The organism is Streptomyces longisporoflavus, assembly GCF_014649775.1.
In the GTDB taxonomy this organism is placed as follows: domain Bacteria; phylum Actinomycetota; class Actinomycetes; order Streptomycetales; family Streptomycetaceae; genus Streptomyces; species Streptomyces longisporoflavus.
The window spans coordinates 395,662-453,332 of record NZ_BMTR01000002.1 but is presented as its reverse complement, the minus strand read 5'-3'; the positions used below and the strand labels follow the sequence as shown (position 1 = coordinate 453,332).

48 protein-coding genes and 1 pseudogene (2 of these 49 only partly in view) are annotated in these 57,671 nt (G+C 71.2%); 29 read left to right on the top strand and 20 right to left on the bottom strand.

Going from position 1 to position 57,671, the window contains the following annotated elements:
• Together IE226_RS06045 and IE226_RS06040 are read right to left on the bottom strand one after the other, a co-directional pair.
• A protein-coding gene (locus IE226_RS06045) for an NUDIX domain-containing protein (RefSeq protein ID WP_190079950.1) crosses the window boundary here: on the bottom strand, positions 1-238 show its 5' portion. It extends 233 nt beyond the left edge of the window; 238 of the gene's 471 nt are visible here — the first part of the coding sequence; its start codon is at positions 236-238; its stop codon lies off the left edge, out of view.
• 2 nt (positions 239-240) lie between these two features.
• Positions 241-960, bottom strand: a complete 720-nt coding sequence (locus IE226_RS06040) for an XRE family transcriptional regulator (protein ID WP_190080097.1) — start codon at positions 958-960, stop codon at positions 241-243.
• 233 nt (positions 961-1,193) lie between these two features.
• On the opposite strand from IE226_RS06040, the gene IE226_RS06035 reads away from it, so the two are divergent.
• Both IE226_RS06035 and IE226_RS45440 read left to right on the top strand, forming a co-directional pair.
• A complete protein-coding gene (locus IE226_RS06035; RefSeq protein ID WP_229870575.1) occupies positions 1,194-1,433 on the top strand; it encodes a hypothetical protein in 240 nt (79 codons plus the stop codon).
• On the top strand, positions 1,421-1,666 hold the full coding sequence (locus tag IE226_RS45440; protein ID WP_229870520.1) for a DUF7848 domain-containing protein: 246 nt from the start codon (positions 1,421-1,423) through the stop codon (positions 1,664-1,666). The genes IE226_RS06035 and IE226_RS45440 overlap by 13 nt, the downstream gene beginning before the upstream one ends.
• Before the next feature lie 268 nt (positions 1,667-1,934).
• Here the strand turns inward: IE226_RS45440 and IE226_RS06030 are convergent, their stop codons facing one another.
• Complete coding sequence (locus tag IE226_RS06030) at positions 1,935-3,278, bottom strand: Gfo/Idh/MocA family protein (RefSeq protein ID WP_190079949.1); 1,344 nt, start codon at positions 3,276-3,278, stop codon at positions 1,935-1,937.
• 254 nt (positions 3,279-3,532) lie between these two features.
• Between IE226_RS06030 and IE226_RS06025 the strand changes: the two genes are divergently transcribed.
• The 8 genes from IE226_RS06025 (at position 3,533) to IE226_RS05990 (ending at position 11,925) form a co-directional block, all read left to right on the top strand.
• Complete coding sequence (locus IE226_RS06025) at positions 3,533-4,660, top strand: Gfo/Idh/MocA family protein (protein ID WP_190079948.1); 1,128 nt, start codon at positions 3,533-3,535, stop codon at positions 4,658-4,660.
• Positions 4,657-5,580, top strand: coding sequence for a DUF6807 domain-containing protein (locus IE226_RS06020; protein ID WP_190079947.1), 924 nt, complete (start codon positions 4,657-4,659; stop codon positions 5,578-5,580). Before IE226_RS06025 ends, IE226_RS06020 begins: the two co-directional genes overlap by 4 nt.
• Positions 5,574-6,320: a cupin domain-containing protein gene (locus tag IE226_RS06015; protein ID WP_190079946.1), complete on the top strand. Its 747-nt coding sequence runs from the start codon at positions 5,574-5,576 to the stop codon at positions 6,318-6,320. The genes IE226_RS06020 and IE226_RS06015 overlap by 7 nt, the downstream gene beginning before the upstream one ends.
• Positions 6,321-6,394: 74 nt before the next feature.
• A complete protein-coding gene (locus tag IE226_RS06010) occupies positions 6,395-7,678 on the top strand; it encodes an ABC transporter substrate-binding protein (protein WP_190079945.1) in 1,284 nt (427 codons plus the stop codon).
• Positions 7,675-8,634, top strand: a complete 960-nt coding sequence (locus tag IE226_RS06005) for a carbohydrate ABC transporter permease (RefSeq protein ID WP_190079944.1) — start codon at positions 7,675-7,677, stop codon at positions 8,632-8,634. Before IE226_RS06010 ends, IE226_RS06005 begins: the two co-directional genes overlap by 4 nt.
• Positions 8,631-9,500, top strand: a complete 870-nt coding sequence (locus IE226_RS06000; RefSeq protein ID WP_190079943.1) for a carbohydrate ABC transporter permease — start codon at positions 8,631-8,633, stop codon at positions 9,498-9,500. Before IE226_RS06005 ends, IE226_RS06000 begins: the two co-directional genes overlap by 4 nt.
• Entirely contained in the window at positions 9,497-10,108 is a 612-nt protein-coding gene (locus IE226_RS05995) for a hypothetical protein (protein WP_190079942.1), read from the top strand. Before IE226_RS06000 ends, IE226_RS05995 begins: the two co-directional genes overlap by 4 nt.
• Positions 10,102-11,925, top strand: coding sequence for a hypothetical protein (locus IE226_RS05990; protein ID WP_229870519.1), 1,824 nt, complete (start codon positions 10,102-10,104; stop codon positions 11,923-11,925). Before IE226_RS05995 ends, IE226_RS05990 begins: the two co-directional genes overlap by 7 nt.
• Positions 11,926-11,938: 13 nt before the next feature.
• Here IE226_RS05990 and IE226_RS05985 read toward each other — a convergent pair whose 3' ends face one another.
• The 3 genes from IE226_RS05985 to IE226_RS05975 form a co-directional block, all read right to left on the bottom strand.
• The gene (locus tag IE226_RS05985; RefSeq protein WP_190079941.1) at positions 11,939-12,664 is read right to left on the bottom strand and encodes a class I SAM-dependent methyltransferase; all 726 of its coding nucleotides are present in this window, start codon (positions 12,662-12,664) and stop codon (positions 11,939-11,941) included.
• Between the two features lie 72 nt (positions 12,665-12,736).
• Positions 12,737-15,442: a discoidin domain-containing protein gene (locus IE226_RS05980; protein ID WP_190079940.1), complete on the bottom strand. Its 2,706-nt coding sequence runs from the start codon at positions 15,440-15,442 to the stop codon at positions 12,737-12,739.
• Between the two features lie 163 nt (positions 15,443-15,605).
• On the bottom strand, positions 15,606-16,289 hold the full coding sequence (locus IE226_RS05975; RefSeq protein ID WP_190079939.1) for a GntR family transcriptional regulator: 684 nt from the start codon (positions 16,287-16,289) through the stop codon (positions 15,606-15,608).
• Positions 16,290-16,597: 308 nt separating this feature from the next.
• Between IE226_RS05975 and IE226_RS05970 the strand changes: the two genes are divergently transcribed.
• The 4 genes from IE226_RS05970 to IE226_RS05955 all read left to right on the top strand — a co-directional run bounded on the left by IE226_RS05970 (position 16,598) and on the right by IE226_RS05955 (position 24,184).
• Positions 16,598-18,949: a collagenase gene (locus IE226_RS05970; protein WP_190079938.1), complete on the top strand. Its 2,352-nt coding sequence runs from the start codon at positions 16,598-16,600 to the stop codon at positions 18,947-18,949.
• Positions 18,950-19,144: 195 nt separating this feature from the next.
• Positions 19,145-20,038: a bis(hydroxyethyl) terephthalate hydrolase gene (gene bdeA / locus IE226_RS05965; protein ID WP_190079937.1), complete on the top strand. Its 894-nt coding sequence runs from the start codon at positions 19,145-19,147 to the stop codon at positions 20,036-20,038.
• 201 nt (positions 20,039-20,239) lie between these two features.
• Positions 20,240-22,846, top strand: a complete 2,607-nt coding sequence (locus IE226_RS05960) for a helix-turn-helix transcriptional regulator (protein WP_190079936.1) — start codon at positions 20,240-20,242, stop codon at positions 22,844-22,846.
• A 75-nt stretch (positions 22,847-22,921) separates the two neighbouring features.
• The gene (locus IE226_RS05955; protein WP_190079935.1) at positions 22,922-24,184 is read left to right on the top strand and encodes a PucR family transcriptional regulator; all 1,263 of its coding nucleotides are present in this window, start codon (positions 22,922-22,924) and stop codon (positions 24,182-24,184) included.
• A gap of 1,298 nt (positions 24,185-25,482) precedes the next feature.
• Here the strand turns inward: IE226_RS05955 and IE226_RS05950 are convergent.
• The 4 genes from IE226_RS05950 to IE226_RS05940 all read right to left on the bottom strand — a co-directional run bounded on the left by IE226_RS05950 (position 25,483) and on the right by IE226_RS05940 (position 28,674).
• Complete coding sequence (locus IE226_RS05950) at positions 25,483-26,493, bottom strand: SagB/ThcOx family dehydrogenase (protein WP_190079934.1); 1,011 nt, start codon at positions 26,491-26,493, stop codon at positions 25,483-25,485.
• Between the two features lie 5 nt (positions 26,494-26,498).
• Complete coding sequence (locus IE226_RS05945) at positions 26,499-27,662, bottom strand: SagB/ThcOx family dehydrogenase (RefSeq protein WP_190079933.1); 1,164 nt, start codon at positions 27,660-27,662, stop codon at positions 26,499-26,501.
• Positions 27,663-27,752: 90 nt separating this feature from the next.
• A complete protein-coding gene (locus IE226_RS44830; RefSeq protein ID WP_268251276.1) occupies positions 27,753-27,887 on the bottom strand; it encodes a hypothetical protein in 135 nt (44 codons plus the stop codon).
• A gap of 79 nt (positions 27,888-27,966) precedes the next feature.
• Positions 27,967-28,674 (bottom strand): hypothetical protein, encoded by a 708-nt coding sequence (locus tag IE226_RS05940; protein ID WP_190079932.1) that lies wholly within the window; start codon positions 28,672-28,674, stop codon positions 27,967-27,969.
• A 212-nt stretch (positions 28,675-28,886) separates the two neighbouring features.
• Here IE226_RS05940 and IE226_RS05935 point away from each other — a divergent pair, with 212 nt between their 5' ends.
• The gene (locus IE226_RS05935; RefSeq protein WP_229870518.1) at positions 28,887-31,859 is read left to right on the top strand and encodes an AfsR/SARP family transcriptional regulator; all 2,973 of its coding nucleotides are present in this window, start codon (positions 28,887-28,889) and stop codon (positions 31,857-31,859) included.
• A 63-nt stretch (positions 31,860-31,922) separates the two neighbouring features.
• Here the strand turns inward: IE226_RS05935 and IE226_RS05930 are convergent, their stop codons facing one another.
• A complete protein-coding gene (locus tag IE226_RS05930; protein WP_190079931.1) occupies positions 31,923-33,377 on the bottom strand; it encodes a glyceraldehyde-3-phosphate dehydrogenase in 1,455 nt (484 codons plus the stop codon).
• 106 nt (positions 33,378-33,483) lie between these two features.
• Complete coding sequence (locus tag IE226_RS05925; RefSeq protein WP_190079930.1) at positions 33,484-34,455, bottom strand: SMP-30/gluconolactonase/LRE family protein; 972 nt, start codon at positions 34,453-34,455, stop codon at positions 33,484-33,486.
• A gap of 345 nt (positions 34,456-34,800) precedes the next feature.
• Here IE226_RS05925 and IE226_RS05920 point away from each other — a divergent pair, with 345 nt between their 5' ends.
• The 8 genes from IE226_RS05920 (at position 34,801) to IE226_RS05885 (ending at position 43,860) form a co-directional block, all read left to right on the top strand.
• Positions 34,801-36,165 (top strand): FAD-dependent oxidoreductase, encoded by a 1,365-nt coding sequence (locus IE226_RS05920; RefSeq protein WP_190079929.1) that lies wholly within the window; start codon positions 34,801-34,803, stop codon positions 36,163-36,165.
• A gap of 314 nt (positions 36,166-36,479) precedes the next feature.
• Positions 36,480-37,223: a class I SAM-dependent methyltransferase gene (locus tag IE226_RS05915; RefSeq protein WP_190079928.1), complete on the top strand. Its 744-nt coding sequence runs from the start codon at positions 36,480-36,482 to the stop codon at positions 37,221-37,223.
• Between the two features lie 143 nt (positions 37,224-37,366).
• A complete protein-coding gene (locus tag IE226_RS05910; protein ID WP_190079927.1) occupies positions 37,367-38,473 on the top strand; it encodes a FecCD family ABC transporter permease in 1,107 nt (368 codons plus the stop codon).
• Positions 38,474-39,289 carry an ABC transporter ATP-binding protein gene (locus IE226_RS05905; protein WP_190079926.1) on the top strand — a complete coding sequence of 272 codons (816 nt, stop codon included), beginning with the start codon at positions 38,474-38,476 and terminating at the stop codon, positions 39,287-39,289.
• Positions 39,286-40,293 (top strand): ABC transporter substrate-binding protein, encoded by a 1,008-nt coding sequence (locus IE226_RS05900; RefSeq protein WP_190079925.1) that lies wholly within the window; start codon positions 39,286-39,288, stop codon positions 40,291-40,293. The genes IE226_RS05905 and IE226_RS05900 overlap by 4 nt, the downstream gene beginning before the upstream one ends.
• A gap of 59 nt (positions 40,294-40,352) precedes the next feature.
• Positions 40,353-41,408 (top strand): pyridoxal-phosphate dependent enzyme, encoded by a 1,056-nt coding sequence (locus tag IE226_RS05895; protein WP_190080093.1) that lies wholly within the window; start codon positions 40,353-40,355, stop codon positions 41,406-41,408.
• Positions 41,405-42,622, top strand: coding sequence for an ATP-grasp domain-containing protein (locus IE226_RS05890; protein WP_190079924.1), 1,218 nt, complete (start codon positions 41,405-41,407; stop codon positions 42,620-42,622). The genes IE226_RS05895 and IE226_RS05890 overlap by 4 nt, the downstream gene beginning before the upstream one ends.
• The gene (locus IE226_RS05885) at positions 42,619-43,860 is read left to right on the top strand and encodes an MFS transporter (RefSeq protein WP_190079923.1); all 1,242 of its coding nucleotides are present in this window, start codon (positions 42,619-42,621) and stop codon (positions 43,858-43,860) included. The genes IE226_RS05890 and IE226_RS05885 overlap by 4 nt, the downstream gene beginning before the upstream one ends.
• On the opposite strand, the pseudogene IE226_RS05880 reads toward IE226_RS05885, so the two are convergent.
• A pseudogene (locus tag IE226_RS05880) lies at positions 43,841-44,296 on the bottom strand (nuclear transport factor 2 family protein); the annotation flags it as partial. The gene IE226_RS05885 and the pseudogene IE226_RS05880 overlap by 20 nt on opposite strands.
• A 183-nt stretch (positions 44,297-44,479) precedes the next feature.
• On the opposite strand from IE226_RS05880, the gene IE226_RS05875 reads away from it, so the two are divergent.
• Positions 44,480-45,031, top strand: coding sequence for a TetR/AcrR family transcriptional regulator (locus IE226_RS05875; RefSeq protein ID WP_190079922.1), 552 nt, complete (start codon positions 44,480-44,482; stop codon positions 45,029-45,031).
• Positions 45,032-45,134: 103 nt separating this feature from the next.
• Here the strand turns inward: IE226_RS05875 and IE226_RS05870 are convergent, their stop codons facing one another.
• Positions 45,135-46,514, bottom strand: a complete 1,380-nt coding sequence (locus IE226_RS05870) for an alpha-amylase (RefSeq protein WP_190079921.1) — start codon at positions 46,512-46,514, stop codon at positions 45,135-45,137.
• A gap of 410 nt (positions 46,515-46,924) precedes the next feature.
• Between IE226_RS05870 and IE226_RS05865 the strand changes: the two genes are divergently transcribed.
• Together IE226_RS05865 and IE226_RS05860 are read left to right on the top strand one after the other, a co-directional pair.
• The gene (locus IE226_RS05865; protein WP_190079920.1) at positions 46,925-47,839 is read left to right on the top strand and encodes an AurF N-oxygenase family protein; all 915 of its coding nucleotides are present in this window, start codon (positions 46,925-46,927) and stop codon (positions 47,837-47,839) included.
• A gap of 134 nt (positions 47,840-47,973) precedes the next feature.
• The gene (locus tag IE226_RS05860; protein ID WP_190079919.1) at positions 47,974-49,518 is read left to right on the top strand and encodes an FAD-dependent oxidoreductase; all 1,545 of its coding nucleotides are present in this window, start codon (positions 47,974-47,976) and stop codon (positions 49,516-49,518) included.
• A gap of 22 nt (positions 49,519-49,540) precedes the next feature.
• Here IE226_RS05860 and IE226_RS05855 read toward each other — a convergent pair whose 3' ends face one another.
• The gene (locus IE226_RS05855; RefSeq protein WP_190079918.1) at positions 49,541-49,753 is read right to left on the bottom strand and encodes a DUF4287 domain-containing protein; all 213 of its coding nucleotides are present in this window, start codon (positions 49,751-49,753) and stop codon (positions 49,541-49,543) included.
• Between the two features lie 278 nt (positions 49,754-50,031).
• Here IE226_RS05855 and IE226_RS05850 point away from each other — a divergent pair, with 278 nt between their 5' ends.
• Positions 50,032-53,091: an AfsR/SARP family transcriptional regulator gene (locus tag IE226_RS05850; protein ID WP_190079917.1), complete on the top strand. Its 3,060-nt coding sequence runs from the start codon at positions 50,032-50,034 to the stop codon at positions 53,089-53,091.
• Positions 53,092-53,422: 331 nt separating this feature from the next.
• A complete protein-coding gene (locus IE226_RS05845) occupies positions 53,423-54,079 on the top strand; it encodes a M15 family metallopeptidase (protein WP_190079916.1) in 657 nt (218 codons plus the stop codon).
• An 8-nt stretch (positions 54,080-54,087) separates the two neighbouring features.
• Here IE226_RS05845 and IE226_RS05840 read toward each other — a convergent pair whose 3' ends face one another.
• The 5 genes from IE226_RS05840 to IE226_RS05820 form a co-directional block, all read right to left on the bottom strand.
• On the bottom strand, positions 54,088-54,387 hold the full coding sequence (locus tag IE226_RS05840) for a hypothetical protein (RefSeq protein WP_190079915.1): 300 nt from the start codon (positions 54,385-54,387) through the stop codon (positions 54,088-54,090).
• Positions 54,384-55,010: a hypothetical protein gene (locus IE226_RS05835; RefSeq protein WP_190079914.1), complete on the bottom strand. Its 627-nt coding sequence runs from the start codon at positions 55,008-55,010 to the stop codon at positions 54,384-54,386. Before IE226_RS05835 ends, IE226_RS05840 begins: the two co-directional genes overlap by 4 nt.
• 123 nt (positions 55,011-55,133) lie before the next feature.
• Positions 55,134-56,027: a phosphorothioated DNA-binding restriction endonuclease gene (locus IE226_RS05830; RefSeq protein ID WP_190079913.1), complete on the bottom strand. Its 894-nt coding sequence runs from the start codon at positions 56,025-56,027 to the stop codon at positions 55,134-55,136.
• 294 nt (positions 56,028-56,321) lie between these two features.
• Positions 56,322-56,759, bottom strand: a complete 438-nt coding sequence (locus IE226_RS05825; protein ID WP_190079912.1) for a glutaredoxin domain-containing protein — start codon at positions 56,757-56,759, stop codon at positions 56,322-56,324.
• Between the two features lie 21 nt (positions 56,760-56,780).
• Positions 56,781-57,161, bottom strand: a complete 381-nt coding sequence (locus tag IE226_RS05820) for an anti-sigma factor antagonist (protein WP_190079911.1) — start codon at positions 57,159-57,161, stop codon at positions 56,781-56,783.
• 456 nt (positions 57,162-57,617) lie between these two features.
• Between IE226_RS05820 and IE226_RS05815 the strand changes: the two genes are divergently transcribed.
• A protein-coding gene (locus IE226_RS05815; protein ID WP_190079910.1) for a hypothetical protein crosses the window boundary here: on the top strand, positions 57,618-57,671 show its beginning. It continues 510 nt past the right edge of the window; 54 of the gene's 564 nt are visible here — the first part of the coding sequence; its start codon is at positions 57,618-57,620; its stop codon lies off the right edge, out of view.

The following is a 57,671-nucleotide window of genomic DNA, read 5'->3' as shown; positions in this document are numbered from 1 at the left end:
CGACTAGGCCCGTGATCTCAACGTCCAGGCCGGTCTCTTCCTTGACCTCGCGGACCGCCGTGCCGGGCAGGGAATCGGTGAGGTCCATTCCGCCCCCGGGCAGCGCCCACAGGTCGTTGTCCCGGCGTCGTTGAAGCAGGATGCGCCCCTGTTCGTCGGTGACGACCGCTGAGGCCGCGACAACCATGCTGTTCGGCTTGGGTGCGTTGGGGTCGTCGTAGTACTCGGTGCGCGCCATGGTCACTCCTCCTGCTGTACCGGCTCCGCCGTCGCCCATACCGCGTCGAAGCTCTGTCCGTAGGTGTCGAACATGCCGCCTTCCCTGTTACGGCGGAGATGCCACACCGGGGCAGCGTAGGCGTTCACTCCCCAGACGTGAGCGTTGATCAGCATCTGGTCGTCGGCGCGGTAGAGGGAGTTGTAGAGCGTCGTTTCGTGGGTCCGTATCTCGATACCGGATACGCCGACGAGCGGGCGGTAGTGCATCAGGGCCAGGCGGCACCGGGATTCGATGCCGTGACCGAACCGCTCCTCCTGGCCGCGCGCCTGGACGTTCGGGCTTTCGGCGTCGCCTACCGCGATGCGCACTGTGCAGCCCTCGGCGGCTCGTTCGCGCAGCAGATCGTTGAGCCGTGGGTGCGCCTCGTGCAGGAAAACTGCCGCGTAGACCAGGACGTCGATGTGCTCGCGGGCCTGCGTCATCATGTCAACGAACGTGGATACGGGGAGGTCTGCCCGTTGCTCGTGGAGGGTCACGAGCTCCGGGCTGATGGTGCGGGCAGCGCGAGCCTGACGAAGGGTCGGCCAGAGTGCGTGCACGTCTTCTCCTAGGGCTTCAGCCGCCTCCAAGGCTGTGGCCCGGCGCGGCGTACGGCCCAGGTTCACCCATCGCTCCACCGACTTGGGGTCGACCTCAACTGCCTTTGCCAGGGCGGCGTACGTCCAGCCTCCGGCCACCATGACGGCACGTAGTCTCTCGTTCTGCACGAGTCTCCCCCTGACGATCGGGACGGCACTAGGGACGTTCTACCCGACACGGGACGTCCCGAAGTGGGGTTTGGGGGTGGTTCCTAGGTCCCGCCAGTTGACCTGATGCTTCTGCGCATGAGCGCGGACGGATGCGGACTGCATACCGGGTGATGCGGCACTCCGGTTCGGAGTTGGTTCGTCCCGTCCGCGAGTAGGAGGCAGAAGTGATCGAGAACCCGGCCCTACCGACTGTCGGCACCCTCGTGGTGGATGGACGCACCGACAAAGCCGGCATCGTCATGGGCCATGAGGGCCCGTACGTACAACTCCGACCGCCGCGGGGCGGCGTGGAGTGGGATGCCCCGCCTGAGGTGATCCGTGAGCCCACCCAAGCCGAGGGGCTGAGCGCGAAAGTGTTCTTGGCCAACGAGGTGTCCCGGGGAAACGGCCGGTGGGGAATGTGATCCTTCGGGCCGTACTGTGTTTCGAGACATGGACTCTCGAACCCGACCGGGAGCCTGACGCCGAACCCACGACGTACGCCATGCAGTGTGCAGTGGACGGCGATACGTCACCGCCCAGCCAGGACTTCGCCGAGCCCCAAGAGTGGGTCCTCAAGCATTGCGGCAAAAACCCCTCACACGGCACCTACCGCGAGATCATCACGCGCCCATGGCGATCTTGGATAGGCACGTGATGCCCCAAATGAGGTCATCGAGGACGACATCCCCGAGACGGAGCACGACTTCTCGGTGGACTACATCGTCACGCCGGACACGGTGATCCCCTGGCCTGACCGTCGACGTCCGCGCGGCTTGGTGTGGGACGACTTCACGCCCGAGAAGATCGCGGCGCTTCCGGTGCTGGCGCAGCGGAGAGCTGCGCGGCAAGCACAACTCTCCGCCAGCTCCGGCGATCTTCCCGGTCGTGCGCCCGTCGTGCGCAGGGTCTGCCTGCTCCGTCGCTCACCTCTCCATGAGACTCCGGGCATCCACCGGAAACCCCGTCGCGAGGGAGTGGTTCGCGGCGAGGCCCGTGGCCAGGGAGAGTGCTCCGTCGTCGGCGTTCGCCGCGCGGCCCAGGGGGTCGGAGGCGTCGGGTGGCCGTTCGCCGAAGAGGTCCGCCAGCATGCGTACGTCCCCGCCGCCGTGCCCGCCCTCGCCCGTGGGCACCTTGATCTCCCTGGGCTCCTCCCAGAAGCGGCGCAGCAGTAGTTGGGTGCGGCCGGGCTCGTCGCCGATCACCGTGCCGTGCATGACGGCGCTCGCCCCGTCGCCGCGCACGTCGGGGCGCGTCCACGTGGACTCCTCCACGAGGAGTTCTACGCGGCCCTCGCTGCCATTGAAGGCGATCCGGTAGCCCTCCCAGGGCGCGTACGCCGTCAGGTGGTACGTGAGGGTCGCGCCGGAGGAGTAGCGCACGAGGACCGCCATGTCGTCCTCGATGCTCACGCCCGGCCCGAACACGTTCTGGTCGCGGTGGTAGCCGTCCTCCGCCTCCGCGTCCAGGTACAGGGCGCTGAGCACGGACGAGTCGGCCAGGCGGATGGCGAAGGGGTCGCCCTCGGCTGCGGGGGAGCCGTGGGCGCGGGCGTAGTCACGGGCCAGGCCGCGCCGGTTGCCCGCCTCATCGCCGTAGAAGAAGAGCCCGCCCTGGGCGTAGACGGTCTCGGGTCGCGCGCCCAGCCACCAGTTGACCAGGTCGAAGTGGTGGGTGGCCTTGTGTACCAGCAGGCCACCGGAGTTGGCCTTGTCGCGGTGCCAGCGGCGGAAGTAGTCCGCCCCGTGCCGCAGGTCGAGCAGCCACTCGAAGTGGACTGAACCGACCTCGCCGATCTCGCCGCCTGCGAGGAGTTCGCGTACGGCCGAGTGGACCGGGTTGTAGCGGTAGTTGAAGGCGACCCGCACCTCGTGGCCCGTGCGGCGCTCGGCCTCCAGGATGCGGCGGGCTCGCTCGGCGGTCGTGGTCATCGGCTTCTCGGTGACCACGTCGCAGCCCGCTTCGAGCGCGCGCACGATGTAGTGATCGTGCAGGTGGTCGACCGTGCAGACCACGACCAGGTCGATGCGTTCGCGGCGCAGCATCTCGTCGAAGTCGTCCGGGGCGTAGGCGGGCACGGGCTCGCGGCCGGGGCGGGCGGGCGCGAGCCACGTGTTGTGGACGGCCATGCGGTGCGCGTTGGCGTCGCAGAAGGCGGCGAGGTCGATCCGGTCCGCGTAGGGGCCGGCGAGCGCCTCGGTGAAGAGGTGGGCGCGGGCGCCGAGTCCCACCACGGCACAGCGGCGACGGCGCGCGGTGTCGGCAGGCATGCGTAATTCCCTTCAGGCGGAGGGAGGGGGAGAGGGGGAAGGAGAAGGAAAGGAGGGGGCGGGGCGTTCGGATGGGGGCGGCGTGGGGAGGTGGTGAACGCCCGGCAACGTTCGCGGGTGCGCCCGGACCGGATCGGGACATCCATATGTTGAGTCGTTTCAGTTTTCGGCTCCGAGGTCTTGTCCTGACATTCCTGCGGTGCCTAGGGTCGGCCCCAGTGCAAGCGCTTTCTAAGCTCGTTCGAGGAGACCGTATGTCCTCCACCCCCACTCGTCTACGGGCCGCGGTCGTCGGCACCGGCGGCATCGTGACCGGCAGTCATCTGCCCGCCCTGCGGGCCCATCACGACCGCGTCGAGCTGAGAGCCGCCGTCGACGTCGACCCCGCCCGGCTCGACGCCTTCCGTACGCGGGCCGGGACGATGGGCATGGATATCGAAGGCGTGGCGGGCTACGCCGACTTCGATGCCATGCTCGACGAGGTCCGTCCCGACCTCGTCCTGATCGGCACCCCGCCATCGCTGCACCGCTCCCAGACCGTCGCCGCGCTCAAGGCCGGCGCGTGGGTGCTGTGCGAGAAGCCGCTGTGCCTCTCGCTCGCCGAATACGACGAGATCGCCGCCGCCGAGGAGGCCGCGGGCACGTACGCCTCCGTCGTCTTCCAGCACCGCTACGGCTCCGGCGCCGTCCACGCCCGCGAGCTGATCGCGAGCGGCGGGCTCGGCGCACCCCGCGTCGCGCACTGCCAGACCACCTGGCACCGCGACAGCGCCTACTACGCGGTGCCCTGGCGCGGCCGCTGGGAGAGCGAGGGCGGCGGGCCCACCATGGGGCACGGCATCCACCAGTTCGACCTGCTCCTGCATCTGCTCGGCGACTGGACCGAGGTGCGCGCCATGGCGGCCCGTCTCGTCCACGACACCGAGAGCGAGGACGTGTCGACCGCTCTGGTGCGCTTCGAGAGCGGGGCGCTCGCCACCGTCGTCAACAGCGTCCTGTCCCCGGACGAGGTCAGCCGCATCCGCATCGACTGCGACGACGCCACGGTCGAACTCACCCACCTCTACGGGCACTCCAACGACGACTGGACCTACACCCCGGCCCCGCACGTCGAGCCCGGCCGCGCGGAGACCTGGCGCACCCCCGCCGCCGACGTGCCCAGCTCGCACGCCGCCCAGCTCGGCGCCCTCCTCGACGCCTACGAGCAGGGGGCGAGGCCACCGGGCAGCGGCAATGACGCCCGACGCACCCTCGAATTCGCCGCCGCGCTCTACAAGTCGGCGTTCACCGGAAAGCCGGTGCTCGCGGGCGAGATCGCCGCCGGCGACCCCTACTACCCGGCCATGCACGGCAGCCACCCCGACTGGAGCCCCGCGCGATGACGATTCAGGTCACCCACACCCACGGCGAGCGGATCACGGTCCGTTCGGGCGGCGTCGAGCTGCTCAGCTACGTCTACGCCCCGGACCCGGACCCCTTCGAGGCCCGCAAGCCCTACATCCACCCCCTGCGCACCCTGGCCGGGCACCAGGTCTCGGGATACCGGCCGAACGACCACCGCTGGCACAAAGGCCTGCAGATGACCGCGAGCCATCTGTCCGGGCAGAACTTCTGGGGCGGCAACTCCTATGTGCACGGCGAGGGTTATCTGCGCCTGCCGGAGCGGGTCGGATCGATGCGCCACGACGGCTTCCCCGCCCTGGACGTCGGGGACGACCGCTTCCACCTCACGGAGGAGCTCACCTGGATCGAGAACGGCGGGCAGGCGTGGGCCAGGGAGGAGCGTGACATCACCGTCCACTCGGTCGACGAGGAAGCCGGCTCCTGGGCCCTGGACTGGTCGATCCGCCTGACCAACGTCCGCGACGAGCCCCTGCGCTTCGGCTCGCCCACCACCGCGGGCCGCGAGATGGCCGGATACACCGGCCTGCAGTGGCGCGGCCCGCGCGACTTCACCGGCGGCGCCGCCTTCGGCCCCGGCGACGAGAAGGACGCCGGCGAGCTGATGGGCACCCAGGGGCCCTGGCTCGCCTTCAGCGCGGAGCACGACGACGTCGACGCACACTCCACGCTCGTCTTCGCGCACGCCCCGGAAAACCTCGAAGGGGGCAGCGCCATCCACGACTCGCACTGGTTCGTGCGCTCCGAGCCCATCCCCACCGTCGCCTTCTCCTGGGCGTTCTTCGACGAGTTCGAGCTGGTGCCCGGCCAGTCCTTCACCTACCGCTACCGCGTCGTGGTCGCCGACGGCGCCTGGGACCGCGACCGCGTCGCCACCCACCTGAAGGGACTGTCATGGTGAGCCTTCCGCACCCGCTGCCCGGAGCCGTCGGCCTCTCGCACCTGAGTGCCTACGACTGGGAGGCCGCCGACGGCGTCTGCGGCGGCAGCCCGCACCTGCACCTGGTGTGCACCGAGGCGTACGTCGTCACCGGCGGCCGCGGCGCCGTCCAGACGCTCAGCCCCGACGGCTACCGCGAAGTCCCCCTGGAAGCCGGTACCGTCGCGTGGTTCACTCCCGGCACCGTGCACCGGATGGTGCAGGGCAGCGATCTGCGGATCACGGTCCTGATGCAGAACAGCGGCCTGCCCGAGGCCGGGGACGCCGTCTTCACCTTCCCGCCCGACGTGCTCGCCGATCCCGAGCGGTACGCCGCCGCGGCGAAGCTCCCCGCGAAGGAGGGCCCGGAGGCGGAGGCCGCCGCCCGCAAACGCCGTGACCTGGCTGTCGAGGGATACCTGCCGCTGCGCGATGCGCTCAGGGCCGGGGACAACGGCCCCTACCTGGCATTCCAGCAGGCGGCGGCCCGTCTCGTGCGGGACAAGGTCCCCGCCTGGCGTGAGCTGTGGCGGGCCGGCGCCCTGGCCACCGCGGAACGCACCGGCGCGCAGCTCGACGCCCTCGCGTCCGGCACCCCCGGCTACCTCGCGGGATCGGGCTCGTACGACAGCCGTCCTTCGCGCCTCGGCGGCTACGGGATGTGCGGGCGCCGCGACGAGTACGAACTGCCGGGCACCACGCTTCCGTACCACGGCGAGTAACCGCCCGCCTTCAGGACTTCAGGCCTTCAGACGAAGCGCCCATCAAGAAAGCGGAGAGGAGAGGTGTCATCGGCATGCCCGGAAACAGGACAAAGAGGTCCTGCGCAATGGCCGCGGTGCTCACGCTCGGCGTGCTGCTCACCGGCTGCGGCGGCTCGGACGAATCGAGCGGCGGCGGCAAGACCGTGCTGCGCTACACCTGGTGGGGCAACCCCGACCGGGCGGCCCGTACCCATGAAGCCGTCGCGCTGTTCGAGAAGGAGCACCCGGGGATCACGGTGCAGACCTCCTTCGCCGGCTACGAGGCGTACAAGCAGAAGCTCGCCACCCAGGCGGCGGGCGGCGACGCCCCCGACGTGATGCAGCTGGACTACCGGCAGATCGACCAGTACGCGTCCGGCGGCATCCTCCTCGACCTCGGAAAGCAGAAGAAGGCCCTGCGCACCGACGAGATCGACGCCGGGCTCCTGGCCACCGGCGTCGTGGACGGCACCCAGTACGCGATCCCGCAGGGCCGCGGCACCGAGACGGTGGTGTACGACGCCAAGCAGTGGAAGGCGGCCGGTGTCGCGCTCCCGCGCAACGGCTGGACCTGGGACGACTGGGCCGATGCCATGCGGGAGCTCGCCAAGAAGACCGGCAAGCCCGGCTCCGTCGACCCGGGGCAGAGCGAGGACTGCTTCGAGGTGTGGCTGCGCGGCCAGGGCAAGACCCTCTACACCCAGGACCGCGAGCTCGGATTCACCGCCGATGACCTGACTCGCTGGTGGACCTTCACCGACAAGCTGCGGCGCGAGGGCGCGGTGTCGGCCGCCGAGCAGACCACGCAGCTCGACGGGACGGTGGAGAACCAGCCGCTGGCCCGCGGCAAGGCCGTCTCCGACTTCAACTGGGACGCGCCCGCCAGCGGATTCACGCCCATCGTCGGTGAAGGCCTCACGCTCGGCCCGATGCCCTCGGGCACGAACGGCACGCCCGGCCAGTACTTCAAGCCCTCGATGTTCATGGGCGCCGCGGCCACCAGCGAACATCCGGAGGAGTCCGCCGCGTTCATCGACTTCATGATCAATGACGAGAAGGCGGCGAAGATCCTCGGCGCCTCGCGCGGCATCCCGGTCAACGAGCCGATCCGCGACGCCATCGGTCCCGGACTCAAGGACTTCGACAAGACCATCGCCGACTACCAGGACTCCGTCGACGGAAAACTCGAAGCGCCGCCGCAGGCCCCGCCCTCCGGCGACAACGCCCTGCAGACCACTTTCGGGCGTGACTACGACCAGGTGTCGTTCGAGCAGATGTCACCGCGCGAGGCCGCGGAGGACTTCATCACCGAGGCGAAAGCGGAGGTGAGGTCATGACCACCACCGACATACCCGTGCAGGCCGCCCGCGCCCAGAGTCCCGAGCCTTCGCGCAAGCCACGGGGGAAACGCGAACGCGAAGGCGCCGCCTGGGTGTTTCTCTCGCCCTGGGTGCTCGGCGCCGTTGTCCTGACGCTGCTCCCGATGGCCGTGTCGCTGTACCTGTCCTTCACCGACTACGACCTGTTCAACGCCCCGCGCTGGGTGGGCTTTCGCAACTACGTCCAGATGTTCACCGAGGACCCGCGCTACTGGCGCTCGGTCGGCGCGACCCTGACGTACGTCGTGATTGCCGTGCCGCTGCAACTGGCGCTCGCCCTGGCCGTCGCGCTGGCCCTGAAGTCCATGCGGCGCGGCAAGGCCTTCTACCGGTCCGCCTTCTACGCCCCTTCGCTGCTCGGCGCCTCGATGTCGATCGCGCTGGTGTGGCGTGCGGTGTTCAACGACGGCGGCACCGTCGACAACGTCCTGTCGGGCATGGGCGTCCACACCGGCGGCTGGGTCAACAAGCCCGGCTGGGCGCTGCTCGCCGTGGCGCTCCTGACGGTCTGGCAGTTCGGCGCCCCCATGGTGATCTTCCTGGCGGGTCTCCAGCAGATTCCCGCCGAGCTGTACGAGGCCGCGGCGGTGGACGGGGCGAGCCGCAGGCGGCAGTTCATCTCGATCACGCTGCCGATGCTGTCCCCGGTGCTCTTCTTCAACCTGGTGCTCCAGACCATCCAGGCCTTCCAGGTCTTCACCCCCGCCTTCGCCGTCAGCGGCGGCAAGGGCGGCCCCGCCGACTCGACCCTCTTCTACACGCTCTACCTCTACGACCGCGGCTTCGTCGCCTCCCACATGGGCTACGCCTCCGCCATGGCCTGGGTCCTGCTGATCGCCATCGGAGCCGTGACCGCGGTGCTCTTCCGCACCTCACGCTCCTGGGTCTTCTACGCGAACGAGGGGGAGCGATGACCACCACCACTGCCACCACCGCTGGCCGGCGGCCCCTGCCCTGGCGCCGCGTCGCCCTGCACGCCGGATGCCTGGCCGCACTCCTGGTCATGCTCTATCCGCTGGCCTGGCTCGTCGCCACCTCGCTCAAGCCCGCCGACGAGGTGATCGCGAGCCTGAACCTGCTGCCGAGCAAGCTGGAGTGGTCGAACTACTCGACCGCCCTCGACGGCGTCGACGACGTGTCGGTCGGGCGGCTGCTCTCCAACTCCCTGCTGATCGCGGGCGGCGCGGTCCTCGGCAACGTCATCAGCTGCTCCCTGGCGGCGTACGCCTTCGCGCGGCTGCGGTTCCGCTTCCGCGGGCCGCTCTTCGCGTTCATGATCGCGACGATCATGCTGCCGCACCACGCGGTCCTGATCCCGCAATACATCATCTTCAACCAGCTCGGCATGGTGAACACCTACTGGCCGCTGATCCTGCCGAAGTTCCTGGCCACGGAGGCTTTCTTCGTCTTCCTCATCGTGCAGTTCATGCGCGGCCTGCCGCGCGAGCTGGAGGAAGCCGCCAGGATCGACGGCTGCGGCCCGTTCCGCAGCTTCTTCCTGGTCGTCCTGCCGCTCACCAGGCCCGCCCTGATCACCACGGCGATCTTCACGTTCATCTGGACCTGGAACGACTTCTTCACCCAGCTGATCTATCTCTTCTCGCCGGAGAAGTTCACGCTGACCCTGGCGCTGCGCTCTTTCGTGGACGCCTCCAGCCAGTCGGCGTTCGGCCCGATGTTCGCCATGTCGGTGATCGCGCTCCTGCCGATCGTGCTGTTCTTCCTGGCCTTCCAGCGCTTTCTGGTCGAGGGCATGGCCAACTCCGGGGTCAAGGGATGAGCGCCGCCCGGGCCCGCGAGACGGGCGAGATCTTCGGACCGCGGATGACCCTCTTCGCGGATGTCCTGGCCCTCGGGGTGATCACGGCCCTCGCCTGCCTGCCACTGATCACCGCACCGGCGGCCCTCTCCACGGCCTGCGCGGTCGTACGCGGCACCAGGGACGATCAACCCGCCACCGCGAGGCGGTACATGGCGCTGCTGCGGGAACGCTTCCGTGCCGGTGACCTCGCCGCAGGAGCCGTCGCGCTCGCCGGGGCGCTGCTGTTCGCCGCGGACCTGGCGCTTGCCGGGGCGGGGCTGCCGGGCGCCCGCGTCTTCGCCGTGACGGCCGCGGTGATCGGGACGTGCGCCGTGATCGTGGGCCTGCGCGCCTGCGCCCGTCCCGAGTCGCTGACCGACTGGCGGGCCGCGGTGCGCGGTGCCGCCGGAGACGCGGCGCGGGACCCGGGCGGCAGCGCCCTGGTCCTGCTCGCTCTCGCGGCGGCCGCATTGTGCGCCTGGATGATGCTGCCGCTCGCGTTCCTCGTGCCGGGCCCCCTTGCCCTCGCACTCACCGCCATCGACGTACGGGGCGTACGCGTGCCCCACGGGGAGACAGCGTGCTAGCCCGCAGAACCTTCCTCGCCACCTCCGCGACCGCCACCGCCGCGGGCATCGGCGGCATCTCCGCCCAGCCGGCGGCAGCCGCGGAGGGCGCCGCATCCGAAAAGCCCCGGCGGGACGAGGACTTCCTCGCCTTGCTCACCGGCGCCGCCGACACGCGCGCCGCCGCCGTCCTGGACGGGTACGAGGACAACATCACCGAGCTGCGCGACCGGGGCAAGGCCCGCGCCGCCGCCCGCAGCCTGCGCACCCTCACCTCCGTCCACGTGCACGCCGCATCGGCACACCACCACGACGGCGCACTCCTCGGCCCGCTGCAAGAACTCGCGGACGCCCTCGCCGACGAGCAGTTCGACGACGGACTCTGGGACCAGGGCGCCGTCCACTCACCGCCCGACACCGCCTTCTCCGTCGTCGACCTCAACATCGCCCACGCCCTGCTCGACAAGGACGGCGAGCGGGCCACCTCCAAGCTGCGGACCACCATCGAGCGCATCCTGCGCAAAGCAGGCCCCGGCCTGGCGCACGGCGGCGTGCACACCGCCAACCACCGCTGGCTGGTGTGCTCGGCGCTCTCCCGCATCCACCGGCGCTGGCCCGACCCCGCCTACCCCCGGCGCATCGACGCCTGGCTTGCGGAGGGCATCGACCAGCTCGCGGGCGGCGAGTACAGCGAACGCAGCCCCACCTACTCGGCGGTGGTCACCAACCCGGCCCTGCTGACCATCGCCCGCTTCCACGACCGGCGCGACCTGTACGCGCACGTACGCGACAACCTCACCGCCTCGCTGTACGTCACCGAGCCCAACGGCGAGGTGGAGTCCGTCCACTCGCGGCGCCAGGACCAGGCGGCGCTGCGCTACCTGCCCGAGTTCTGGCTCCAGTACCGGGAGCTGGCGATCCGCGACGGCGACGGCACGTTCGCGGCGATGGCCGCGCTGATCCAGGAGCGCGGCTTGGCGCAGACCTTCGGCGAGACCCCGCCGGGCGACCGGCTCGCCGAGGTCCTCGACCGCCCCGAACTCGCCCGTGAGCTCCCCGCGGTCAAGGAGCTGCCGACCGACTTCGAGCACCACGACGACAGCTGCCGTCTGGTGCGCGTGCGCCGCGGTGAGCGGACGGCGAGTATCTTCGGCGGCACGGACCTGCCCGAGCTGCACGCCATCTCATCGGGCCTGTCCACCAACCCCACGTTCTTCAAGATGCGCAAGGGCGCCGCGATCCTCGACTCCCTGCGTCTGGCCCCGCAGTTCTTCTCGCTCGGGCCCTTCCGGTCCGAGGGCCTCGAGCGGCAGGGCGATGCGTGGCGGCTGCACGCGGAGGTCCGCGCGGCGTTCCATCAACCGCTGCCGCGCCGCCACCGGCGCAAGGACGGCCGCTACCCGCTCACCGACGACGGTCGCTTCTGGTCGGCGATGGACTTCCCGCACCGCCCCAAGGAGTACCGGGCACTGCGCACTGAGATCCTGGTGCGCGAGACGGACGACGGCGGCTGGGAGCTGTCCTTCGATGTGTCCGAGTCCGCGGTGCCGCTGGCCGTCGAGCTGTGCTTCCGACGCGGCGGGAAGCTTGCGGGAGACGGTCTGGAGCCGGTCGACGGCGCCGAAGACACCTACCAACTCGTCAGCGGCGAGGCGAGTTACACGATGGGCCAGGACAGGATCACCTTCGGTCCCGGTAACGGAAAGGGCGGCAAACAGCCTCCCGTGGTCGAGTCGGGGGAGCGCTACACCTGGATGAACGGCTCCCTCACTCCGGACGGCATCCGCGTACTGATCACCGGCCGCTCCCCGCTGACGTACCGGATGACCCTGCGCTGACGCGCCCGCGCGGCTATGGGCGATGCGCGAGGAAGACGAACTCCATGCCGGGGCGGTCCGGGGCGTCGCGGATCTCGTCCAGCACGTAGCCGTGCGCGGTGAGCGAGGCGGTCACCTCGTCGCGTTCGCGGAAGCGCAGGGTCGAGTCGGAGGTGAGGGTCTCGCCTGTCGCGGTCAGGATGACGGTGCGGCGGAAGGACACCAGCGGCAGGTCGACGCCGGTGACGTCCAGCCAGGTCTCGACGTCTCCGACGCCCTCGACGGCGACCGTGCGGTGGGTCGCGGCGCGGTTCCACCCTCCCCACGCCCGCCGGGCCGGGTCGCGGGTCTCGAAGACGAGATGGCCGCCGGGACGCAGAGCGGCGTGGATACCGCGCAGGCTGTCCTCCCACACCTGCGGGTCGGCGATCGCCTGGGCGACGTTGGCGGTCATGGTGGTCAGGTCGACCCGCATCGCGGGCAGCGCCGTCGCATCGCCGTGGAGCCACCGAACGCGCTCGCTGCCGGGCTTGGCGCGCGCGATGTCCAGGGAGGCCGCGGCCGGGTCGACGCCGGTCACCTCCAGCCCGCGCCCGGCCAGGAGCAGGGCGAACGTGCCCGTGCCGCAGCCCACGTCGAGTACGTGCCGTGCCTTCAGTTCCGCGGCCACGTCGGCGTACACGTCCAGGTCGCCGCGGTCCGGGTCCAGCGGGTCGTAGAGCGCCGCCAGCTTCGGGTTCTCGTATGCCTCGTCCGCCACGCCCGGCAGGCTAACAACGAGAGCGGCGGTGGGGGCACTGATTTTCCGTGCCGCCACCGCCGCTTACGCGCTTTACCTGACGGCGGTCAACTCCTCGATCCCGGCGGGCTTCTTGGCGTCCTTGGAGATGAACTTCACCCGGATGTAGCGGGCGGTGTCACCGTCCGGTGAGGCGGTGTTCCAGTGCTGCCCGTCGAGCGATGTCTGCACCGAGTGCTTCTCCGGCTTCACGTCCGTCCAGTGCGGCGTGATCCCGGAGATCCGGGACACCTTGCCGAGGTCCGCGGTGAGGGTGGCGCGGGCGGAGTCGGGGACCCAGGCGGTGGCGGTGTTGCCGTCGAGAGCGGCGTCGGCGTACTGACCGGGCTGCTCCGAACTAGCCTTCCCCGGGCGGCACCTGGCGAGGTTGTCGGTCGGCTCCAGGTCCGGGCGGCGCGTCTTGATGTGCGCGGGAGCCTCCCGGCTGACGATCTGCTTGCCCTGCGGGGTCTCGATCTCGAAGGGCTCGCCGCGGGTGAGGCGCACGGTGGTCTCGTGGGCGCCGACGGCGATGTCGTACGTACGGCCCTGCCAGTGCTGCCCGTTGAGCCTGACGCCCTCGGCCAGCTGCGGCGGCAGCATCGGGTCGAGGTGCACGCTGTCCTCACGCATCCGCTGTCCGGTCAGGCCGTTGGTGAAGACCTGGAGGAAACCGCCCTGGCCGGTCGTGAAGTTCTGTGCGGGGGAGCCCGACAGGGGGTCGGTGGCCCCCGCCTTGTCGCCGCGCGCCTCGGAGAAGAGGTTGAACGGGCCGCGGACGAAGGGGCGGATGGAACGCTCCAGGTAGGTGTACGCGGAGCAGCCGGGCTCACCGATGGCCGCGGCGTCGATGGCATGCACCGAGTCGGTCATGGCGGGGCCGTCGGGGTCGGTGCGGGCCGCGTAGTAGTCGAGGGTGTTGGCGGCGGCCTGCTTCGACATCGGCCACTCCAGCGGGTACATCAGAAGGACGGTGTCCGCCTGCTTGATGACCGAGCCCTTGTAGCCGTCGTACTGCCGAAAGACCTTCTTCTTCTCGTCGTAGGGGATGCGCAGCTTGTCGGCGACGGTGTTCCAGCTCTTGGGGGCGTCCTTGCCGAGGATCCGCGCGACGCGGCCCGCGGTGCGCAGGGTGGTGGCGGCGCCGGCGTTGGTGAAGACGCCGTCATCGACGCCGTTGCTGTACTCGTCGGGTCCGGCGACGTCCTTGACGGAGTAGCTGGCGTCGCTGTTGCGGGTGGCGCGGTCGGCCCAGAACTCGGCGATTCCCTTGATCACGGGCCAGCCGCGGGCGCGCAGCCAGTGGGTGTCCTTGGTGGCGAGGTAGTACTGCCAGGCGGCCAGGGCGACGTCGCTCTGGAGGTGGTTCTGGGTGCGGCAGTGCGGCGGGTCGACGCTGTGGCACTCGGACTTGAGGTCGCCCTTGCCCGCGCTGGTCCAGGGGTAGAAGAGGCCGCGGTGGCCGAGTTGCTTCGCGTTGGCGCGGGCGGCGTGCCGGGTGCGGTAGCGGTAGTCCACCACGGACTTGGCGAGGCCCGGGTGGGCGGCGAGCAGTGCCGGGTACATCCAGGTCTCCGCGTCCCAGAAGACGAGGCCGGCGTAGTTGTCGCTGCTCAGACCGGTGGGGGAGATGCTGTTGGAGGAGCCGGCGCGAGTGCTGGAGAGCAGCCCGTACTGGGCGGAGCGTACCCACGACTGCAGGTCGCGCCGTTTGCCCTGTCCCGCCACCTCGATGTCACTGCGCCACAGCTTGCGCCAGGCGGCGGCGTGCCCGCTGAACAGCGAGTCCCAGCCGCGTCCGGCGGCCCGCCGCGAGGCCGCGACGGCGTCGCGTTCGGGGGAGCGGGAGGTCAGGGCGGTGTCGACGCCGACGTACTTGGTGAGTTCGTAGGTCTGTCCTGCCCGGACGGGAACGCCGACGGAGCGGTGGGCGCTCAACTTGCGGGCAGGGGCGGAGGCTTGTTCATTTCCTGTACGCACTCCGTGCCCCGGGCGGAGGGTCGAGGCGACGGTCCCCTCGGTCTTCGTACCCTGCGTGCGAAAGCCCACGGTCATGGTCCGGCCGCGGGAGCGGGTGCCTTCGGCGGTGGGGGTGACGCGCCGGGCGCCGCGGCCGTCGATGCGATCGGTGACCTTCGCGTCGCCGTTCCAGTGCGGGGTCATGCGCAGTCGTACGGCGCCGACGTGCGGGTTGGCGCGGTCCGCGAGGACGTCGTAGACGAGGTCGGTGGCCCGGCCGTCCTTCGCCGTCCAGGTGAGTTCGGTGCGCACCAGGCCGCGGCGCAGGTCGAGGCTTTGCCGGTAGTGCGAGATCCGGGAGGCCGGCGTCGCGGAGGTGAACGTCTCCGATTGCCGTCCGCCGGTGGACACCGTGAGCGGCGACCAGGTGGGGATGGCCGCGGCGACCTGGCGGTTCTCGGTGGTCCTCTTGTTGTGGGCGTAGAGCCCGGAGACGAAGGAACCGTCGTAGCGGGGGGTGAACAGCGGCCATCCGGTCTTGGCGTCGGAGGCGGTGTAGCCGGCGCCGTTGGGGGCGACGCGCTGGCCGAGATAGCCGTTGCCGACGAAGGCGTGGTACGTGTCCTTCGCGTCGAGGCGGGTGGATGTCAGCGTCCAGCCGTCGCCGGAGGGCGCGGGTGTCGTCGGCTCTTCGGTTCTCGGTGTCGCGGTGCCGGCCGCCGCGGTGGGGGGAACGGCCGCCGCAAGCACACTCGCGAGGAGGGGTGCGATGAACCGGGCCGTGCGGGGGAGGGACCTCATTGTGCTCCGTTGCGGGGGTCGCCGGGGAAGGTCAGGCGACCATAAAGATGTGAACGGTCCGCGTCAATGAACCGCGCAATGCGTTGAAGAATCAAACGAACCCGCGAGTAGGCCCTACTGGGTCATGCCGGCCCCTACCGGGTCATGTCGGCCCCCTGCCGGGTCATGCCGGTCCCTGCTCCTTGTCGCCGCGCGCCCAGAGTGAGCGGACATGCCCGAGATGACGGTTCATGCACTGTTCCGCCCCTTCGGCGTCGCCCGCCACCATCAGGTCGAGCAACTCGATGTGCTCCTGCGCCGACGGGACCAGCCGGCCGCGCTCGTCCAGTGCCGTCAGTCCGTACAGGCGCGAGCGCTTGCGCAGGTCGCCGACGGTCTCGACGAGGCGGTCGTTGCCGCCGAGCGCGAGCAGGGAGAGGTGGAACTGCCGGTCGGCCTCGAGATAGCCGATGAGATCGTGGTCGCGAGCCGCACGCACGATCTCCTCGGCCACGGGGCGCAGGCGTTCGAGCTCGGCGCGTGAGGCGGACCGGGTGATGCGGCCGACCATGGGGACCTCGATGAGAGTGCGGATCTCGGTGTACTGGTCGAGATCGCGTTCGTCGACCTCGGTGACCCGGAAGCCCTTGTTGCGGACCGGCTCCACCAGGCCCTCGCGGGCCAGATCGAGCATCGCCTCGCGCACCGGCGTCGCGGAGATCCCGAAGTCCTCGGCGAGCACGGGCGCCGAGTAGACCTCGCCGGGCCGGAGTTCGCCGGATATCAGCGCGGCGCGCAGATGATGGGCGACCTGGTCGCGCAGCCGCTCCCGGGGGGTGATGAGGGTGCGCTGTGGGAGGTGACCCATGGTGGTGATCCCTTCGTGGCCCGCAGGCCGTGGCCCGCGCGCCCGCCCCGAGTGGTTCACCAGCGTACAAGGTCACCTGCTTGCCGCCCCCGGATGCGGCGAGTGCCCGATATGCATGAGCAGGGCGAACGAGTGTAAACCGTAAGGGAGTTGTGAGGTATCCGGCGTCTGAGGGGTTGTCAGTACCATTTCACATTACTACGTTACGCATCACATGGCGCGGGGCTCAGGTCTCGCAAGTGCCTTCGCATGCACAGCAGTTGGCGTCTAAAGCCCTCCGCGCACCTCCCACCCGACAGGAGCCTGTCGTGCCCCAGCCCCGAACCCTGCGCAGATCCGTGGTCGCCGCGGCGATATCCGTGACCCTGTGCGCCACGGCTGCACCGGCCGCTGCCGCGGACGCCCCCGATCCCGACCGGCGTCCGGCCGCCGCCTTACCCGCCTCGCCCGCCGCACCGGGACCCGAAGCGCCGAACCCGTCAGACCGGGCAGATCGCCGCACCAGCGCCCCCGAGCCCGCCGCCCGGCAGCTCCCCGCCCCCGGCGGACTCACCGGCGGCCGTGTCCCCGGCGCCCGTACGGACGAGAAGAAGGCGACGTCAGGTGTGCCCCGCGCGAGCGTCGGCAAGATCTCGGTGCCGTGCACGCTCGACGGCGTCACCGGCCTGTCTCCCGCGCAGTTCACCGCGTTCCTCGCCGACCCCGCCGTCACCGCCGACGGCTGCCTGCGCGGCCTCGTCTGGAAGTGGGACAAGCGCCTCGCGCCGGTGATGTCGGCCGCACATATCCAGGCCGTATCCCGGCGCGCCACCGAACTCGCCGCCTCCCACGACGGCACCAACAAGAGCCACCTTCTGGAGCTGTTCACCTACCTCCACGCCGTCTCCTACCAGGGCTTCTCGCACGACGAGGTCGACATCTCCGATCCGGCGACCCTGGCCGCCATGCGCGCGGCCGTGGACGCGTTCGGCAAGGCCGCCCATGCCTTCGACGTCACCCGCTCCAACGCCGAGACACTCCGCGAGGCACTGACGGCGGCCAGCGCGGCGGGATTGCGTCAGCATCAACTCCCGCTCGTCAAACGGGTCCTGGCGACCATGGACGCCGGCCACCCCGACACCGCACGGGACGCGAGCTGGGCGGGCGCCGCCCTCGCCGCGCTCTCCCTGAACTACCTCGGCGTCTACCCCGGCAACCAGGACAGCGCCTTCCGCGCCGCGGTGGCGGCCGACGCCTCCTACCGCGCCGCCTTCAAGGCGTTCGGCGGATACGGCCATCTCAAGGCAGGGCCCAACGCCTGGGTGGCGCGCGACGCGGTGAGCGAGTACGGGCGCTTCGGCCAGATCGACACCCTGCGCGGCGAGATCGTCGCCGGGCTCGGCCCGCTCCTGGACACCACCGCCCGCACCTTCGGTGACGGCAGCGCCCCGTGGGCCAAGGCCGTCACCTGGCTGATCGAGTTCGACGCCTGCAAGCCGTACCAGGTGTGCAGGGGCGACATCGAGCGCCGCCTCTTCCCGCGGACCTACGCGTACGACGGGGGCGGCATGAAGGTCCGCACGGCCCTGGACCGCGGCACCGTCGACCAGCTCTACTACGCGAGCAAACAGGTCAAGGCCCAGTTCCACCGGGTCGTCGGCACCGAGGAGCCGCTCGCCCAGGACCCCAACACCACCCTGACCACCGTCCTGTACGCCTCGCGGGCCGACTACGAGAACTTCCATCCGCTGCTCACCGGCATGGGCACCGAGAACGGCGGCGTCTACATCGAGAAGGGCGCGACCTTCTACACCTACCAGCGGCGCGTCCCCCGGGACTCCTCGCTGACGCTGGAGGAGCTGTTCCGCCACGAGTACACGCACTACCTCAACGGCCGCTGGGCGGTGCCCGGCTTCTTCGGCGAGGGCCGCTGGTACGAGGGGGATCGCACGACCGCCATGGACGAGGGCACCGCGGAGTTCTTCGACGGTGCCACGCGCGACGACGGCATCAAGGTCCGCAAATCCCTCGTCCAGGGCATCATCGACGACACCGCGGGCGGCGGGCCGCGCATGAGCGTGCACCAGATCCTGCACGCCACGTACGAGGGGGACGGCTTCCGCTTCTACGACTACGCGGGCACGTTCTTCGAGTTCCTGTGGAGCGAACGCCCGGCGCTCATCAAGGAGATGTACCGCTACCTGCGCTCCGACGATCCGGGCGCGTTCGACGCCTGGCGCGACCGCCTCGGCCGGGACGCCGGGCTGCAAAGGGCGTACGACGCCTTCCTCGACCAGCAGATCGCGCACGTCGACGACCTGTTCGTGCCCGAGACCCGGTACGTGCCCGTCGACCGGCTGCGCGACAGCACCGCCGGTCAGGTCCGCTCCTCGTTCGTCGCCACGACCGGCATCACGCCCGAGTGCCGTTCGACGAGCGCTCCGGCGCGCCCGCGGTTCGTCTGCCAAGGGCGGATCACCGCGAACCTCGGCGACGCGGCCAGCCCCGACCGCGTCTTCAAGGACATGTCCGAGACCGTCGACGCCTACATCCTCGATCGCGCGGCAGGCGGCGACAACAATCTCACCGACATGAACTGCACCTTCGACGAGGTGGACATCTGGACCGGCGGACGGGCCGGAACATCCGACTTCAGGTGCGAGGGACCGCTGCGCGGCTGACGTCCCCGTGCGCGCGGAGTCGCCGGGAGGCAGACGTCCCCGCGCGGCCCGCGTCCTTGCGACACCGGTGATTTCGCCGATGTCGACACCCCGTCAACGGCGCCACGGTGGGGACCGCCAACCAACACGGCGGTCTCCACCGGGGCGTATCTCCCTCCTCCCGCGTGGCTCCGCCACGATCGAGAGGACCCCGCCGTGCGCCTGCACGTCTTCTCCCGCCCTGTGGTGCGGACAGCTCTGGCTGCCGCCGTCGCCACCGCCGGTCTGCTCGGCACCGGCCTCGCGCCCGGCGCCCAGGCCGCCGCCGACAATCCCTATGAGCGGGGGCCCGCACCCAGCAACTCCAGCATCGAGGCCTCGCGCGGTTCCTACGCCGTCTCGCAGACCAGCGTCTCGTCGCTGAGTGTGTCGGGCTTCGGCGGCGGCACCGTCTACTATCCGACGTCCACCGCCGACGGCACCTTCGGCGCGGTCGTCATATCGCCCGGCTTCACCGCCTACCAGTCGAGCATCGCCTGGCTCGGACCGCGCCTTGCGTCGCAGGGCTTCGTGGTGTTCACCATCGACACCAACACCACGCTCGACCAGCCCGACAGCCGGGGGCGTCAACTCCTGTCCGCACTGGACTACTTGACGCAGAGCAGCTCGGTGCGCAACCGCATCGACTCCTCCCGGCTGGGCGTGATGGGGCACTCGATGGGCGGCGGCGGCACCCTGGAGGCGGCCAAGAGCCGTACGTCCCTGAAGGCGGCGATCCCGCTGACGGGCTGGAACACCGACAAGACCTGGCCCGAGCTGAAGACGCCGACCCTGGTCGTCGGCGCGGACGGTGACACCGTCGCCTCCGTCTCCAGCCACTCGGAGCCGTTCTACGAGTCGCTGCCCAGCTCCCTGAACAAGGCATACCTGGAGCTCAATGGCGCCACCCACTTCACGCCGAACTCGTCCAACACGACGATCGCGAAGTACAGCATTTCCTGGCTGAAGCGATTCATCGACAACGACACACGCTACGAGCAGTTCCTCTGCCCGCTGCCGCGACCGAGCCTCACGATCGAGGAGTACCGGGGCAACTGCCCGCACACCTGAGGGTCCTGATGCTCTGTCACAGGGGGGTGTCCGTCCGTCGTCGGGAAACCGACGGCGGACGGACGCGCGTTCCTGGCGAACCATGACATACCGGCTCCCGACTGTGCTCGTGCACACCGGGACGCGGCGGCCGTTGGGGCCGTGCCCAGCCCTGCGGACGCGGGGCTTCCGGGCTGTGTTACGCGGAAGTAACGTGCGGGCGTGACCCTTTCGACGACCGTACCCGGCGCGCTCCGGCCTCCCGAGCTCCACGGCCGCCGCGAGGAGACCGCCGCAGTGGAATCCCTGGCAGCAGGCTTGCGCGCCGGTCGCGGCGGCGTGCTCGTCCTCACCGCGCAACCGGGCCTCGGCCGCACCGCGCTGGTGGAGTACGCGCGGGCGGTCTGCGCCCCGATAGCCTCGGTCAAGGCGGCCGCTCCGCCGGCGCTGCCGCAGGACGGCCCGCTGCTCGTCTGCGTCGACGACGCGCACACCTGGCGTCCCGCGGACAGGGCGGCCCTCCTGGCGGACCTGCGCCGCCTGCCCGCCGAGCGACCCGTGGCCGTCCTGCTCACCCTCGCCGAACACGGTGCCGCGACGGACATGTCCGGCGGTCTGGCCACCCTGCGCCTGCGCCCCCTGGACGACGGCGCGGCCGCCGCCCTGCTTGACGGGCTCACCCGCGGCGCCACCGACCCGGTCGTCGCCGCCTGGCTGATCCGCGAAGCCGCGGGCAACCCGCGCCTGCTCTGCGCGCTCGTATCGGCCCTCACCCCCGACCAGCTGGCCGGGCGCACCCCGCTGCCCGATCCACTGCCCGGCGGCGAAGACCTCCTGGACGCCTACGCCGCCCGCATCGACGAACTGCCCGCCGCCGCCCGCGCCCTGCTGCTGCTCGCCGCCGCGGCCTGCGAGCACGAGCCCGACGGCGCGGGCGCGGACCTGGCCCTGCTGCTGCGGGCCGGCGGCGACCCCTCGGGACTCGCGCCCGCCGAAGCGGCCGGAGCGGTGGTCGGAGCGGGCGGACGCCTCCACTTCACCCACCCGCTCCTGCGCCGCGCCGTGCTGCGCCGTGCCCCGCTCGCGCGCCGCAGAGCCACCCACGCGCGCCTGGCCGAGGCCTGCCGAGACCGCCTCTCCGCCCTGGTCCAACTCGCCTGCGCGGCAGGAGATCACGACGCGCGCCTCGCCGCGTCCCTCGCCGCGGTCGCGAGAGCACCCCGCCCCTACGCCGAGCGGTCCGCCGCCCTGGCACGCGCCGCGGCCCTCACCGCCGACCCTGCCCTGCGTACCGACCGTCTCGCCGACGCGGCGGAGGCATCCCGGCTCGCGGGAGACCCCGTACGGGCCCGCGCTCTGCTCGCCCGCACCGCCGCCGTCCCCGCCCACGGGGGCGTGCACCGGGTGCGCGGCATGCTGTCCCTCGCCGACGGCCCGGCCGCAGACGCCAGGGAGGACCTGCTCACCGCCGCCGTCCTGCTCCCGCCGGAACCGGCCCGGCACGCTTTGATCGGCGCGGCGGAGGCGGCCTGGGCGATGGGCGACGCCGAGGCCTACCGGGAGGCGATGGCGCGCCTGCCCGCCTGCGCCGACGATCCGTCCCTGGAGGCCTACCGCGCCGGGATGTGCGCGGTCCTCGCGGGCCGCACCGCCGAGGGGCACGCCCTGCTGCGCCGCTGCCTGGACGACGTGGCCACGGAGAGCGACCCGGCGGGACTGCTGCGGGCCGGAGCCGCCGCCCTGGTCGTCGGCGAGGTGGAGACCGCCTGCGCGGCGGGCGCCCGCGCTCTCGCCGCCGTACGCGCCTACGGCCCCGAGGCCCTGTTGCCGCGCGCCCTGGAACACCTCGCGTACGGAGAGCTGCGGGCGGGCCGCCACAACCGGGCCAGGGCGCACGCCATCGAGGGGCTCGGGGCCGCGCACCGCACCGGGCAGCCCAACGTCGCGGTCTGTCTGCACGCGGTACTCGCGCTCGCCGCGTCCGTCGAGGGTGACGCGGAGGCGTGTTCGGCGCACGCGGCAGCCGCGGCGGACGGTGCGGGGCCGCACGGGCTCACCCAGGCCGCCACGCTCGCGGTCTGGGCCGTCGCACGGGCGGATCTCGCCGCGGGGCGCCCGGGGGACGCGGCCGCCCGGCTCGCGCCGCTGGTCGCTCCGGGGCCGAGGCGCGGCCACTTCGCCGTGCGGATGCTGGCCGTCCCCTGCTTCGTCGAGGCGGCCGTGCAGGCCGGTCGTACGGCGGAGGCACAGAACGCCACGGCGGAATTCACCCGCTGGGCCGGCGCCACCGCGGACCGGCTCGCACCGGCCCAACTGGCGCGCTGCCGCGCCCTGCTCGCACCGCCGCACCAGACGGACGCCGCCTACGAGAACGCACTCGCGCACCACGACCGCTCGCCCGGCGAGTTCGAACGCGCCCGTACGCAACTCCTGTACGGCCAGTGGCTGCGCCGCAGGCGCCGTACCCGCGAGGCCCGCGGACCCCTGCGGGACGCGCTGGTCGGCTTCGAGCGGTGCGGCGCGCGTGCCTGGGCGGACCGCAGCCGCGGCGAACTGCGTGCCGCGGGCGAGGCGGTGGCGGGGGAGCCGGGGCCGGGTCCGCTCGCGGCGCTGACCCCGCAGCAGCAGCGCATCGCCCGTCATGTGGCCGAGGGCGCCACCAACCGCGAGGTGGCCGTCCACTTGTCGGTGAGTCCCCGCACCGTCGACCACCACCTGCGCAATGTGTTCGCCGCGCTGGGCGTGCGCTCCCGTGTCGAGCTGTCGCGGCTGCTCGCCGGGGAAGGTGAGTTGCCGGACCGTGATGTGGAGATTGCCGCACAGCTCTAGGTACCGACTGGGCGGTATGCCATTCTTCGGGCGTCAGGAAGATCCTGCTGTGCGCACATGCCCCGGGGAGGCCCCATGCCACACGTCCTGCGGTCACGGGTCGGAACCCTGCACGAAGTGCCCGTCATCACCCCCATCGGACCGGGCTCACGCTCCCTCCTCGACGCCGAGGCCGTCGCCGTCCTGCACCGCGCGGCCCGCGCCCTGCTCAGGGACCTGGCCGCGATGACCGACCGGCTCGTCGCGGCGCTTCGCGAACAGGAGCCCGCCTACCGGGCGGACATCGAGAACCGCCCCACCGAGGTATGGCAGGAGGTCCACCGCTCCCTGCGTTACAGCGTCACCTCGCTCCTCCAGCCCGGCGAGACCAGGGAGGCCGCCCACCGCACGTCCGTGCAGATCGCCGGGGTACGAGCCGAACGGGGCCTGCCGCTCGACGCGTTGCTGCACGCCTTCAGGCTCGGCGGGGCGATGGTGTGGCAGGGCCTGGTCGAGGAGGTCTCGCGCGGCAACCCCGACGACATGCGGCTGCTCATCCATGTCGCGACGGACGTATGGAACTTCGTCGACGAGCACTGCGGCGTAGTCGCCGACGCCTACCGCCGCACTGAGCGCCGCATGGCCTGGCAGCACGAGAACCGGCTGCGACTGCTCACCGCGAGCCTCCTCGACGGCAGCGCCCGCCTGACCGACCTGCCCACCGCCGCCGACGTCCTCGGGCTGCCCGAGGACGGCTGGTACGCCGTGATCGCCCTCGCCGGCGACGACAGCCGCCTCACCCTGCCCGCGGGCACCCGGACGCTGCGCCACACCGCCCCCGGAGTCCAGTACGCCCTGGTGCTGCTCGGCGACGCCGAGGGCGACCCGGCGGCCGAACTGGCCGCGCTCGGCGCCGCTCTCGCCCTGCCGCCCGGCGCCCGGGCCGGCATCGGCTCACCCGTGGAGTCCCTGGCCGCCGTCCCCCATGCCCGCCGCCTCGCCGACACCGCACTGCGCGCCTGCCCTCCCGGCGGCGGCACCGTCCTACTGGACGAACGCCTGCCCGACGCCCTCGTCGTCTCGTCCCCCGAACTGGCGCAGGCGCTGGCCGAGCGTGTCCTCGGCCCGCTGGGCTCCCTCGACCCCGCAGACCGGGACCTTCTCCTGGACACGCTCGTGGTCTGGCTGGATGCCGACGGCTCCGCGCAGCGTGCGGGGACCCGCCTCTACTGCCACCGCAACACCGTCCTCAACCGGCTGCGCCGTGTCGAGCAACTGACCGGCCGCAGCCTCACCCGGGTCGGCGACCTGGTGGAAATCTCGCTGGCTCTCGGAGCCCGGCGGCTGCTGGGAGGGTGAGCGGCGGCCGGGCACAGACTCCCGGACGTCCGGCAGCAGGGCGGCCCGGATGCCGCCCGCCGTCACCAGGCGCAGCCGCGCGGCGGCCGGCGGCACCCCCGAGGCGTGCTCGAGCGTATCGAGGGCGTGCAGGGCCTCGACGTATCCCTGCGCGTAGGCCCGGTTCGCCGCCAGGATCTGGTGACCGGCCGGGATGTCCCGGAACAGCGTCGGCGACGTTTCGGCGACGCGGCGCACGATCTCCCGCGCCGCCCGGATGCCAAGGCGTGCGCGTACGTCGGCCACGACGACCGGCAGCAGCCGCTTCACCCGGAACCACAGGGCGATCTCGGCAAGGCCGGGACGTTCCTCGGCCAGCTGCTGCTCGGCGATCATCGCCCAGCCCTCCAGGGCGCTGATGTCCCCGAGGACCGCCGCCGCGCCGCCGAACCGCGACCGGGCGTGATGGGCGTGCAGGGCATGGCCGGGAAACGCCTCGTGGGCCAGGAGCAACAGCAGGGCGAGGCGGTCGCGGGGCGCGGCCCCGCGTGCCGTGGGCACCTGCGGCCCGAGGTACACCACCCCGCCGCGCTCACCGGGCCGGAACAGGGCCACCGGCACGAGATCGGCCATGGGGCCGCGGGCCAGCCGCACTTCGGGCGGCTCGAACCCGGCCGGGGGTCCGCAAGCCCCACCGGTCTGCAACAGGTGCAGAAGCGCGGAGGGCTTCTGCCCGGCCAGGTCGTGCGCCAGGGCGGCTGCCTCACCGGCGTAGCGGCGGCGGGCGGTGGAGTGCTCGGCGGCGGTTTCGAGGAGCAGTTCGCGCATCAGGAGGTGTGTGTCGCCGGATGGCGCGGCGCAGCCCTCGGGGAAGTCGATCGGCGGCGTCCGGAGCGCGTGCGGCGCCGCCGCTCTCAGCGCCCGGACATGCCGACGGCACTCCTGCGCGTACTCGGGCCGCTCGGCCGCCAGGGCGCGGGTCTGCGCACAGGCTTCGGCAAGACGCGCATCGCCCGGCCCGAGCTGTCGCAGCCATCGGTCCTGACCGTGGATCCAGTCGCCCAACTGCCGGGCCACGGCCCCGTCCCAGGCGCTCGGCGGGGTGCGGTGCACGGGGGAGAGGCGTGCGGCCAGGGCGTGCAGTTCGGCCCCGCCCGTATCCCTGTCCCAAGGCCGGTCCCAATCCGGCTCCGCGCCCCTGAGCCAGGCGGCCGGAGGACGCGTGCGGCACAACCACCGCACCGCGTCGGCGATCACCCCGGCCAGCGCGGGATCGAGGGGAGGAATCGACCCCGCGCCGGAGTGCGTGCTCACCTCGCTCAGCCCGTGCTGAGCGAGTACATGATCTGATGACGCGCGTCGGAGAGCCCCAGGAACGCGTTGCCCTGCGAGTCCCGTGCGGCGGGGCTGATATGGGTCGACTTCCGCAGTGCGGTGGCGCTGAACAGGAGATATCCCATGGCGTGCGCAGCGTCGAGCCACAGGTGGCGCAGCGCCCGTTCATGGCGGTACCGCCACTGGTAGCGCTCGAAGTCGGCGACCAGGACCACGGTGGCCGCGGCCGACAGCGGAGCCGGCTGACCCACCAGGATCGCCGCCATCCGCCGGCGCAGGGCGTCGGCGGATGGCCGGCCGGGCAGCGGGCCCAGACCGTCCCGCGCCACGTCGTAGCGGTAGACGCCAGGGGTCAGGCCGTCGACCGCGTAGGCGACGACGTAGACGTCCAGCGCGCTGCCGAAGCTGGTCAGGAGCGCCAAGGGGTCCTCGGCCGCCGATGCCTGGCGGGCCAGGGCCGCCCGCATCCGCGCGCAGCCGGTGAACAGGACCCAGCCCAGGTCGGCCGAGGAGAAGGGCCGGCGCCGGGGACGGGGCACCGAGCGCCTGGCGGCCAGGGTGCCTCCCACATCGAGCTTCGCCGAGACGTTGCGGTGGTCGAGGTGCACCAGCGGGGCGCCGGTGTGCGGCGGCTGCGGCGGGTCACCGCCGGCCAGGTAGGTGTCCAGGACCCGCCGCCGGATCTCGCCGTCCGCGTCGTCCACGTCGGCGTAGTCGGAGCGCCGCGAGAACAGGTAGTAGGGCGCGCACCAGGCCCAGTTGCGCTCGATCCACCGGTCGAAGTTCCCGTGGTCGGACTCCGCTGCCTCCTCCGCCTCTTCCGACTCGCCGACGAGGTGGCCGAGTTCAGTACGGCGCGGCCCGTCGTAGACGTACTCCAGGGCGGCCGCGGTGGACAGGCCGAACTTCCTGGCGCTGCCAGGGCGGACCAGTTCGAGCCGCCGGGCGTTGTTCTCCGGCGCCGGCAGGGCGCGCATGTACTGCAGGCTGACCATGGCGTTCAGGGCCTTTCGGGCGAGGGGGATCCGGGGGCCGGGCAGCCGTCCCCGAGGGCGACCGAGAGCAGCGGGGCTTCTTCGTCCGGCGCAAGGCGCAGGACGTCACCGACGTAGGCGTCGTCGATGCCGTGCTGTCCGAAGACGGAGATGCCCGTGGCCCGCCCGGCGATCTCCGCGGTGGTGAGCAGGTGTCCGACGTCCATGAACAGGGTGCGGAAGGTGCGCGGTTCGCGGTAGCGGTACATGTTGCGGCCGAACACGCTGGTCATGACCAGTACGGCGCGGACGGGGAACGGTGCTCGCAGCGCCCCGAACAGCGCGCGCCCCGAGCGCTCGGTGTCCGGATCGGCGACCTTGTACAGTGCGTCGTCGCCGCAGGAGTAGTGGTACCAGCCGGCTTCGAGCCCCGGCACGTCGAAGACGCACACGTAGCCCTCGGAAGGGTGGCGCGCCCCGCCCGAGGGGCTGGTGCGCCTGATGAAGGGAGCCGTTCCCGGCCCGCCGCCCTTGCTCTCCAGGACGCCGAACACGACGGACATCAGACGCAGCAGGGCGTCGGCGTCCAGCGTGCGCGCGCGGCGGGGCGGGCCGCTCAGCTCATCGAGTCCGGCGTCCAGCGTCGGCAGGACGTCGGTGACCCGCGGCGCCCGCGGCCCGCCCGCCGCCTCCGGGCCCCGGTCCGCGGCCTTGTACCGTCCGCCGTCGAATTCCGCGTCGCGGTAGGCGCGCATGAGAGTCCGGTCCTGCGTCCAGCCGTCGGCGCTGTAGTCGTGGAAGGGGTAGTCGAAGGTCATCAGATGGTGGTCGGCCGCCTCGGCCCAGCCGTACGCGCGCCATTGGGCGAGGAGTTCGTCCACCCAGCGGCTCTGCTCGGAGGGTTCCGCGGCCACCAGGATCTCCTGGTCCAGGAGCGTTCCGAACGTCTTGGCCAGTTCCTCCCTGCCCGCGCCGGCGTAGTCGGCGACGGCGCGGACCGCGTCCGCCAGGGTGGTCGGGCCCGCGGCAAGTACGCACAGCGCCACGGCGTGCCTGCCGATGGCCAGCCGGCGCTTGGCCACCAGATCGACCGCGAGCCATTGCCGGTTGCCGAAAGAGCCCGGCGGCAGCAGCCGCACGGCGGGGCTGAGCCGGTAGCGTCCGTCGGTCTTCAGGTCTGCGGTGTGCACTCCTCGTGTCCCCTCACGTGTCGCCGGGCGCACCGGCGCGGGGACACAGCAGCCCCGCGCCGGCACGAATCAGGCGTTCTCTCGGTGGGTTCAGCCCATGTCGGGGCGGTACTGGATCAAGGCCGCGGAGGCGTCCTCGACCTCGGTCACCGCGAAGTCGTCGACGTCGGGTACCGCGGCGTGCGCCTCGGTCTCTTCTGGTTGCGGAGCGTTCTCTTCGCCCATGCGTCCATCCCTTTCTCGGTGTGCTCGGTGTGCTCGGTGTTCTTTCGGTATTCCGCTCTTTCTGCATCCCGCCGAGGGCTCAGGCCTCCGGCGGAAACTCGACGTCGCCGCTGCGTCCGGTCGTGTTCCTGGCGGCACGGAACCCGAAGCTGAGCAGGACGATCTCCTCGCCACCGGTCACCGGGGTCCGTCCGTGCGGTGCGAACACACCGTCGAAGACCAGGATTTCCCGCTCGGCGAGGTCCACGAAGCGGCGGCGGCGTCCTTCCAGGAAGACGGTCCGGCTGCCCGCGCTCCCGTCGCAGGACGGCTTGTGGTGCAGGCACAGGGGCAGGGTGATGTCGCCGTAGCGCTCGTCGTCCAGGTGCAGTTCGAGGGCGCTGCCGTCGAACAGGTAGCCCAGGTAGGTGGACGCGTGCGGCGGACGTACCGCGACACCGGTCACCGACTCGACGTACCGCGCCAGGTCCACCGTGCGCACCAGTTCCCGGGCCAGCGGGCCGAACTTGGCGTTGACCTTGCCGTTGTTGTGCTCGGGGTCGGTGCGGATACCCTCGCGTGCTTCCGCGAGCAGGGCGGCGCGCCGCTCGGGGGTGAACCACAGCGGCCGGTCGGTGCGCGGCCGGTCGGTCAGCCGCCTGTCGGCGAACCGTGCGGCGGCCTCGTCCACCCGGCGGCCCGCCGCGGTGCCGGGGTCCGGCAGGTCCGTGACGGTGACCGTCCTGCGGAACCACCGTGTCCATGCGAGCGTGGCCGAAACTTCCCCGGCGTCGTGCGGCGCACTCATCCTCTCGTTTCCTCCCCGCGGCCCCACGGCCTTCGCTGTCGCTGACGGCAGAAACGGTGCGCCGCCGCGCTGTCACGCCGGTCACTTGCCGGTCACGCGCCTCGCCCGGGCCGGCGCCGTCCGCGCGTGTCACCGGAATGTGGAGAGATCGCAGTGACCCCCGTCCGACGGTTACTTTCTGCGATACCTTCGTTACGTTGCGCTGATATGGCGTGCTCGAGGTGGGTGCGGACGGGGGCTCGATGGGCTATGAGTTCGGATTGCTGGGGCCGGTCGAAGTGGTGTGGGACGGTGTCGTCGTGCCGATCCCGGCCACCAAACAGCGGATCGTGCTCGCCACCCTGCTGCTCGACGCGGGGCGCGTCGTCCCAGTGGAGACCCTGGTGGACCGGCTGTGGGACGAGGACCCGCCGGGCGGCGCCCGCAACACCCTGCAGAATCACGTGCTGCGGCTGCGCCGCGCGCTCGGCGGTGCGGCAGGCCGGGGCCGGGTGCGCACCCATCCGCGGGGGTACGCCATCGAGGCGACCGACGACGAGCTCGATCTGCGGCGCTTCGACCTGCTGATGCGCCGCGCAAAGTCGGCGCTCGCGGCGCACGACGCGGAGAACTCCTCGGCGCTCCTTGCCGAGGCTCTCGGACTCTGGCGCGGACGACCGCTGTGCGACGTGCCCTCGGCATCGCTGCAGCGCGATGTCGTGCCCGCCCTGTTCGAACGCCGTCTGGTGGCCCTGGAACTGCGGGTCGGCGCCGACCTCGAACTGGGCAGGCATACGGAACTCCTGCCGGAATTGTCCGAGTTGACCTGCTCGCACCCGCTCCAGGAGCCGTTCTGGGCGCAGCGGATGCTGGCCCTGCACCGTGCGGGGCGTCAGGGCGAGGCGCTGCACTGCTATCGCACGGTCAGGGCGCTGCTCGCGGAGGAGCTCGGCGTCGATCCGGGCGCCGAACTGCGCGAGCTGCACCGCCGGATGCTGGCCGATGACCCCGCGCTGGCCTGGTCGGGCGGCGGAGGCAGGGCAACCACTGTGCGGGGCGCCGCTCCTGCCGCACCTGCCGCGCCGGGCATGTCGGAGCGTGGCGGCGAGCTGCCGGCCGAGACGACCTCGTTCGTCGGGCGGGACCGGGAGCGGGCCGAGGCCGGGCGGCTGCTCGGGGTGGCGCGTCTTGTCACCCTGACGGGCGTGGGCGGGGTGGGCAAGACCCGGCTCGCGCTGCGGGTGGCCGCCGACGCGGCGGGCTCCTGCCCCGACGGGGTGTGGACGGTGGACCTGGCCCCGCTGACCGACCCCAGACTCCTGGACCGGGCCGTGTGCGAGGCCCTGGGATTCCAGGACCAGTCCGCGCTGCCGGGCCGCGAGGTCCTCGTACGACGGCTGCGGGACATGCGTACGCTCCTTGTCCTGGACAACTGCGAGCATGTCGTGACGGCCACCGCCGACCTGGTCCACGCGCTGCTGCGCGCGGCCCCCGGCCTGCGAGTCCTTGCGACCAGCCGTCATCTCCTGCGCGTCCAGGGCGAACACGTGCTGCCGCTGGCGCCGCTGACCCAGAGCGAAGCACTGCGGCTGCTCGCCGACCGGGCGGCGGCATCGGCGCCCGGCGTGCGAGTGATCGACGCGGGAGGCGGCGCGGCCCAGCAGCTGTGCCGACGCCTGGACGGCATTCCGCTGGCGATCGAGCTGGCGGCGATCCGCCTCGCCACGTTCTCGGCCGAGGAGATCCTGGAACGGCTCGACGACCGCTTCCAGTTCCTGGCCGACGCCGACTCCGGCGGCCCTCCGGGGCCGCAGCACACCCCCGCCTCGCGCTACGTCCGTACGTTGCGCGGCGTGGTCGACTGGAGCCACGACTTGTGCACGGAGCCGGAACAGGTCCTGTGGGCCCGTCTCTCCGTCTTCTCCGGCGACTTCGGACTCAAGGCGGCCGAGACGGTCTGCTCGGGCGACGGCATCGACCGCGAGCAGCTCGTACGGCTTCTGTCGGGACTGATCGACAAGTCCATCCTGAGCACGGGCAACCGGGAGAGCCGCACCCGCTACCGTCTCCTGGAGACCATCCGCCAGTACGGGGGCCACCGGCTGCGGGTCCTGGGGCAGGAGACGGTGCTCCGGCGGCGGCACCTCGACTACTACCGGACCATGGCGGCCACGGCGGCGGCGCAGTGGTGCGGTCCGCTGGAGGTCGAATGGCTCAGCGCCTTGCGCCGTGAACTGCCCAACATCCGGGCCGCCCTGGACTTCAGCGCGACCCAGCCCGACGGGGCGGCGGCAGGCCTCGAGATCACGGTGAACCTCACCCGCACCCGCTTCTGGTTCTTCAGCAGCACGCTGGGCGAGGGACGCCACTGGTTCGGGCGCACGCTGGCGCCGGTCATGCCGGACGTGTCGTCCGTGCCCTCGGGCGGCCCGGACCCCGCGCTGATCGGAGCCATGACCCTCCAGGCGTGGGTGGCCATGTGCCAGGGCGAACAGGCCACCGCGCGCACATATCTGACCGCCTGTTACCGCCTCGCGGAGCAGATCCCCTGCGGTGAACCGCTGCCTGCCGCCCTGTTCATCCGGGGAGCCGACGCCATACTGATCCGCGGCTGCCCCACGTCGATCACGCTGTTCGACCAGGCCCGCCGCAGGATGCGGGAGGCGGGCCTGACGGGGGACGCCCATATGGCGACCATGCTCTGGGCGATGTCCTGCGCCTTCTTCGGTGAACGGGACGCGGCGTTCGCGGCCTGCGAGGAGTACGTGGCCGACGGCTCGGCCCGCGGCGGCTTCTGGGCCCGCTCGTGGACGCGGTGGGTGCACGGATTGACCGAGCTGCTGCACGGCGATCCCCATGACGCGGTCCGCCTGTTCCGCGAGAGCCTCGGCCCTCAATGGGAGATCGACGACCGCTGGGGTCCGGTGTGGGGCGTGGAATCCCTCGCCTGGGCCGCCGAAGCGACGGATGAACCCGACTACGCCGCCCAACTCCTCGGCGCGGCAGCCCAGTTGAGACGTACGACGGGGGTCGCCCTCGACGGCCTCGTCCCCTGGCACGACGTGCACGTACGGACGGTCGTCAGGGTGCGCCGGGCTCTGGGCGAGAGCGCGTACGTGGCCGCCTTCGCCCGGGGGACCGTCGCGGGCGCGGCGGACCTGCCCGGCCTCGTCCTGCGGCAGCGGGTACCGGACAGGCAGGGGTAAGGGGGAGGGGCCGTGGCCGGATACGAGTATCCGGGCACGGCCCCTCCCATGACATCGCGGAGATCAGGCCACCGGCACCGGGTACGTCGGGTACTCCACGCCGGAGACGTGCTGGACGACGCGGATCACCTGGCACGAGTAGCCGAACTCGTTGTCGTACCAGAGGTAGAGGATCGCGTTGTCGCCGTCGACCTTGGTGGCGCCCGCGTCGACGATCGAGGCGTGCCGCGAGCCGACGAAGTCCATGGAGACGGCGTCGGGAGCGGTCGTGAAGTCGATCTGGCGCTTCAGCGGCGAGTGCAGCGAGACGTCGCGCAGGTGCTCGAGAACCTCGTCGCGGGTGGTCTCGCGGCCCAGGCGCAGGCTCAGGATGGCGATCGAGACGTCCGGGACGGGGACGCGGATCGAGCTGCCGGTGATGGGCGCCTTGAGGTCGGGCAGCGCCTTGGCGACGGCGGATGCGGCGCCGGTCTCGGTGATGACCATGTTCAGCGGCGCGGAGCGGCCGCGGCGGTCGGCCTTGTGGAAGTTGTCCAGGAGGTTCTGGTCGTTGGTGAACGAGTGGACGGTCTCCACGTGGCCGCGCAGCACGCCGTACTCGTCGGCCATCGCCTTGAGCGGCGGGACGATCGCGTTGGTGGTGCAGGAGGCGCAGGACAGGATCTGCTCGTCCGGCTTGATCGTGTCGTGGTTGACGCCGTGCACGATGTTCGGGACGTCGCCCTTGCCCGGCGCGGTCAGGACGACCTTGTCGATACCGGGGCGCAGGTGCTGCGAGAGTCCCTCGCGGTCGCGCCACTTGCCGGTGTTGTCGATGAGGATGGCGTCCTTGATGCCGTACGCCGTGTAGTCGACCTCGGAGGGGTCGTTGGCGTAGATCACCTTGATCACGTTGCCGTTGGCGACGATCGTGCCGTTCGCCTCGTCGACGGTGATCGTGCCCTGGAACTGGCCGTGGATGGAGTCACGGCGCAGCAGCGAGGCGCGCTTGACCAAGTCCTCGACGGCCCGCCCGCCGCTCTTGCGGACGACGACGGCGCGCAGGCGCAGTCCGTTGCCCGAGCCGGCCTTCTCGATGAGCAGGCGGGCGACGAGGCGGCCGATGCGACCGAAGCCGTAGAGGACGACGTCGCGCCCCTCGCGGCTCTCGATCTTGTTCTCGCCCGTGGCGCCGGCGACGGCCTCGGCGGTGAACTCCGCCACCGACAGGCCGCGGTCGTCGGCCCTGAAGGACTCGGCGAGCAGACCGATGTCGATCTGCGAAGGGCCGAGGTCGAGCGCGGTGAGGGCCTGGAGGAACGGCAGCGTCTCGGTGACGGAGAGTTCCGCGCCGGCTATCTGACGGGCGAATCGGTGGGTCTTCAGGAGGCTGACCACCGACTTGTTCACCAAGGAGCGGCTGTGGAGCAGGACGGTGACGTCCCGCTCCCGGTGCAGCTTCCCGATGATCGGGATCATCGACTCCGCGATCTCCTCGCGGTTCTTCCAGTTGGTGAACGAGTCGTCATTGACAGTCACAGGTTTATCTTTCGAGCTAGGCGGCGCTCATATGCTAACCCGGCGGCACTTTGATCTTTCAATCGGTGCCCTCCGGCGCCGTCCGGCCTCGAATCAAAGGGGCGGTTCAGAGCGGAACGGCGACGGCGTTGAACGTCGTCGTGGGCTCCTGCGGGCTGGTGAAGCGGGCGTTGACGAGATAGAGGCGATCGCGCCAGCGGGCCGCGGTGGTGGGGATGTCGAAGCGCGGGTCGGTGATCGTGCGGCGCAGGGTGGCGGTCGCGGCCTTGGCGTCGAGGTGGAACACGCTGACCTTGTTGAGCCGGTTCTGGACGACGTACAGGGTGCGCCCGACGCGCAACAGGCCGTCGCCGTTGAGCACGTCGCCCGCGCCGACCAGCGTGATCTCCGTGGCGTGTCCGGTCTTGAGGTGGACGCGGTAGAGCTTGCCCGGTGAGCTGCTGACGACGATCAGGGCCCGGCCGTCGGGGGTGTCGGCGATGCCGTTGGCGTTGATCACGCCCGGCGTCTGCACCCAGTCCCCGCCGAGCGGCAGCGCGCGCACCGCGCCTCTGCGGCCGCGCGGCACGCCGTACAGCACGCTGTCGCGGGAGTCGGTGAACCAGGCGCGCTCGCCGAGCAGGGTGACGTCGTTGATGAAGTGGGCGGGAGTCGCCTCCGTCAGCTGATACGTGGCCACCAGCTCGCGGCTGCGGGTGTCCAGGATCCGGGCGACCCCGGTGTTCCCGGCGATGTAGAGCAGGCCGTCGTCGTCGATCTTCAGGCCGACCGCCACCGTGCCCGCCGCGCCCTCGTAGAAGACCTCGCCACGGCCGGTGCGCAGGTCGGTGCGGTAGACGGCGCCGTTGGCGCGCGAGCCCATGTAGGCGTACGGCTTCTCCCCGATGGTGATTCCCTCGGGCAGGAAGCCGTCGGGGAGCGGGAACTCGGTGGGCCAGGCGGCGCCTCGTGTGTTCTGCGCGGCGGTGGCGGAGGCGGCCGTTCCGGCGCCGGTCGCCAGGGCGAGGGCCGCGGCGGTGGCGCCGCCGAGGACGGTGCGGCGGGACGGCTGGGAGTGATCTTGGTGACTACGGTTCATGGTTCCGGGCCTCCGTGTAGAGCGGAAGAAGAACGGAAGAAGGGTGGAAGTGCGAGTCGACCGACTCGGTTGCGCAGGGTGAGCACAGGGCGGGCGCATACCCAACTCGGCTGATAGCCCGCTGAGTTGACAACGCGACGTCGGCTGCCCGAGTTCCCCCGCGTCCCGCCCGCATCTCCGCGCACCGGGAGCCACGGCGCCGCCCTGCCCGCCTCAAACCCTGCCTACGTGACCCCATAAGCCTGCCTTATGAGGTCATAGGTCCAGCCCGGGTACTAACTTAGGATTGCCTTAGTTTAGGCTTCCCCGCGAGCCCCATGTCTTCGCTCGAAGGGAAACCTGATCATGTCTCGCCCTCTGCGGGTAGCTGTTGTCGGAGCCGGTCCGGCCGGCATCTACGCCGCCGACGCGCTGCTGAAATCCGCAGTGGCGGTCGAGCCCGGTGTGTCGATCGACCTCTTCGAGCGGATGCCCGCGCCGTTCGGCCTGATCCGCTACGGCGTCGCCCCCGACCACCCCCGCATCAAGGGCATCGTCACGGCCCTGCACCAGGTCCTCGACAAGCCGCAGATCCGCTTCTTCGGCAACGTCGACTACCCGCGGGACATCGACCTGGACGACTTGCGCTCCTTCTACGACGCGGTGATCTTCTCCACCGGCGCGACGGCCGACCGGGCCCTGGACATCCCCGGCATCGACCTCGACGGCTCGTACGGCGCGGCGGACTTCGTCTCCTGGTACGACGGCCACCCGGACGTGCCGCGCACCTGGCCGCTCGACGCGGAGAAGGTCGCCGTGCTCGGCGTCGGCAACGTGGCGCTCGACGTGGCGCGCATCCTGGCCAAGACGGCGGAGGAGCTCCTCTACACCGAGATCCCGGCCAACGTGCACGAGGGACTCAAGGCCAACAAGGCCCTCGAGGTGCATGTCTTCGGGCGCCGCGGCCCCGCGCAGGCCAAGTTCAGCCCCATGGAGCTGCGCGAGCTCGACCACTCCCCGAACATCGAGGTCATCGTCGACCCCGAGGACATCGACTACGACGACGGCTCGATCGCGACCCGGCGCGGCAACAAGCAGGCCGACATGGTCGCCAAGACGCTGGAGAACTGGGCCATCCGCGACGTCGGCGACCGCCCGCACAAGCTCTTCCTGCACTTCTTCGAGTCGCCGACCGAGATCCTCGGCGAGGACGGCAAGGTCGTCGGCCTGCGCACCGAGCGCACCGCCCTCGACGGCACCGGCAACGTCAAGGGCACCGGCGAGTTCAAGGACTGGGACCTCGGCGCCGTCTACCGCGCCGTGGGTTACCTCTCCGACGAGCTGCCCAAGCTGCCCTGGGACGTCGCCTCGGGCACGGTGCCGGACAAGGGCGGCCGGGTCATCGAGGAGACCGGCGAGCACCTGCAGTCCACGTACGTCACCGGCTGGATCCGGCGCGGCCCCGTCGGCCTGATCGGGCACACCAAGGGCGACGCCAACGAGACGGTCGCCAGCCTCCTGGACGACCACGCGAACGCCCGTCTGCACACGCCCACCGCCCCCGAGCCGGAGGCGGTGAACGCCTACCTCGCCGAGCAGAACGTCCGCTTCACCACCTGGGAGGGCTGGCACCTCCTCGACGCCGCGGAGAAGGCCCTCGGCGCGGCCGAGGAGCGCGAGCGCGTGAAGATCGTCGAGCGCGAGGACATGCTCAAGGCGAGCGGCGCCTAGTCGCGGGACGGCGCCGGGCCGCAGGTCCGGCGCCCTCGCATTTCACGCCGAATCCCCGGCCGGGGCACACCCCGGCGAAGCCGTAGCCGTCACCGTCGCGGACGGCGGCGGTGCGCATGGAGCGCGCATCGGATCCGGTGCCGGCGCCCGCCGGGGGGAAACGGCGGGCGCGCTCGCCGCGCACCAGGGCAGCCTCCCTTCGGCGCCCGCCTCGCCGATCTGAGCCGATCGGGAACCGGACGAGACCCGCGGCCGACCACTGGTGAGCACGTCTGGACGTTCCGGACGGCCCACTGGATCGAGGTGGCGGCAGCATGCACTGGTACGAGGACGACGAATTCTGGTCGGACTTCTCCGAGACGATGTTCTCCGAGCGGCGGCGGGCGGAGACGGCCGATGTCGTGGCCGGCTCGCCGCTGCTCGCCTTTCCGGCGGGCAGCCGCGTCCTCGACCTGTGCTGCGGACCCGGCCTCTATCTCGTGCCGCTGGTGCGCCGCGGCTACGAGGTCACGGGAGTGGACCTCAGCGCGGAACTCCTGAAGCGGGCGCAGGCCGTGTGCGCGGACGCCGCGGTCGACGTCCGCCTGGTGCGGGCGGACATGCTCACCCACGCCGAGCCGGATTCGTACGACGTCGTGCTCAACGTCTTCACCTCCTTCGGCTACTTCGACGACCCGCGGGACAACTTCCGGGTGCTGTGCAACGCCCATCGCTCGCTGACGCCCGGCGGGCAACTGCTCGTCGACGTGATGGGCAAAGAGGTGCTCGCGGGCTGGATCGGCCGCCCCCAACTCGTCGAACTCGACGGCGCCTACGTGGTGCAGCGCGACACCGTCCTGGACAGCTGGACCAGGCTGCGGACCGACTGGACACTCGTGCGCGACGGGGTCGCGCGCGAGGCCTCGATCACCTCCTTCCTCTACAGCGCCGCCGAGCTGCGCGCCCTCTTCGAAGAGGCCGGCTTCACCGGCGTGGAGTGCTTCGGCGGCTTCGACGGCGCGCCCTACGACCAGCACTCGCGACGCCTGATCGTGCGAGGGACCAAGCCCGGTCGGTGACCGCGGCAGTTCGTGAATCTCCTTGTGCACCGACTTGTGCACCGACGGGAACTCGGCGGCGGATCGCGCCGACTACTGGAGCGTGCCGCGCCGTGCCGGAGTGGCCGTACCGCTGCGAACTGCCCCGCGTGCGAAGGGACTTCATGACCGAGGCCACAACAAGGGCCGCCTCCCCTCCGGAGACGGACCCGCACCAGCCGACCGCGGGCAAGGCAGGCCGCGGCCGGCTCGTGATCACGCTGACGGTGCTCTCCGTGACCCTGGTGATCTCCGTCCTGGCAGGGATCGCGCTCGGCCCGACCGTCGTACCGCCCGGCGACGTCATCCGTTTCCTGACCGCCGCCCTCACCGGCGGCAGCATCGGCGCCGACGAGGTCAGCGGATACTCCATCGTCTGGCACGTCCGTACCCCGAGAGTGCTGCTCGCCGCCGTGGTCGGGGCGGGGCTCGCGGTCGTCGGCGTCGCCGTCCAGGCGCTGGTGCGCAATGCCCTCGCCGACCCGTTCGTCCTCGGCATCTCCTCCGGCGCGTCCGTCGGCGCCACCGCGGTCGTGGTGTTCGGCGTCTTCGCCGGTCTGGGCGTCTACGCCTTGTCCGCGGCCGCGTTCCTCGGCGCGCTCGGGGCCACCGTCCTGGTGTATCTGGCCGCACGCGGGCCGCTCGGCCTGACACCGCTGCGGCTCGTGCTCACCGGGGTCGCGCTGGCGTACGGGTTCCAGGCCTTGATGAGCGTGCTCGTCTTCCTCTCGCCGAACGGCCAGGCCGCCCGTACGGTCCTCTTCTGGCTGCTCGGCAGTCTCGGCTCGGCGTCCTGGGAGTCGCTGCCGCTCGCGGCCGGTGCCGTCCTGGTGACGGTCGTGGTGCTGCTGCGCCAGAGCCGGTCCCTGGACGTGCTGTCGCTCGGGGACGAGACCGCGGCCAGCCTGGGCGTGGACGCGGAGGCACTGCGCCGCGGATTGTTCCTGCTCACGGCGGCGGTCACCGGTCTGATCGTCGCGGTCAGCGGCGCGATCGGCTTCGTCGGGCTCGTCCTGCCGCACGTCGTGCGCATCCTGGTCGGCTCGACGCACCGCCGGGTCCTCGCCGTCGCGCCGCTCGCCGGGGCCTGCTTCCTGGTCTGGGTCGACCTCGTCGCCCGTACCGCGTTCGCCCCCGAGGAACTACCGCTCGGGGTCATCACCGCGCTGATCGGCGTGCCGGTGTTCATCGTGCTGATGCGCCGCCGCGGCTACCTGTTCGGAGGGCGGTAGATGTCCCTCGTCCTGCGGGATCTGACGGTCGAGGCGGCGGGGCGGGCCCTGGTCGACCGGCTGCACATCGAGGTGGACGCCGGCCGGATCGTCGGGCTCGTCGGCCCCAACGGCAGCGGCAAGTCCACCGCCCTGCGCTGCGTCTACCGGGCGCTGAAACCGACGTCCGGCGCCGTGCTCCTGGACGGCGCCGACCTGACGTCCCTCAAGCTGCGCGACAGCGCCCGCTCCATCGCCGCGCTCACCCAGGAGAGCCACACCGAACTCGACTTCACCGTCGAGGAGGTGGTGGCCCTGGGCCGTGCTCCGCACGCCCGCGGCAACCAGCCCCTCACCGCACGCGAACGCGCCCTGTGCGAGCAGGCGATGGACCGCCTCGACGTCACCCACCTCGCGGAGCGCAGCGTGCTCACCCTCTCCGGCGGCGAACGGCAGCGCGTCCTCGTGGCGCGCGCCCTCGTCCAGGAACCCCGCGTCCTGGTCCTGGACGAGCCCACCAACCACCTGGACATCCGCCACCAGGTGGAACTCCTGTCCTTCCTGCGCGGATCGGGCCTCACCGTGCTCACCGCCCTGCACGACCTCAACCTGGCGGCCGCCGCCTGCGACAGCATCGCCGTCCTGAGCTCCGGCTCCCTGGTCGCCGCGGGCAGCCCGGCCGAGGTCCTGAACCCCGAGCTGATCCGCAAGGTGTTCGGCGTCGATGCCACGGTCGTGCACCACCCGCGCACCGGGACACCCCAACTCGTCTACGACCTCGCCCCCACCGGCGCCCCGGCCCCCGCCGACGCCCTGTCAGAAGGACCGCACTCATGATCCGACTACCGCTGCCCCGCGCCCTGGCGGCCGCCGCGCTGCTCACGACCGGACTCCTGGCCACCGGCTGCGGCGCCGAGGTCGAGCCGGCGGCGAAGAACAAGACCCAGACGGTCACCGTCTCCAACTGCGGCAAGGACGTCACGTACACCCGACCGAAGCGTCCGGTGGCCTACGACGTGAGCGGCGCCGAGAAGATGTTCTCCCTCGGCCTCGCCGACCGGATGCGCGGCTACGTCATGAACAAGCTCGGTGATCCCTCCGTCAAGGGCTCGCCCTGGCGCGAGGACTACGCCGACGTGGAGCGCCTGGGCACCGAGCGCATCACCCGGGAGATCGTCGTGGACGCCAGGGCCGACTTCGTCCTCGCCGGATGGAACTCCGGCTTCAGCGAAGAGCGCGGCATCACGCCCGCCCTCCTTCAGAAGGTCGGGTCCGCCAGCTACTTGCACACCGAGACGTGCTGGGACTACGGCGACAAGAGCGTCGACGTCACCCCCCTGGAGGCGCTCTACACGGACCTGGACAACCTGGGCCGGATCTTCGGCGTGCAGAAGCGGGCCGACAAGGTCGTCACCGGCCTCAAGGAGCGCGTCACAGCCCTGAAGAAGACCTGGCCCGAGAAGGGCGACCCGGCCAGAGTCTTCGTCTACGACTCGGGCACCGACCAGCCCTTCACCGCCGGACGCCACGCCGCACCGAACGACATCATCGAGGCCGCGGGCGCCACCAACGTCTTCGACGGCCTGGACAAGGGCTGGACGACCGTGGGCTGGGAGCCAGTGATCAAGGCGAAGCCCGAGGTCATCGTCATCATCGATTACGCGGACCAACCGGCCAAGGACAAGATCGCCTACCTGAAGTCGCTGGCCGGCCTGAAGTCGGTCCCCGCCGTCAAGGAAAACCGCTTCTTCGTGATGTCCTACGGCGACGCCGTCAGCGGACCGCGCAACGTCAAGGGCGCCGAGCGCCTGGGCGGCTACCTCCGGTCGGTCGGGCGGTGACCCCCCTGCGTACCGCGGCAGCCCCCGCGGCCACCGTCCACGGGCACATCACCGACGCCATGAAGGCGCCCGACCTGCTGCGGCTCTCCGACAACGTCGTCCTCGCACGGTTCGAGACGATGAAGGTGTACGCCGCGCTCGGCGCGGTCCGCACCCTGCTTGACCGCGGCACCGTACGCCCCGGCCAGACCCTCGTCGACAGCTCCAGCGGCATCTACGCCCTGGCCCTCGCCATGGCCTGCCACCGCTACGGCCTCGGCTGCCACGTCGTCGCCTCCACCACCGTCGACGCCGCTATGCGCGCCCAGTTGGAGATCCTCGGCGCCACGGTGGACCAGATGCCGCCGTCGGACAGCCTGCGGCTCGACCAGGAGCGGCGCGTGCGCCGCGTGCGTCAACTCCTCGCCGAACGCGGCGATCTGCACTGGATGCGCCAGTACCACGACGCCGTCCACTACGCCGGCTACCAGGAGTTCGCGGAGCTGGTCGACGGCGCGCTGCCCGACGCACCGCTGACCGTGGTCGGCGCCGTCGGCACCGGCGCCTCCACCGGCGGTCTCGTCCAGCCGCTGCGCCGACGCGGTCGGGACATACGCCTGCTTGGCCTGCAGCCCTTCGGCAGCGTCACCTTCGGCAGCGAGAACTTCAGCGACCCCGAAGCCATCATCGCCGGGATCGGCAGCTCGATCCCCTTCGACAACGTCCGGCACGCCCTGTACGACACCCTGCACTGGGTCGACTTCCGCCACGCCATGGCTGGGGCCGTCGATCTGCTGCGCGCCCACGCGGTGTTCGCGGGGCTCTCCACCGGTGCGGCCCACCTCGTCACGGCCTGGGAAGCGGCCCGCAACCCCGATCGGACGCACCTGGTGATCGGCGCGGACACGGGTCACCGCTACACCGAGCGCGTCTTCGCCCGCCACGAGGAGGCGCTCGATCCACGCACCCTCAAACCGCACCAGATCACGGACCTGGCCGAGCTCGCCCCGCCGTGGTCGGCGATGGAGTGGAACCGGCGCGGTTACGACGTACGCGCCAGGACGTCCACGCCCGCCGCACGCACGAAGACGCACGACATGGAGAAGACGCACGACAAGGAGGGGAAGGCCTCGTGACCATCGCCGCCCTGGAAGCACTCACCTTCGGCCTCGCACGCCTGGTGGAGGCGGCCGATGCCGCCGGGCACCGGCTCTGCCTGCTCACGGGCGACCGGTCCGTCTACCGGCACGAGCTGGCGCGCCTGGCACCGGGGGCACTCGACATCGTCGACGTCGACACCCATGACGCGTCCGCGTCCGCCGCGGCCCTGGCCGCCGTCCCCGGCCTGAAGGGGCTCATCAACACCACCGACACCTGGAGCGTGCCGGGCGCGGACCTGGCCGCCGGGCTCCACCTGCCGGGACCCGACCCGGCCGCGGTCCGACTGCTGCGCGACAAGAGCCGGGTGCGCAACCTCCTCCACGAGAAGAACCTGAGCCGCGGGCCCGCCCTAACGATCCCGGCCGAGCCCTCGGCGGCCGGCGAGGTGCTCCGGCAGATCGGCCTGCCGGTGGTCATCAAGGACTCCGCTGGCACCTCGTCGCGCAACGTCTGGCTGGTCCGCGACGAGCGGCAGCTGCACGTGGCTCTGCGCGAAGCAGCCCAACGCACCTTCTCCGGGCGGCTGTTCGCGGAGCCCTTCTTCGCCGGGCCCGTCTACAGCGCGGAGACGCTGAGCTGGGCGGGGGAGACGAAGCTCCTGGGCGTGCTCAGCCGTCAGATGTCTCCCGAGCCTTCGGTGCGCGAGGAGGCCGCCGCTTTCCCCGTCGGTCTGCCGGAGCCTGAGTTCGCGGGTCTCCAGGACTGGGTGGGGCGCGTCCTGGAGGCCGCGGGTCACACGGAGGGCTTCGCGCACGTCGAGCTGGTCCTGACGGCCGAAGGACCCGAGCTCGTCGAGATCAACCGGCGCATCGGGGGAGCCCTCGTCGGCGAGGCGCTGTGCCGCGCCCTGCGCGTCAACGTGTACGACGCGATGGTCGCCGTGGCGCTCGGCCTGCGCCCCGCCCTGCTCGACGCACCCGCCGCCACCGGCCCCGCCTCCGGCTTCGTCCTGGTCTATCCCGACCGGCCCGGCACCCTCACCGGCTGGACCGGCGTGGAGGGCCTTGCCGCCTTCCCCGGCTCGCCCGAGTGGTATCCCACCGCGGCCCCCGGCGACCGCCTGGAGCACGCGAGCGATCAGCGAGGCTGCACCGGCATCGTCCTGACCGAGGGCGCGACCGCGGAACTCGCCCTGCACCGCGCGCTCAGCGCCGCCGGGAGCATACGGCCGCTCATCGCTCCCCGGTGACGCTGCCGGTCACGCCGCGCGGGCGGCTGCGGTCCGGCCTCGCGCGGCTCACCGGGCCGCAACGTTTCCTGCTCGCCGGGTCGTTCCTGATCCCGCTGGGCAGCTTCGCCGTCCTGCCCTTCATGGCGGTGCTGTTCCACGAGCGGCTCGGCATGGGGCTCGGCGCGGTCGGGGTCGTACTGGCCGTGGCCTCTCTCGTGCAGTTCTCCGGCGGGGTGGTGGGCGGCGCGGTCGCCGAGCGCATCGGACTGCGGCGCACGATGCTGCTCGCCCTGGTGATCCGCACGGCCGGGTTCGGCTGCTTTCTGCCCGGTCTGCGCCACCCCGCCGCCGCGGTCTTCGCGCTCTTCCTGGTCTCCGCGGGCGCCGCGCTCTATCTGCCCGCGAACAAGGCCTACTTGATCCACAGGGTGGACGAGGGGCAGCGCCCGCTGCTGCTGTCCGCGAGCGGCTCCGCGCTGAACGCGGGCATCGCCCTGGGCCCGCTGGCGGCAGCGCCCTTCGTCCTGAGCGCATCGGCCGGACTCTTCACCGCGGTCACCGCGCTGTTCGCGGCGATCACCGTGGGCCATGCGTTCCTGCCCGGGGAGAGCTCCGTCGGCGGACAGGCCGTCGGCGCTGGCCGGAGTCAAGCACCACCGAGCCGCGCGAAGGCGTTCACCGGCCGCCTCGCCGTGCTCCCCTTCGTGACCACCGCGCTGAGCCTGTACGTCTTCATGTTCTTCCAGCACTACCTCGCCCTGTACGCGGTGCCCCGCACATCGACGACGTACTACGGCCTGGTCCTCGCGCTCTACGCCCTGCTGCTCGTGATCGCCCAGCCTCTCCTCGCGGACCGGATCGCGCGCCTGCCCTACGCCCGGGCCCTGTGGTGGGGGTTCGGCGCGATGGCGGCGGGCATGGCCACGCTCGCCGTCGGGAACCACGCCGCGCTCCTGGCGGGGGCGCTGCTCGTCTGCCTCGGGGAGATCGTCCTGTTCCTGAAGAACGACCTGGAGGCTCTCGCCCGATCGCCCCGTGCGCCGGCGGTCGTCTTCGGCCATCAACGGCTGGCGGCCGGAATCGGCGCCTTCGTCAGCGGAGTCGCCGGCGGTGAGGGCTATCAGCTGGCCGAACGCACGGGCGGCGCGGGCCTGTTCTGGGTGGCCGTGGCCGTGCAGTGCGCGCTGCTGCCGCTCCTCATCGGCCGCTGGACATCGATCAGGGCGGACGCGGGAGTCACAGGCCCAGGTCGCTGAGGCCGGGGTGGTCGTCGGGGCGGCGGCCGAGCGGCCAGTGGTACTTGCGGTCGGATTCCCGGATGGGCAGGTCGTTGATGGACGCGTGCCGGACGCGCATGAGGCCGTCGGCGTCGAACTCCCAGTTCTCGTTGCCGTACGAGCGGTACCAGTGGCCGGAGTCGTCGTGCCACTCATAGGCGAAGCGCACCGCGATGCGGTTGTCGTCGTGCGCCCACAGCTCCTTGATGAGGCGGTAGTCGAGCTCCCGGTCCCACTTGCGGGACAGGAAGGCGACGATGGCCTCGCGGCCGGTCACGAACTCGGCGCGGTTCCGCCAGCGGGAGTCCTTGGTGTAGGCGAGGGCCACCTTGTGGGGATCGCGGCTGTTCCAGCCGTCCTCGGCGAGGCGGACCTTCTCGGCCGCGGTCTCGCGGGTGAACGGCGGAACGGGGGGGTCGTTCGGTCATGGCTCTCTCCTGAACGTTGCGGCGATGCGGAGGCCGCATGCTGTGAGAACGGTCGTTCTCCGCCGAGGGTGCCGACGATAGGAGAACGTGCGTTCTCGCGCAAGGGTGCGGGTGTCCGCCGCAGCGTAGTAAGGTCGGAGAACGACCGTTCTCGTCTACTTGGAGCCGTCATGGATCGCGCCGAAGCGGAAGCCAGGCTGCTCGACGCCGCCGAGGCGCTCTTCTACGAGCGCGGGATCCAAGCCGTGGGCATGGACCAGGTGCGTGCCGCGTCGGGCGTCTCGCTCAAGCGGCTGTACCAGCTCTACCCCTCGAAATCGGAACTGGTCCTCGCCTGCCTGGAGCGGCGTGACCGCCGCTGGCGGGCCAGGCTCGCCGAGTACGCGCAGAGCAGACCGGACGGGGTCGAGCGGGTCCTCGCGGTCTACGACTGGCTGTACGAGTGGTTCTCCGAGCCGGACTTCCGGGGCTGCGCCTTCATCAACTCCTTCGGCGAACTCGGTGCCGTGGACCCTGCGGTGGCCGACGCCGTCCGTGCGCACAAGGGCGCCTTCCACGATTACATGGCGGGCCTTGTGGCCGCCGCGGGCCATTCCGGGCAGACTGTCGGCACGTTGGTCCTGCTGGCGGAGGGGGCGATGACCACGGCCGCGATATCGGGGTCACCTGAAGCCGCGCGCCAAGCCCGTCTCGGCGCCGCCCAGTTGCTGGCCAACCGGTAAGCCGTTCCGTCACCCGCGCCTATTTCGACGTGACGGGCGACCCGACGGACGAGGAGCTTGCCGCCGGGTCGCCACGCCGCCCGGTGTTCCGCCTTGCGCAGCCTCAGCCCGCCTTGGCCCCCGTGTGCAGCGCCAGGGCGCCGCGGGCCTGCACGGTGGTCTCGATCTTGCCGTCGTCCCCGACGGTGACCGTGTTGCCGTCGCAGCTGTCGGGGGACGCCTCGGCGACATTGCAGTACGTGCCGCCGGGCAGGGACGTCGTGAACGTCTGCTTCAGTTCGCCGTCGCCGTTGTTGAGGGCGACGAAGCCCTTGTCGCCGCGGCCGAAGGCCAGGGCGCTGCCGCCGTTGTCCCACCAGTCGGTCAGCTCGGCGGCGCCCACCTCGTTGCGGAACCCGACCAGGCCGGTGACGTCCTGCCGGGCGTGCGTGTCGGTCCAGCCTTCCGTGCCGCTGGGCGGTCCCGCGTCCTTGTCGGACCATTCGTAGCCGGAGTACACGTTCGGGGAGCCGTAGGGCGAGGCGAGCATGAAGGCGTTGGCGAGCGCGTAGGTCGCGCCGTCCTTGTAGGTGAGCGTCGAGCCGCCCCGCTCGGTGTCCCAGTTGTCGACGAAGGTGCGGGCCGACGCGCTGCCCAGCTTGCCGTCGGCGACCGACTTCAGCCGGGCGATGTCACCGCCCTGGAAGGCGCTCTTGAGGTGTCCGCCGTAGCGGAACTCGTCGACGTCCCCGATGCCGGTGTACTCCTCGGGCTCGACGGCCTCCCCGCCTCCGTGGATGACCTCCGACACCCAGAATCCGGGGTCGCTCATCTTGCCCTTGACGGCGGCGACGTCCTTTGCCGACATGTGCTTGGCGGCGTCTATGCGGAAGCCGTCCACGCCCAGGGAGCGCAGGTCGTCGAGGTAGGCGGCAATTGTCTTGCGGACGGCCTCGCTGCCGGTGTCGAGGTCGGCCAGGCCCACCAGTTCGCAGTTCTGGACGTTGTCGCGGTCCGTGTAGTCGTCGATGCTGGTGCGGCAGGTGTGGAAGTCGGCGTCCCGGAAGTAGCCGGGGTAGTCGTACTTGCCGTACCGCGTGCCGCCGGTGCCCGTTCCCGACCCGGCCGCCATGTGGTTGATGACGGCGTCCGCGATGACCTTGACGCCCGCCCGGTGGCAGGCGTCGACCATGCTCTTGAACGCGGCGCGGTCGCCGAGCCGGCCCGCGATCTTGTAGCTGACGGGCTGGTACGAGGTCCACCACTCGTCGCCCTGGATGTGCTCGGAGGCCGGCGACACCTGGACGTAGCCGTAGCCCGCCGGGCCGAGCTGGTCGCTGCAGGCCTTGCCGACATCCGCGTACGGCCGCTCGAACATGGTGGCGGTGACGGTCTTGTCGCCGGGCGGTGTGGCCTGCGACTGCGAGGGGGCGAACGTCGCCAGGCCGGCCGCGGCCAGGACCCCGGCCGAGGTCGCGCCGATGATGCGGGAACGGTGCTGCATGGTGCGGCTCCTTCGGGACCGGGCACAGCTGTGCCCGAGAAGGGCAGCGGCTCGTGGGGGAGGCTGCCGTGGGGGGATTCCGAGTCGGAGCCTGCCGTCCGCGCATGTACGCGTCAATGATTTCTGCAAGATATTTCAACTACCCGTTCCCGATGCGGCTTTCGTGGCCTTCGCGGCGGGCAAGATTCGCGGATTCGGTGTCCAACGGGTGTACGCGGTCGGCGCGACCTGCACGGGTGCCTTGCTGCAAGAACTTGCGCGCATTCGGTTCTTACTCGGGGGTAGGCTCGGCGGCCCGCTTGTTATACCGTCTGTCTAACAAGCGGGCCGCGGCGCGTTGCGGAACGGCGCCCCGGTCCGTTGCCTGAGCGAACAAGAGAACGTACGCATCAGAGTCAAGGAGCCGCAGCATGGCAAGCAGCACTGTTCGGCCGGCATCGCAGAACCACCCCCAAGAAGACGACGTCGCCCGGCGGTTGCTCGACTCCGCCGCCGAACTCGCCTATGACCCGGCCACCGAAGTGGACTGGGACACCCCTCTCGACCGGGACTTCCACGGCGCGAGCCCGGAATGGTGCTCCCTGTACGGCACGGCCTACTGGCAGGAGCTCACCGAAGCGCAGCGCAAGGAGCTGACGCGGCAGGAAGCCGCCTCGGTGGCCAGCACCGGGATCTGGTTCGAGATGATCCTCCAGCAAATGGTGCTGCGCGACGTGTACATGAAGGATCCGGCCAGCGACGAAGTGCAGTGGGCGCTCACCGAGATAGCCGAGGAGTGCCGGCACTCGATCATGTTCGCCCGCGGTGCGCGGAAGCTGGGCGCGCCCGCCTACCGGCCCAAGCGGTTCGCGATGGAGCTCGGCCGGGCCTTCAAGACGGTGGCCTTCGGAGAGGCGGCCTACGCCGCGATCCTGGTGGCCGAAGAGGTCCTCGACGTCATGCAGCGCGACTGGATGCGCGACGAGCGCGTCGTGCCGTTCGTCCGCACGATCAACAACATCCACGTCGTCGAGGAATCGCGGCACATGAAGTTCGCCCGCGACCAGACGACCAAGCGCCTCTCCGGGGCGGGCCCGCTGCGCCGCCAGATCAACGCGTTCGTCGTCGCCATCGCGTCGTACTACATCGTCACCAGCATGGTGAACCCCAAGGTGTACGCGAACGCGGGGCTCGACGAGAAGCGCGCCCTGGCGGAGGCGAAGAACAACGAGCACCACAAGTCCATGATGCGGTCCAGTTGCTCGGGCCTCATGGAGTTCCTGGCCTCCTCGCGCCTGCTCACCAAGCCGGCCCTTGCTTTCTACAAGCGCGCCAACCTCATCTGAGCCACACCGTTTCGAGCAGCCCGGACAACCTCGTCGAGCAGCCCGAGCAGCCCCGAGCAGTTCCGTTGTGAGTTGATCCCAGCCGATCGGACTGAGAACCAGCCGATCCGAGCCGAGCGAGTCGAGCCGACGCCATGACCTCCTACGCCATCACCCAGACCTGCTGCAACGACGCCACATGCGTGGCCGTGTGCCCGGTCAACTGCATCCACCCGACGCCGCAGGAACGGGCGTTCGGCAGTACGGAGATGCTGCACATAGACCCGGCGACCTGCATAGGCTGCGGCGCCTGCGCCGACGCCTGCCCGGTCGAGGCGATCTTCCCGGTGGACAGCCTGCCCGTCGCGCAGCAGGAGTACGCGGAGATCAACGCGGCGTACTTCGCGGACCGGGAACCCGAACCGGCCCCGGACGGACCGAACTTCCACGCCTGGGACGAGCCGTCCTTCCCGCGGGTCCTGCCCTCGGACTTCGCACCGCTCAAGGTCGCCGTCGTCGGCACCGGACCGGCCGGGATGTACGCGGTCCAGGACCTGCTCCTGCACACCAGCGCCGAAGTGACCCTGATCGACAGGCTGCCGCAGACCGGCGGCCTCGTACGCTTCGGCGTGGCACCCGACCACCCCGCCACCAAGAAGGTCGGCGACACCTTCGCCCGCTTCCACACACACCCGCGGGTGCGCATGCACCTCGGTCTCGACGTGGGCGCCGACGTCACCGCGCAGGAGCTGGCCGCACACCACGACGCGGTCATCTACGCCGTGGGCGCATCGGCCGACCGCACGCTGTCCGTGCCGGGCGAGGAGCTGCCGGGCAACATCTCCGCACGGTCCTTCGTCGCCTGGTACAACGGCCACCCGGAGGAGGCGCCGGACGCGATCGACCTGTCCGCCGAGCGCGTGGTCGTCGTCGGCAACGGCAACGTCGCCCTCGACGTCGCCCGCATCCTGCTCGCCGACCCCGACAGCCTCGCCCGCACCGACATCGCCGACCACGCGCTGAAGGCGCTGCGCGCCGGCAACGTGCGCGAAGTGGTCCTGCTGGGACGCCGAGGCCCCGAGGACGCCGCGTACACCAAGTCCGAACTGCTCGCGCTCGCGCACGTGCCGGGCATGGACCTGGTCGTCGACGACCATGACCCGCGGGTCGCGGCGGCCATCGACGAGGCGGACCCGACGACCGATCCGAAGGGGAGAGCGGCGCTCCTGCGAGACGTGACGCGCGCCCGCGTCGACTGGTCCGAACCGCCCGCTCCGGGACGGCGCATCGTGCTCCGCTTCCACTCCGCCCCCGTGGAGATGGTCGGCGAGGAAGCCGTCCGCGGCGTGCGCGTCGTGGAGGCGTCGGGGGAGCGGACGATACGGGCGGACATGGTGCTGCGCGCGATCGGCTACCGCGGGGTGCCGGTCGCCGGGCTGCCCTTCGACGAGACCACCGGCACCGTCCCGCACGAGGGCGGCAGGGTGACCGGACGGCCGGGGACCTACGTCGTGGGCTGGATCAAGCGGGGCCCCAGCGGCGGCATCGGCGCCAACCGCACCTGCGCCGCCGAGACGATCACCACGCTCCTGGCCGACGCGGTCGCCGGCGCGCTGCCCCCGCCGCAGCGCGCGCCCAAGGCCTTCCACCGGCTCGCCCGGCGCCGCAGCCGCTCGGGGAGCGCCGTACTGAGCCGCTAGCGGCGGTCTGCGGGGGCGCGGGTCACGCGGGGCGGGACTCGGCCAGGGTGTGCGCGACCAGTGCGTTGGCGTGGCCGTGCCCCAGGCCGTGCTCGGTCTTGAGCCAGCCGACGAGTTCCATGTGCTTGGTCAGCGGGGAGGACCGGATCAGTTCCTTCCACTCCGCGACCGGGCGCCCGTACTTCTTCTCGATCGAGGGGAAGTAGCTGGCAGGGCCTTTGGTGGTTTCGGTCATGGTGAGGCAGTCCCGTCTCTCGCGATGTTGTCGTGAAGTCGTCAATAAGACGGGTGGGTCCCGATCAAGTCATCGGCCGTGTGTGGTGACCCGCGTCACATTCCCTCTCCCCTTCCTTCACGTGAACCAGGCGCAGCCGCATCCGTTCGTGTGCGGGTGGCGCGTGGCCTGATTCCCCTGGTGTACGCGTGAGTCGAGCATGGGCAGACGTAGTATGACCAGCCGGTCGGGGGGCGACGGCGGCGGGACTGCGCAGGGCAAGGACCCATGGAGACGGCGTGAACACGGACACCGACTACCGCTTACTGGGTCCCGTCGAAGCAGGGCGAGAGGGCCGCCGACTCTCCCTGGGCGGACCCAAACCCCGGGCCCTGCTCGCCGCGCTGCTCCTGGAACCAGGACGCGTGGTGTCCGTCGACGCGCTGATCGACGCCATCTGGGGCGAGCGGCCGCCGGACACGGCACGCTCCCTGATCCAGTCGTACGTCTCCGCGCTGCGCCGCGCGCTGTCCGCCGACGCCATCGAGACACGGCCGCCGGGCTATCTGGTCCACGCGGACGCCGCCCGCGTCGACCGCAACGAGTTCGAGCGCCTGTGCGCCCGGGGCAGACAGGCCGCGGCCGACGGCGATCACGCGGCGGCCGCACGGCTGTTGGGAGACGCCCTGGCCCTGTGGCGCGGCCCCGCACTGGGCGGGATCGGTGAAAGCCTGCGGGCCGTCGCCGACCAGCTGGACGAGGCGCGGCAAGCCGCCCTGGAGGAGCGGATCGCCGCGGAGCTGGCGCAGACGGGCCGCGAGAGGGAATTGATCGGTGAGCTCACCGCGCTGGTCGCCACGCATCCCGGCCGGGAGCGGCTCCGCGGCCAACTGATGCTCGTCCTCTACCGATTGGGGCGCCAGGCCGATGCCCTCGCGGTGTACGCGCAGGGACGTGACGTACTGGCCGAGGAGCTCGGGATCGACCCCGGCCCCGACCTCAGGCGGATGTACGAGGCGATCCTGCGGGCGGACGACGAGCTGCTGCCCGCCGCGGCGGACACCCCCGGCCCCGCACCCGGTAACACCGCCGCCGCCCCGGTCGCCGCCCTCCTGCCGCCCGCCATCGGCGACTTCACCGGCCGTGACACGCAACTCGCCGACGTGCGCGCCGCGCTGTCCGAGCCCCGCGAGGCCATGCCGGTCGTCGTCCTCTCCGGGCCCGGCGGCGTCGGCAAGTCCACCCTGGGAGTCCGCGCGGCACACCAGGTCGCCGACGCCTACCCGGACGGGCAGCTGTACGCCGAGCTGCGGGGCGCCACCGACCCCGTGGCACCCGGCGAAGTGCTCGGACGGCTCCTCTACGCCCTGGGAGCCGACCCGCCCGACGGGGACGCCGAGCGGCGCGATCTCTTCCGCAGCCTGGTCGCCGGCCGCCGCGTCCTGCTCGTACTCGACGACGCGGGCAGCGAGTCCCAGGTGCGCCCGCTGCTTCCGGGCAGCGCCAGCTGCGGGGTCCTGATCACCGCGCGGGCCCGCCTCGGCGCCCTGCCCTGCACCCACCGCGCCGACCTGGACGTCCTCGACACCGAGCCGGGCACCGAGCTTCTCGGGCGCGTCGCGGGGGAGCGGCGCGTCAGGGAGGAGCCGGACGCCGCCCGGCGCATCGTCGAGCTGTGCGGCGGGCTCCCGCTCGCCATCCGCATCGCCGGCGCCCGCCTCGCGACGCGCCGGCACTGGACCGCGCGCATGCTCGCCGACCGGCTCGCCGACGAACACCACCGCCTGGACGAACTCGCCGTCGGCGACCTGGAGGTCCGGGCCGGCCTCGGCATGAGCTACCGCGCCCTGGACGCCCCCGCCCGCACCGCACTGCGGCGCCTCGGCCTGCTCGCCGCGCCCGATGTGGCCGCATGGGTGGTGACCGCGCTGCTCGACGTGCCCGAGGCGGAGGCGGACCGCGTCGTGGAACAGCTCATCGACGCCCAGCTCCTGCACTGCACCGGCGTCGACCGGGCCGGCCAGCCCCGCTACCGCCCCCACGACCTGGTCCGCGTGTACGCCGCCGAACGAGCAGACGCCGAGGACCCGCCCGCCGAACGGGCCGCCGCCGTCGGCCGCGCCCTGGGCGCCTGGCTCTGGCTGACCGGCCGTGCCGCCTCCGCGACGCCGTCCGGCGCCGTCGAACTGCACCGCGGGCTCCTGTACTCCAACGGCTCGGACGGCGCCGCCGCGGTCGCCCTGCGCCGCCTCGTCAGGCCCGTCGGGCCCGAGGCCACCCAGCGGGCCCTGGCCGACCCGGCCGCCTGGTTCGAGGCCGAGGCCGACGCCATAGCCGCGGCCGTCGAGCGCGCGGCCTCCCTCGACCTGCACACCCTCTCCTGCGAAGCGGCGGCCGCACTGTGCTCCTCCGCCTACACCGTCGGCAACCGCTTCGAAGCCTGGTGGCGCACCCATGACGCGGCGCTGGCCGCGGCCCGCCGCGCGGAGGACAGGGCGGGCGAGGCCCTGCTCCTCATCGGACTCGGCCAACTCCGCTACGAACAGGACCGGTTCACCGACTCGCAGCGCTACTTCAACCAGGCGGCCGAACTCTGCGCCGAACTCGGCGACGTACGCGGCAGGGCCGCCGCCTTCGCCGGGCTCGGCAGCGCCCGGCGGGAAGCGGGACGGCTGCGTGACGCGCAAGAGACGCTCGTCCGCGCCGTCGAGGGCTTCCGGCAGCTCAAGGACGACCCCGGCATCGGCCTCTCCTGCCGGTACGCCGGATCCGTCCAGCTGGAGCTCGGCGACTTCGACGCCGCACGCTCCTTCCTCGACGAGTCGCTCCGGGCCTACCGCAGGCTCGGCAGCCGCCGCGGCGAATCCCTCACCCTGCGCTCCATCGGCCTGGTGCACCGCGCACTGGGCGAGTACGCACAGGCGGAGGAACTCTCCAGCCGCGCGGTGGACCTCCTGAGCACCCTTGGCGACCCGCTCATGCTGGCGTACGCGATGCAGGCAAGGGCCAAATCCCGTATCCGGCTGGGTCGTTGCGCCGAGGCGGCGGTGGAGATACGCGGTGTCCTCGATGTCTGCCGGGGCCACCACGACCGTTTCGGCGAGGCGCTCGGGCTGCGTACGCTCGGCGAGTGCGAGCTCGCCGCGGGCCGCCTCGACGCGGCCGAGCGGCATCTGACCACGGCCGCCGAGCTCTGGAACGAGCTGGAGCTCCCCCTGCCCCGCGCCCGCACCCTGCGCGATCTCGCGGCGGCGCGGGAGGCCGCGGGGGATCCGGCGGGGGCGGGGGCGCTGCGCGCCGAGGCGCGGGACATCTTCACTGCGTACGAGGCACGCGAACGGCACGAGCCCGGCCTCTGACGTCCCCGCTGGAGAGGACCCTGCAATCCGCTTGGCGCGGACTTGCAGAGAACTTGCAGCGGAGTACGTCATGCTCGATTTGTCGGCGGGTGAACACGCCGACGGCACGGGGGATCGCAGGAAACAACGGGGGACTCAGCGGAATTCAACGGGGGAAGCACGGGGGGAAGGCCACTGATGCCTCGTACGGCCCACACAGCCGGCACCGTCGGCCGTGTGGGCCGCTCGTCGCGTAGCGCCCCAGCCGGCGCCAGGGCGGAGGGGACTCCGGGGGCGGGCGGCTGCCCGTCCCCGGAGCTGTGCCCGCCACCGTCGCCATGAAGGGGCAAGCATGTCGTCGATCATCCTCATGAACGATCCCAGAGTCGTCGGCATACCGGTCCACGAATGCGGCGAACCCCTCGTGGACCTGCGCCAACTGCCTTTCGTGGACGTCGACGACCGCCTCGCCGACTCCGCCGGTGCCTACGCCCAACTACGGGAGGGCGTCGCCTGGCGCCTGGCCAGGGCGGCCCGCCTCCTCCCCGAGGGCCTGCGCCTCCTGGTCACGGAGGGCTACCGCCCCCTGCCGCTGCAGATCTCCTACTTCGAGGAGTACGCGGCCGAACTGCGCAAGGCGAACCCCGGCTGGTCGCAGGAGTACCTCCACCAACAGACGAGCCGCTCCCTCTCTCCGCCCGAGGTGGGCCCTCATGTGGCGGGCGCGGCCGTCGACTTGACCCTGTGCACCACATCCGGCACGGAACTCGACCTGGGCACCCCGGTGAACGCGAGCCCGGAGGAGAGCGAGGGCGCCTGTTACACGGACAGCCCGCTGATCCCCCCACCGGCCCGCCGCAACCGCCGCACCCTCACCGCGGCCCTCGCCACAGCCGGCCTGGTCAACTACCCCACGGAGTGGTGGCACTGGTCGTTCGGCGACCGTTACTGGGCGCTGGCGACGGGGGTTGCGGAGGCGCGGTACGGGCCGATGACGTTCGAGGCCTAGGGCGCGCCCTAGGTACCGCCGCGACTAGCCGGCCAGGTGACGAGAGCGTTGGCGATCCGGTCGACGCTGGTCTCCGTATACACGGAATGCTCCCGGCGAGAGGCATCCCGCAGAACGATCTCGTACCCGCCTTCGTCAAGCACTCCCACAGTGGCGAACCAGGGCGGATCGTCCATGTCGGGCTGAATGACGAGGAAGGTGTTGTCCGCGTCGTCGAGGTCCTCGACGAGCATGAACAGCGAGTCCTCGGAGGGATTGTCGATACGACTCCCGTTCTCGCTCTCGGCACGGAAATACGTGGGCCTCACTGGTATCCGTCCTCGTCCGGCGCGCTGATTCGCGGATCAACCGCTCGAATCCGCTCACCAAGGCCACGAAATCCACTTGCTGCACTTGCTGCGCCTGCTGCTGCTCGAACCGTGACCAGGCTGACGCTGTCCGTACCCAGGGCCGCGATCGCAGGCCGGGGCAACGCGTAGAACTCCCACTGGGAGATGTCGAGCGGGTCATAGGCATCGTGTTCACGGGCTGCCTGAACGGCGAAGACATAGACGTCGGCGTTGTACGTCTTCGCCTCCGCGTAACCGCGATCGGGCGACCAGGTACGAGCGCGGAGCCCGCCGAACCGGATTTGGGAGGGCGTTCGCTGCTCCCAGGCCTGCAAATAGGCGGCGGCCTTGACCTCGACACGGAGCCCGTCATCCGTCTCGACGTCGTGGCTCGCCCATTCCACGCGGGTCCGACGGGAGTTGAGCGCTCGGTGCACCAAAAACTCGGCGAACAGACCACGCGTGTTGTTCATACGGAGATCCGGCATGGCAAACCGCCAGAAGTCGACCACGGTTGCATCGGGGCCGCCGACAATCGCCTCGTCGCCGCGAAGCGGGGGTATGGGACGTGGGGACAGAGGTGGGCGCGCCGGCTTCTGCATGGGAGGCAGTCTGTCAGGCCGAGGGGAGCGGGTGCTGAGACAGGCGTCGGCGGGCATCGTAGGAGTGGCTACGGTCACCGCATGCAACGGGGCACCCTCATCAGCACGCCCCGTGAAGGGGTGTCAGGCGGCCGTGGTAGGGCGCGGGTCGCCGTGGAAGACCTGTTGGGCATGCCAGTCGCGGTGCGTCGTGGCAACTGGGGGCGAGCCGGGCTGGGGGCCGATGAGGGGGCGGCCCGCGAGGGCTATGACGTGTTCGCGGGCAGCGGCACTGTGACCGACGAAGCGTTGTGAGACCAGGATGCGCTGGTCGTCTCCCACGCCGAGGACGCCCTTGTCGAGAAGCTTGTGGTGCAGCGCGCACAGGCACAGCCCGTTGTCGACCTCGTCGGGTCCGCCGAACGCCCACCAGCGCACGTGGGCGGCTTCCAGCCCGACCGGTACCGCGCCGATCCTGCCGTCGTATCCGCAGAAGGCGCACCGGTATTCGTAGGCGGTCAGCACCAGTTCCCGCATGCGTGAGCCCCGCTGCCTGCGTACCACCGAGAGCTGCTCGGTCTCCGCCCGCTCCAGTTCCAGGCCGACGGCCTCGCGCAGTTCGCCGTGCAGGGAGGGCGGGAAGTGCAGGTCGAGGAGCAGCCGCGTTATTTTGCCGAGCAGATCCGGTTCGCGTCGCAGCGCCGCTCGCAAGTCCGGCGCGAGCTGCCCGGTGGCGCCCCTCTCACGGAGGTCCCGAATACCGCTGCCAGGGCTGCCGGGGCCGCGATCGGTGCGGACTTCCCATACGCCGTCGCTGATCAGGTGGTGAAAGGGGTAGGCGGGGGTCGTCTTGTTGGGCGGGCCGTACTCGTTCAGGAGGCGCTGCAGGTCCTCTTCGACCGTGCTGTAGAGCAGGCCGCCGTCGGCATCTTCCTGGAACCGGCCAAGGGCGTACAGGAGCAGCAGAGGTTTGTGCGGAGCACGGATACCGTTCCGGCTCCACTGCCTCAGCTTCGCGATCCGCTCCAGCCAATCCATGGCGGCTGATCGTAGACGACCGCGATGCCAGGAAGTCGATCGCATCAAGGACGCGAGGAAGGAATAGAGGCGATCGAACAATCGCACAGATGCAGGGGCGTCGCGTTCGCCAGTGGACGCGATTGCTCAAGCTCGGTTACGCAGCTGGCGAACATTCCGCCGGACTGGCGTTGATCTGGCGTTGATCTGGCGCAACGCACTCGCTGAGTTCCCGCGGTCATTGCGTGTTGATATCTGCGTCCACGATCGCAACGAAGCATCCCGGCCGCCACACCGCACCGTCAGGCTCGCTCCCTACGCGGAGGAGGCGAGTCGTTCGCGTACCCACGCCGGGTCGGGGTTGACGTGTGGCGTGTTCGCCACGATGAGGGTGGGGACGGTTTCGTTGCCGGCGTTGGCCGATCTCACCACCGCGGCGCCCGCCGGGTCGCGCCAGATGTTCACCCAGTGCAACTGCCTGGCGCGGCGGCCCAGTCGGATGCGCAGGCGCAGGCAGTACACGCAGCCCGGCCGCCAGAACACGATCGGCCGGCCGTCGTCGGCGCTGCGGCGTTGTGCCTCCTGCGCGCCGATCGAACGGGGAAAGATCAGGGGCGAGGTCGCGGCCGCGAGCAGTGCGAACAGCAGCAGGAGCGCCACGGCCGCAACGGGGTTGCCCCTCAGCAACTGCCCGGCGGCGATGACGGCACCGCAGAGGACGAGCAGCATCGGCAAGATCCAAGCACGCATCATGATGACGCAGGATACGGCCGGTCAGCCTGCCTCTTCGATATCGTCGGACCGGTCGAGGGCGACCGCCAGGCTCGGTACGGGGGCGAAGCCCGGGAAGAGCCCGGTCACCCGCAGGATGTGCAGGGTCAGCGGGTGATCGCAGACCAGTTGCAACTCCCCGCTGTGGTCCAGGATGCGTCGCCGGGCCCGGCACAGCAGGCGCAGCCCCGAACAGTCGAAGAACTCGACATGGCTGAGGTCGATGATCGCTTCGAGGGCCGGTAGGGCCGTGTACATGTCCAGGGCCGGGGCCATCTCGAGGGCGGCGCTGACATCGATCTCGCCGTGGAACTCAAGGATCAGGTGACCCTGAGTGCGGTACGTGTGCAGGTGCCCGGTGGTGGGCGGGGAGCCGTCGATCATGGTGGCATCCTCGGTGTGGACGCGGCCCTCAGAAGTGCCGAGAGGGAATGGGTCTGATCTCACCGGGGTCTTGGGTGATCGTGTGCGACGGACCGAAGGACGCGGCACAGTTGCGTGCCCGGCCGCGGCAGCGGTCCGCGTATCCCTCAAGTGCCCTGGTCGGACGGGCAGGCGAGGGGTTTCCATAATGGACCCATCGGGCGACGTTAGGCACTCTTCTGAGGTAACTCGGTTTTATTTCGGCGGAATTGGCGACACTTGGGGATTGGCGCCGGGCCGGCAGCGTCCGAATGGGCTGGCTGGGCCGACTGGACGGTGCGGACAAGCCGTCGTAGCGTCGACGTCACGCCCCGGACCTCGGCGCTTCTGGTGGACGCGCACCTGCCCCGTGCGAACGACCTGCTCCCGGCGGTGCGCATGGTGTTACCCCTGTTTCCACGGCGTGGGGAGGCGTCGATGGGACGGACCGTGCGGATGACGAAGCTGCCCCGCATCGCCACCCGGGACCCG

Coding starts and splice junctions, on each gene's coding strand:
- IE226_RS06025 (WP_190079948.1), top strand. CDS start 3,533: ATGTCCTCCACCCCCACTCGTCTACGGGCCGCGGTCGTCGGCACCGGC.
- IE226_RS05940 (WP_190079932.1), bottom strand. CDS start 28,674: ATGAGTGCGCCGCACGACGCCGGGGAAGTTTCGGCCACGCTCGCATGG.
- IE226_RS06005 (WP_190079944.1), top strand. CDS start 7,675: ATGACCACCACCGACATACCCGTGCAGGCCGCCCGCGCCCAGAGTCCC.
- IE226_RS05875 (WP_190079922.1), top strand. CDS start 44,480: ATGGATCGCGCCGAAGCGGAAGCCAGGCTGCTCGACGCCGCCGAGGCG.
- IE226_RS05915 (WP_190079928.1), top strand. CDS start 36,480: ATGCACTGGTACGAGGACGACGAATTCTGGTCGGACTTCTCCGAGACG.
- IE226_RS06030 (WP_190079949.1), bottom strand. CDS start 3,278: ATGCCTGCCGACACCGCGCGCCGTCGCCGCTGTGCCGTGGTGGGACTC.
- IE226_RS44830 (WP_268251276.1), bottom strand. CDS start 27,887: ATGGGCGAAGAGAACGCTCCGCAACCAGAAGAGACCGAGGCGCACGCC.
- IE226_RS05910 (WP_190079927.1), top strand. CDS start 37,367: ATGACCGAGGCCACAACAAGGGCCGCCTCCCCTCCGGAGACGGACCCG.
- IE226_RS06040 (WP_190080097.1), bottom strand. CDS start 960: ATGGTGGCCGGAGGCTGGACGTACGCCGCCCTGGCAAAGGCAGTTGAG.
- IE226_RS05905 (WP_190079926.1), top strand. CDS start 38,474: ATGTCCCTCGTCCTGCGGGATCTGACGGTCGAGGCGGCGGGGCGGGCC.
- IE226_RS05995 (WP_190079942.1), top strand. CDS start 9,497: ATGAGCGCCGCCCGGGCCCGCGAGACGGGCGAGATCTTCGGACCGCGG.
- IE226_RS05950 (WP_190079934.1), bottom strand. CDS start 26,493: ATGGTCAGCCTGCAGTACATGCGCGCCCTGCCGGCGCCGGAGAACAAC.
- IE226_RS05980 (WP_190079940.1), bottom strand. CDS start 15,442: ATGAGGTCCCTCCCCCGCACGGCCCGGTTCATCGCACCCCTCCTCGCG.
- IE226_RS05870 (WP_190079921.1), bottom strand. CDS start 46,514: ATGCAGCACCGTTCCCGCATCATCGGCGCGACCTCGGCCGGGGTCCTG.
- IE226_RS06015 (WP_190079946.1), top strand. CDS start 5,574: ATGGTGAGCCTTCCGCACCCGCTGCCCGGAGCCGTCGGCCTCTCGCAC.
- IE226_RS05860 (WP_190079919.1), top strand. CDS start 47,974: ATGACCTCCTACGCCATCACCCAGACCTGCTGCAACGACGCCACATGC.
- IE226_RS05830 (WP_190079913.1), bottom strand. CDS start 56,027: ATGGATTGGCTGGAGCGGATCGCGAAGCTGAGGCAGTGGAGCCGGAAC.
- IE226_RS05925 (WP_190079930.1), bottom strand. CDS start 34,455: ATGAACCGTAGTCACCAAGATCACTCCCAGCCGTCCCGCCGCACCGTC.
- IE226_RS05855 (WP_190079918.1), bottom strand. CDS start 49,753: ATGACCGAAACCACCAAAGGCCCTGCCAGCTACTTCCCCTCGATCGAG.
- IE226_RS05835 (WP_190079914.1), bottom strand. CDS start 55,010: ATGCAGAAGCCGGCGCGCCCACCTCTGTCCCCACGTCCCATACCCCCG.
- IE226_RS05865 (WP_190079920.1), top strand. CDS start 46,925: ATGGCAAGCAGCACTGTTCGGCCGGCATCGCAGAACCACCCCCAAGAA.
- IE226_RS05820 (WP_190079911.1), bottom strand. CDS start 57,161: ATGATCGACGGCTCCCCGCCCACCACCGGGCACCTGCACACGTACCGC.
- IE226_RS05900 (WP_190079925.1), top strand. CDS start 39,286: ATGATCCGACTACCGCTGCCCCGCGCCCTGGCGGCCGCCGCGCTGCTC.
- IE226_RS05845 (WP_190079916.1), top strand. CDS start 53,423: ATGTCGTCGATCATCCTCATGAACGATCCCAGAGTCGTCGGCATACCG.
- IE226_RS05955 (WP_190079935.1), top strand. CDS start 22,922: ATGCCACACGTCCTGCGGTCACGGGTCGGAACCCTGCACGAAGTGCCC.
- IE226_RS06000 (WP_190079943.1), top strand. CDS start 8,631: ATGACCACCACCACTGCCACCACCGCTGGCCGGCGGCCCCTGCCCTGG.
- IE226_RS05825 (WP_190079912.1), bottom strand. CDS start 56,759: ATGATGCGTGCTTGGATCTTGCCGATGCTGCTCGTCCTCTGCGGTGCC.
- IE226_RS05920 (WP_190079929.1), top strand. CDS start 34,801: ATGTCTCGCCCTCTGCGGGTAGCTGTTGTCGGAGCCGGTCCGGCCGGC.
- IE226_RS05895 (WP_190080093.1), top strand. CDS start 40,353: ATGAAGGCGCCCGACCTGCTGCGGCTCTCCGACAACGTCGTCCTCGCA.
- IE226_RS06020 (WP_190079947.1), top strand. CDS start 4,657: ATGACGATTCAGGTCACCCACACCCACGGCGAGCGGATCACGGTCCGT.
- IE226_RS06010 (WP_190079945.1), top strand. CDS start 6,395: ATGCCCGGAAACAGGACAAAGAGGTCCTGCGCAATGGCCGCGGTGCTC.
- IE226_RS05975 (WP_190079939.1), bottom strand. CDS start 16,289: ATGGGTCACCTCCCACAGCGCACCCTCATCACCCCCCGGGAGCGGCTG.